Below are 57,671 nucleotides of genomic sequence, written 5' to 3'. Positions count from 1 at the left end.
ATGGCTCAAAAACTGGCAAAAGGTAAGCTTGGTCAGAACGTATTAGATAAAATCAATGTCGTTTTGGTTCCAAGGATTAATCCCGATGGTTCTCGCTACTTTCAACGCCAGACCGCCAATCGGTTAGACGCCAACCGGGATCACATAAAAATGGAACTCCCGGAAATTCGTACACTGCACAAAATTTTTAATCATTATCAACCAGAAGTCGTTATTAGTGCCCATGGTTATCTGGCACTTCCCAGCAAATTTCCAAATGCAGCCGATAAATTTCCTGGAATAGGGGATAAAGGAGCCTTGCCTTACCACGACATTCTTTTGGCACCGGACTTAAACCTCAATATCCCGGAATCGGTACGCAACAAAGCAGTCAACTGGTTTATTAAACCGACCCATAAAAAGCTTAAGAAAAATGGTTTTTACTCTTATCCATACTACTTGATGAAAAAGTCTGCGGAGAAACCAACAGTTACAGGCGGCAGTCTCGCAGCCGGCATAGATACCAATGCTTATGGCCTTCAGCCAGCATTTACGATTCTTGTGGAGAGCCGTGGATATGGTTTAGGTCGGGAAACCTTTAAACGGCGTGTAGCTGCATCAGTAAACGCGCATACGAATTTAATCAAAATGACCGCCAAACGTGCAACAGCAATAGAATCAATCATAGAAAATGCCAAAGCCAAGATTACGCGCGAAGGTAAAAAGATAGGAGAAAAAGATAAAATTGTCTTGGATTTTAAACGCCAGGAACTTCCCGGTCAGCAACACTTAAAAGTCGTTGATATCGCAGAAGGAGCAGTCGAAGAGATTCCCGTTGACTTTTACAGTTCCATAAATGCGGTCCCAACTGAAGAGATTGTTCGTCCAACAGCGTATATCATGCCTCCAGCCTATCATAAGGTAGCAAAAAAACTGAAATTGCAAGGAGTAGACGTCAAAAGGCTTGATGAATCCAAAACCTTAACTGTTGGACGCTACAAAGTGACAGATAAAAAGGTAGATGAAAAGTATTACCAAGGCCATTTATTAACCCATGTTGAAACAAATATTAAGCAGAAAAAATATCAATTTCCTGAAGGCAGCTATGTATTCAGTTCCGCACAACCAACAGCTAACCTGATTGCCCTGGCTCTTGAGCCGGAATCCCCGGTGGGTTATGTAACCTATAATTATCTGCCTGTAAATATTGGGGACGTAGTTCCTGTATTCCGTTATATGAAGGAAGGTAAAATTGTGGAGAAGTAGAGGAGTTTAAATAATAGGATGATCCTACTTTCGAATAATAGATTGATCAATTGTTACTTCCAACTGCCCTGTTAAAGGGCAGTTTTTTTGCCTGTCATTTACCATGGAAGCGACAGTTTCACCTCCACTTCCCCAAACCCATCAGCTATTTAAATAAGAAAGTCAATCTACGAAACAGTAAAGATTTTGGAATCAGCGGAAATACGGTGTTCCGAAATCCAATTAATAATGGGTTTTGCCACTGTGCTGCCCAGCCAATTTGTCTGGAAAGCTTAATAACTTTGTTTGCTTTTTTAACACGCTTTGTATCATAACGTGACAAAGCTGCGGTCATAGAAGATTCATTGTCAATGGCAAGCATTAATTCATACGCATCCTCAATTGCTTGCCCCGCTCCCTGCCCCATATTCGGTGTTGTCGTATGAGCAGCATCACCCAGTAAAATAACGCGATCATAAACAAAGGATTCCAACGGTTTAATATCATACAAATCGTGATGCAAAAAATAAGCATCCTCCGATTCACTGATTAAGCGTGCTACTACAGGAGAAAAATGGGAAAACAAACTCGCCGTCTCGTTTTTATTCAAACTTGCATAGTGTTCATCATTTTCAACGGCATTAACACAAGCAAACCAGTACACATCACCATTATGAAGCGGTGCCCAGCCAAATCGCCCTTGTTTGGACCATGCTTCGGATGAAATATGTAACGGAACATCTCCCTTATTCTTCGCAATCCCGCGCCAGCACGTATAACCTGCATAACGCGGAACACTACTCGGCATGAGGTTTTGACGAAAGATGGAGTGAATTCCATCAGCCGCTACAACGTAATCAAAATTATGCTTCGTATTATCCTGAAAAGTCAGGGCGACAGAATCATCATATTGCTCAAAGTCAATCACCTGTTTATCAAAATGAAAATTGGAACCGTCAACTGCACGGAATAACGCTTCATGCAAATGCGCCCGATGAATTGTAATCGTTTCCTCATCGAATTTCTTCTTTAACAGAGAAAAATCAATCTTATTCATTACCTTCAAATCGCCATTCAAAAACTGCTGCTCTTTAAGTGGCATACCAGCCTTTACAACATCTTCTGCAATCCCCATCCGATCTAACGCAAGCATCGCATTACTGCCAAGTCCCAGACCGGCACCAAGGGGTTTAAACGAACGCGCCTGCTCAAATACATGCACATCCATTCCTATCTTACGCAGTCCTGCAGCTAAAGCAAGACCACCAATACCACCGCCAACAATCGCAATCATCACTGAAACCACCCCCAGCGCGTTTCCTCTATTATACAATGGACCGTTTGTTTATAAAATGAAACACGGTTGCTGAGGTACATTTCAAAAAAACCTGAACCACTGTGGATTCAGGTTTTTTATCAGGATGACAAGAATTGAACCTTTCCCGTGTCTCTAAGTTAGGTATTGTTCATTTTTAAAATTGAAGATTCTAGTTATCTTCCAACCCCTCAATATTTTTACATAAACTCAGCAGCTCAATTCTTCGTATACCACCTGTTCATACAACTCCGCCATTTCTTTACTTATCGATTTCGCTTTTAATTCCTGGGTAACCTGGTCGTCCTCAGCAAAAACATCAAGACGATCTTTTAACATTTGCCATTGCTCCACTAATTCCGGCGCTGCCATTCCGTCCAGTCGTTCTTTCAAATCATGAAAAAAAATCTCATGTGCGGAAAACTTATTGACCAAACGAATCAACTCCAGTCCGAGAATATTTGCGGTGCCCTCCCAGACAGTTAACACCTGTGCATCCCGGAGCAGTCTTGGGGTGACAAAGTCTTCAATATAACCGTTTCCGCCGTGCATTTCAATTGCCTCATGCGCAAAAGCAATTGCCTGTTCTGCTGACTCCTTTTTCATGATGGCAATCAGCAGGCGATTTAGGGCCTCTTCCCCTTTTGTCGCATTTCCGTTCGTAACCTTTTCATACAATTGAACCATCTCGAATGTAGCTGCCGTTTCTGCCTCCAGTTTCCGCTTAAGCCGATTGAGTGTTTGCTGAACCATTGGAAATTCAACCAGCCTTTTGCCAAAAGCTTCACGGCGCTCAGCATATGCTTTTGCTTCAGCATAGCTTCTACGCATGATACTAATAGATGCAATTGTATTGCAAATTCGTGATAGATTAAGAGCCTCCATCATATAGTAGAATCCGTGGTTTGGATCACCGACCACATATGCTTTTGCCCCGTCAAACTCCACTTCAGCAGATGGAACTGCACGTACACCAAGCTTATCCTTTAACCGCCGAATGCGCAGATGGTTCACACTTCCGTCTTCTTTTTTCCATGGAACGGCGAACAGTGTTAGACCGCGTGTTCCGGCTGGCGCTCCTTCCCGTCTTGCGAGAACCATGGCAACGCCGCACATCCCGGCATTTGAGGCAAAATATTTTTCACCATGCAACCGATAGTGACCATCTTCCTCTTTTGCCTGTACCACATTGGCACCAACGTCAGATCCGCCTTGTCTTTCCGTGAGAAATGTGGCACCCTCATACAATTCGACATCACCGGTTGAACAGACATGCGGCAAAAACCGTTGTTTAACCGATTCATCAGCATAGTGGTCAAGCAAATAAGCAGTTGCCTGGGTCAGTGTAACTGGGCAGTGGAATCCCGGTTCAGCCTGTGACAACAGATAACCCTGCGCAAAACTGTAGGTATAGTTTCCTTTCCGCCCAAGTTCAGGTATCTCTTTGTGCACATAGCCGACAATTCCAGTTCCATACGTTTCCGCAACTGTTTTTTGATAGCCTTCGTTCACCCATACTTCCGACACTTCTTCCCCATACTTGTTGTATCGGATTAACTGTGGTCTTCCATCCCGATCGGTATGGACCGCACGTTCGTCAATTTCATTCGCACAGGAATCCCCGAATTTTTCCAATTCCCCTTTTGCATAAGCATACAATTCATCGTCCAGATGTTTCTTCAACAGCTTTTGAAAAAATTCATCTTCGGTAAAAAAATTCCGCCGCCCCTCCATTGTTGTTTCCTGCAATACCTTCATCAATTGGCAACCCCTTCCCGCAAAACCTGTTTTAAAATTTTTCCGGAGGCATTTCTTGGTAACGCCTCAACCTGTTCATAGATTCGCGGCACTTTGTACGATGCAAGCCGTTCTTGCAAAAAGCTTTTCACATCATTTTGAGTCACCTTTTCGTTCGCCGCAAAGATGGCTTTAACGGTTTCTCCCCATTCCGGATGCGGTACACCAATTACAGCAACCTCCGTCACCCCTTCATACATCAGGAAAACATCTTCAATTTCTTTCGGATACACATTAACACCGCCGGAAATAATCATGTCCTTTTTCCGATCGACAATCCAAAAATATCCATCATCATCCTTCATTGCCAGGTCACCTGTCCGCAGCCAGCCGTTCTGCAACACCTCATCTGTTGCGTCCGGGTTGTTGTAATATCCGACCATATTTCCTTCACCATGGAGTGCAATCTCCCCCACTTCGCCAGGCGACAGTCCGTTCCCATCATTATCGATAATTTTGATTTCCGTACCAAGTGCTGCACGTTTGCCGATACTTCCCGCTTTCGTTTCATGCTCATGATCCAGCAGCAACGTCCCGCTTGGCCCCGCTTCGGTCAGACCATAGACACAAACCAGATTCCCATTCGGAAAAACCTGTTTAATATGTTTTACCTCTTTTGTCGACAATGCTGCACCCCCATACACCCACCACTTCATGGATGACAAGTCAGCTTCGTTTATCCGTGGATGCTGTGCAGTTGTGAGATATGCGACAGGTGCACCAAAGAAATGAGTTGTTTTTTCCTGTTCAACCGTATCCAGGAAAAGATCCGGCGTAAAAGTCGGGGTCAACACCAATGTAGAACCGACTATCATTCCCGCCATGAAAAATAAATGAAGCGGCGCTGAATGACTGAGCGGCATCATCAACAAAATACGGCTTTCCGGCTTCACTTCCATTTCGACACAAACCAAATTGGCAACGGATAAAATATTGCGGTAACTGAACAACACTCCCTTTGGCTTCCCGGTAGTACCCGACGTATACAAAATGGTGGAAAGATCATCCTCAGTTAAATCACAGGAAATTGGATCAGCACTCCCGCTTTCCATCAACGCCTCAAAACTTTGCCAGTCCCCATCAAAATCCCCTGTTTTAATTAATATGGATGGAGCCGTGAAATGCTTTACACCTTGAAATAACAACTCATGCACGATGAACGCCTTCGCATCAGAATTTTCCACAATATACTCCACTTCCGAACCCGTGAGTTTCGCATTTACCGGAACAACGATTGCACCAAGGCGCTGCACCGCAAAATAGGCAATCGCAAATTCTATAACGTTCGGCATCAGCAAGGCAACTTTATCCCCTTTGTCAATCCCCTTTCCTTTGATAGCGCTTCCAAAACAATTTACATGAAAATCCAGTTCCCGATAAGTCAACCGACGGCCCTGACAAACCACCGCCTCCTGTAATGGATACTTCCTTGCATTACGCGCCAGCAACTTCGAACTGTTCATGAACCTTCCTCCTCTTCCCGTAATTTTTGTTTAAACTGCCCCAAAAGTATTTCCATTTCTGCTTTTAACGCCTGAAACTCCGCAATCGTACCCTCAATTTCCGCAATTCTTGACTCCCCGTATTCGATCGTTCGCTTGAGTTGTTTTTTACCCGTTCGATCCTCATCAAAAAGCAAAATCATTTCTTTAATTTCTTCAAGCGAGAAACCATATCGCTTCCCGCGAAAAATAAGCTTCAACCTTGTCATATCAGTCTTGGAATACATTCGCCTGTTACCCGAAGTTCGCCCCGGCACCAAAAGACCAATTTCCTCATAATAACGAATCGTCCTTGTCGACACACCAAACTCCGCAGCAACTTCCGCAATCGTCTTCACAGCCCTCCTCCTCGCTTTTATTATAATCTTATCATTAACGTTAACGTAAAGCGCAACTTAAAATCAGATTCTTCCCGATATCTCAAAATGAATTGATAAATTACTCAGAATGGTATCGGGTAGCAGACTCCATAAAAAGAGGCTATCGTTTTAGATAACCTCTTCCTTGCACTATTCTCTATTCATCTCAACCAAAACCTCTTCCCCTGCAGTAACACTATACGGATAAGCTTGATGGTTCACTTTATATTGATCGCCATTCATTACAATAATCGGAGTAATCGTGTTATAGCCTTTTTCAGCAAGAAAATCGATATTCATTTGTGCTATAGGATCACCTGTACGAATTTTATCTTCTGCTGAAACTTTGATCTCAAAGCCTTCTCCATTTAGATTCACTGTATCCAAGCCCATATGAATTAATAACTCTGCGCCTTCATTTGTGCGAAGTGTTATAGCATGTTTGGCTGGAAATACGCTGACAATTTCACCATCAATTGGAGAGACAATGTCTCCTGAAGAAGGTTGTATTGCAATGCCATCGCCCATCATTTTTTGCGAGAATACTTCATCAGGTACTTCTTCCAATGAAACAACTTTACCGGATGCCGGAGCGGTCAACGAAACAGTAGTATTTACTGAACTGTTTGGTGTTTCTTTTGTTACGTGTGAAGCAGCAGTTTCAGTTGTTGCATTGTCCGTCTTTCCACCAAGAATATTCTGGATTTGATTTTTTAACGTATCAGATGTCGGGCCAAAAATGGCTTGTACACCATTTCCTACTTCGAGCACGCCGGAAGCACCGAGCGATTGCAGTTCTGTTTTATTTACATTACCTTTATCGTTAACACCAACTCTTAAACGTGTAATACATGCATCAAGGTTGTTTATATTGCTTGCGCCGCCAAGTGCCGACAGTACCTCATATGCTTTTTGATCGGCAGCACCTGCAGCTCCTTTTGTTTTTGCTTTATAATCTTCTTTTGTATACATACGGTTGGTTTCTTCACCGCCGCGTCCAGGTGTTTGCAGATCCCATTTCTTGATTGCCCATCTAAATACTGCGTAGTATATGACGGACATTAATAGACCTACAATAACGACATACCACCACGGTTCACCGACTCCCGGCAAAATACCAAATAGAGTGAAATCAATGATTCCCGATCCTCCTGCATATCCAACATTTACATCAAGGATATACATGAGCATAAACGAAAGTCCTGCCATCAATGTATGAAAAACATACAATAACGGCGCAACGAATAAGAATGTGAATTCAATCGGTTCTGTGATTCCTGTTAGGAATGCGGTCCCTGCAGCTGTGAATAATATTCCCGAAACTGCCTTTTTATTTTCAGGTTTTGCCATATGATACATTGCTAAAGCCGCTGCAGGTAAACCAAACATGACAAATGGGAATTTCCCTGCCATAAAACGTCCAGCCGTAATTTCAACTGCATCATTTATTTGTTTATCAGCAAGCTGAGCCATATACATTGCTGTGTCACCAGATACAATATTTCCTGCAAGTGTTGTATATGTCCCACCTACCTCTGAAAAACGGATTGGAATGTAGAATATATGGTGTAATCCAAATGGAATTAATCCACGTTCTACCACTCCGTAAATAAACATAAAATATGCCGGGGTGTTTTCTCCTGATAATGCGGAGCCAAGCGCATAAATCCCGTCCTGAATGGGCGGCCAGATAACAGTCAAAATAAGGGCAAGAGCGATTGAATATGTCGCTGTAATAATAGGAACAAATCGTGCACCACCAAAGAAGGATAACATCTCAGGCATTTTGAAATCATGGTATTTATTATAAAGGGCAGCTGTCATAAATCCCATTATAATCCCACCAAACACCCCAACCTGAAGGGTAGGGATACCTAATTCAAGAACATGACCCGCTTCAGAAATATTATCCATATTTATACCTAGTACAATACCAATTACAGTATGCATTACCATATATCCAACCAACGCAGATAGTCCAGCTGCTGCTTTACCTCCAGTCCAGCTTCCGGCAATACCTACTGCAAATAATACACCTAAATTCCCGAATATTGCATTTCCTGCACCGATCATTAATTCTGCAATCGTTTGCCAAAAATCGGATTCCAGAAATGGCAGATACTCAATTAAATATGGCGATTGTAAGGTCGTTCCGATCCCCAGCAATAAACCCGCTGCAGGAAGTAACGAAATGATGACCATAAATGTCTTACCTATGCGTTGAAAAAAATCGAAGTTAAAAATCTTCTTCATGCTTCCCCTCCTCGTCTATTTTAAAGTAAACGGATACAAGTTTGGTTAATCAGACAGGAAGCATGCAACAGCCTCCCTGTCTTTTAAAAACCATTACCTTAATTCCGGCCAGTATTCTTTGTTCGCTTCAATTAACGCATCTAACACTTCTTTTGCTTTTGTTGCAGAAACAATCGTACGATTTAATGTTAAAGCCTGAAGTGCTTTACTGTAAGAACCTTCTATAAATGCTTCAGCAGTAAGTTTTTCATATGCATACTGTCCCTCAATCATTCCTTTATAGAAAGTTGGAATTTCACCAACTGCATATGGCCGTGGACCATTTGCTGTCAAACTCGTTGCCACTTCAACCATCGCGTCATCCGGCAGATTGCTGATAATACCATCGTTTTTCAAAATTACAACAAAATTATTACCTTTATTATGAGCAATCGACTCTGCAACAATTAGGATAAACTCGCCATGTGCGTCATTTTCAACAACATTGGAATCCTTCGTTGTTCCTGCTTCAGCAACACGGGCGCAATCCTCAAACACACGTTTTTCTCTTCCTGCCTGTACTTCATTTGTACGTGTGAATTCAGGGTCCAGTTTATTTAGTACCTTATCCGGATATAAATAATACTGTAAATACGTGTTTGGCAGATAATCCGGAAAATCTTGTACCATCTGTTCGACCATGGCATACGTATCAAGCCATGATTGATCACGCTGTTCATAGTCAGCTGGGCGGAATCCACCTTCAAGAATCGTTTTCCTTAATTTAGGAAGTAAATCGTTACCTTCTTGATCATATAAATGTGTAAACCAGCCGAAGTGATTTAATCCGAAATAAACAGGGTCAAAATCCCTTTCGTTCATATCAAGCAAACGCCCGTACGAGCGAAGCAGATTTTCGGGCTGATCACAAATATTCAGGATTCGTTTATCTTCAGGGAATATTTGCTGTAATGCTACCGCAACAATAGCTGCCGGATTTGTATAATTTAAAATCCATGCATCTTTTGTTTTGTTTCGTACATCTTTTACAAGCTCAACCATGTCTCTGATGGAACGCATACCGTATGCAAAACCGCCCGGTCCACACGTTTCCTGGCCAATAACACCTAGGTTTAATGGAATCTTTTCGTCTTTTTCACGCATGGCATAGCCGCCTGTACGCATTTGTACGAAAACAAAATCGATATCTTCCTGAAATGCTTCTTCTTTATCTGTTGTATAACTAAAATCAATTTCCGGGTACTCTTCATTAAATAGTACTTTCGCAAATTCACCGATCGTTTGTTGGCGATCATAATCAATATCATACATAACTAACCGATTAATCGGAAAAGTCTCTTTTCTCGAACACATTCCTTTTAGTAACCCCGGCGTCCATGTACTTCCACCACCAACTACAAGCACATTATATTTTTTCACTTTATCAGCTCCTAGAAGTAATAGTACTGTAATCGCTTCAATCCACATGTTAACGCAGAAACAATCATTCACCTGAAAAGTTTCATTTTATGAAATTTTTTAGGAGTTGGTTTATACTGAGACTTACAATAATCATGAAATCCGGAGTGGTACGATGTATAATTTTTTAGCCAAGCTATTAAACTTTATTGAGTCTTCAACTGACAGTACGAAATCAGAAATTATTATTGCCGAATATATTTTGCGTAACGTCAATAAAATTCCAAAAATGTCAATTTATGAATTAGCTAAAGAATGCCATACATCCCCCGCTACCATTACGCGTTTTTGTCATCGCTTTGAAAATATAACATTTAAAGAACTAAAAGAGTACGCTCGTACTTTCATCGAATTCAATTACACGGAAGTAGATTATGAAAACCTTGAATTGAAAATCAATTTAAGTCAACTAAACAGCTATTATAATGAGCTGCAGGCATCACTAAGAAACCCGGAATCTTATGCAATCAAAGGAAATTCTGGAGGTTGTGAAACGAATTCATCATTCCCAAAAAATTTCATTTTTCGGTGTAACATTCTCACACTTGCTTGCAAGAAATGCGCAATTTAAATTTATCCGACTGGGAAAATATGCATCCTCATACAGTAACCATGAAAATCAGCTTTCTGAAGCAGAAATTCTGACAACTGAAGATTTGGCTATTGTCATTTCTTTCTCCGGGGAAACGAGGTTCATTACGCGATTGGTCAAGCAATTAAAAAAACGAAACATACCGATTGTTGCAATTACAGGTAACGAAAATAGTTTTTTAGCACAGCATGCAAATCAAATTATTCCGGTCAGCAGCAAAGCACTTAAAAATTATAAATCACCGATCCTGGAAGAAATCAACATGCTCAGTGTTATCAATTCCATTTATCTTGTTTATTCTATATTCTTAAATAATCTTGAATAGGAGCATTCACTATGAACATTTTATTAGCCCCAGATTCGTATAAAGGAAGTTTAACTTCCATCCAGGTAGCAAACACGATGGAACGTGCGATTCTGTCTCTCAACAATAAGGCTATTGTTGAATCGAAACCGATGGCTGATGGTGGGGAAGGAACTGTTGATGCATTGCTTTCATCTGTAGGCGGTCAACAAGTAGAAGTAACATGCACAGGTCCATTAGGTGAAAAAATTAATACGTACTATGCCATACTTAAAGACAACACAGCTGTCATCGAAATTGCAAACATTGCCGGACTTATCCAAGTACCGCAAGCTAAACGTAATCCGGATATGACTACAACTTACGGACTTGGTGAAGTTATCAGCGATGCATTGGATAGAGGCTGTACCTCATTTATTATCGGACTGGGCGGCAGCGCAACAAACGACGGTGGACTTGGATTACTGCAGGCTTTAGGAATGAAAGCATGGAAAAGGAAAGGGCAAGCTTCAGGAATATTCGGGAAAGATTTATTGGATGTTACACGTGTCAGTTTCGCTGACATCGACCCCAGATTGTCTCGTGCTTCCATAAAAGTTGCTTGTGATGTAGATAATCCGTTATATGGGGCGAATGGCGCCAGTGTGGTTTATGGACCGCAAAAAGGCACAACCGATAAGCAAGTACCTATATATGACAATGCACTCGCTAATTTTTCATCTGTAATTGAAAATCAGTTAAAAAAAACATTTCACGATACAGAAGGTGCAGGCGCTGCCGGTGGATTGGGTTTTGCCTTACTCATACTCGGCGCAGAACTAGTATCAGGTGCAGAACTCGTGGCTGATGCTTCGTTTATGAAGGATGCCATAAAGCAGGCCGATTTGATAATAACGGGTGAAGGCCAAAGTGATGAACAGACTTTATACGGAAAAGCACCTGGATATATTGCTGATCTGGCCCAGTTTTATGAAATACCAGCTTTATTAATTTCCGGATCATTAGCCGGAGATCATAATAAGCTCCGCAGCAAATTTCACGGATGCTTTTCCGCTGTTACACAACCTATGACGATTGACGAGTGCATGAAACATGCCGAAAAATTATTATATAATCAGACAAAACAGATTGTGGATTTTGTTTATGGGATGCGGAAATGACGCCGAAATGGTAGCTCGAAATGAAATCCTTTAAAATCATAGTATTTCCTATATATATGTGTTTTTTGATATTTTATCTGCGCACTTTAACAGTAATTATCGGGGATTTAGCCAATAAAAATGTAAAAAAGCTGAAGACTCTCTTTCAGATGGTCTTGAGCTTTTTTAATTTCACAATATGTTTAGTAACGTTGGCAAGTGGTGAAGTATTAATTGTGAATCGCTAATATGTCCGTATTATAGTCGCCTACTGCTGGCTTAGTCATTCGAATCATTTGGTATTGTTTCTTTTACCAAAATTGTTTCCTCACCTGCCCGATAGTCTACTTGCCGCATTAAGACAGTTAACAAATCATACAAACGTTCGACTTCTGTATAAGCATCTTTCACAGTACCACTGCTACGTTTTTGGTAACCTTTAAAAAAGTCCGTGGTAATCGACGGCTGGTCTGTGTCATTAACAACAATGTGCAGGGAGATTCGCTTGATTATATTATCAACCCTGTGTTTTCTGTTGAGCCCTCCAACCACTGCTCCAAGCCCCACCACCGATCATACCGCCAAGCATCGGACCTGAAGCACTTATGTCATTTGACGTTCTTGTCACAATATCATCGTCTTCTCTAATTTCAATTTTAAGGATGTCCTTTATGCTGTAAACACTGCGATTGTCTTCACCATTAAGATATGCAAATCTTTTGGTTGACTCATCGACAATAATCATTTGCATATTATCCCCATTAAATTGATGTGTCACCTCAAAATTTTCATATTCTATTAAATTATTTAACGATAATTCCTTCTCTTCTTCCTCTTTTTTCATTGCCAAATCCATGCAAATAATTACTAGGCCAATGAAACTGAATATAATACCAATAATCCAATGCAGATTAAAGCCCCAGGCTATTATGACAGCGAACAATAATGCACCTAACCCATTTATAATAGTCCATTTCCATGTGAAAAGCGCAATACCTGCAATGATCGAGACAACCCCAAGAAAAGAATTGACAATAAAAGCCCATACAATTAAAGCAATAAATGCAATGAATCCCAAACACCCCAACATCATTTCTAAGTTGTCCCCTTTCTCTAAGATGTCAAATGATGATTTTGTCTGATCCCCGACTAAAGGACCAAAGTCATCTTTAAATATTATAAAAGAACTTATGAGAATTCAAAAGGTAACTGGTGCAGGGAATAATTGTAAAAGGTGTATGAACATTTAAGTTAGTCTTTTAAATGGACACGTCAAAATGAGAATGGTGTATAATTTAACCAACAGAAAAGGACGTGTTTATGATGGGGAAATGGAAAGATCCAGAATTTAAAGAGCATGTATGTAAGCTAATTATTGAGGAGGGGAGAGTGGCCCGGGAAGTAGCGTATGAACTTGAACTTTCTTATTCTACCCTTTGTAAATGGGTTGCTGACTATAAAAAGAAAAAAGAACAGGAAAACGCTCCAGAACAATACATCACGCCTGGCGAGCTGGAGAAACTTAAGAGGCAGCACGAAAAGGAACTTCAGGACCTGAGGGAGCAGAATGAAATATTAAAAAAAGCGATGCACATTTTCACGAAAAACCAAGAGTAATCGATAAATATCGTTTCATTCAGGCTCATCGGAATGAACACAGTATTGTGAAAATGTGCAGCGTATTGGAAGTATCGAAAAGCGGTTATTATGCATGGTTAAATAGGAAAGAAGAGATGTCGGCCAGAGAGGCCCATCGAAAAGAAATTAAGCAAAAAATTAAAAAGTCCTTTCATGAAAGTGAGGCAACCTATGGAAGTCCGAGAATACATGATGATTTGGAAGTAGGGTTATGATATATCCGTCAAAACAGTAGCTCGAATGATGAAAGAGATGGGCTTAAACGCCATGCCAAAGAAACGGTTTATCAAAACGACGGACTCGAATCATGATATGCATGTTTATCCGAACTTATTAAATCAGGAATTTGATGTGAAGGAGCCAGACCGCGTTTGGGTTACAGATATCACGTACATTTGGACATTAGAAGGGTGGCTTTATTTAGCTACGGTGATGGATTTGTTTTCCAGAAAGATTATTGGTTGGAATATAACCTCCCATATGAAAACGGCACTAACCTTAAAGGCTTTGAAGATGGCGATTCTGACCAGACAGCCCAATGAGAAGCTAATCCATCATTCCGATCGAGGTTCCCAATACTGTTCAAATGATTATATCAGTGTGCTGAAAGAAAATGACATGCAAATAAGTATGAGCAGGAAAGGCAACCCGTATGACAATGCCTGTATCGAGTCGTTTCATGCGACGATTAAGAAAGACCTGATATACCGAAGACGCTTTAAAACACGCTTTGAAGCAATTAAAGCCATTAATAATTATATAAGCAGTCGTTACAACGAGAAGCGAAAACATTCGAGCCTAGGGAATACATCACCAAATAAATATGAAAGAATGTACCAATCCAAGGCACTGCAAGTTAGCTCTTAATTAACCATTTGGCCGTAGGAAGTGACAAGTCACGGTTTTAGACTTGTCACTTCCTACGGTCTTACCAAGCGTAGCGCGGTAGTTGTTTTGGAAGAAGTGGTTTACCAAAGTTAGGTGTCCATTTTCTTGACAGAACTCCAACATATGCATTAAAAACAGAAGGTACTTTGATAACTCTAATTCCTATACTTCCCCTTACCAAAATTACTCACATAATCTCGCGTATCAAAATCCCTTACAAATGGAGATATCCGTTGCTGCTTTTCGTTTGCATAATACAACCGCAGTTCTTCTTTTGCCCGTGAGCAGGCTACATATAACACCTTCTTTTCATCATTCAAAATCTCGTCATAATCTTTATCATAATTCTGGTAGTTTATTTTCTTTGTGTCATACCGTTCCTTCAGATCGTTTATTCTATTTTCTGACGGATAATGGTAACGGTCAAAATGGACAATAAATACATAATCAAACTCCAATCCCTTTATTTCGAAGGGGTTTGTGAAGAAAATAGGTTTCTTTTGTTTATTATAATCAAAACTTTTTCCATATTGTTCAATTCCAATAACATGGAATTCTCGTTCTAATGCATGCCTTAAATTCCCATACCTATTTAATTCATTGTCACTATAACGATGAATAACAGCAATAGATTTACCTGGATGATAATTCAATATTTGATGTATCTCTTTTTTCATTTGATTTGCCATGCGGTTCATTGTTGTAAAATGTTTTATTTCTGGCTTTGGACCTTCTCGGAAGAAATCCTGATCGTCTTCACGGACATTTTCTACATCAGTAAATTGCAAAGCACTTGCTAGGTTCATAATCTGCCTTGTCGAGCGAAAATTCTTTGTGAGCCTTTGATTGGTTCTTGAATTGACTTTAAGGTTTAAATCCTTGTATGATACAGGAGTTCGTTTATAAATTCTTTGCTTAGCATCCCCGACGAGTGTAATTGTCTTTCTAGTTAGTGCCACCAAACTTTTAATCTGCATTGGCTGCAAATCCTGAAATTCATCAACCAATATGTGATCAAATTTGAACGATGCACTTTTATTCAATTGCAGCTCATTTAGCAAATGCAATGCATAATCTTCCATATCAAGTTGGGGAGTTTTAAAATGGTTCTTCATAAAATCCTGATACAGCTTAAACAAATGAAAAATGGTCGATCGTTGTTTTCTTGCAACGTTGGGACTATGCCCTCGTCCTTTTCTTTCCCTGGTAGAATACATATCCCAAGTATAAATTCCATTTGCCTTCATCCAAAAAAACTCTTCACGCAAAAACTTAGGGGTATGTGTTTTGTATAACCGTTCATATCTGATAAATTCAGGTGATTGTTTAAATTCTTCAAGAATAATACGAATACGCGCTTCTATCAAAGATTCATGATTAGATATAGATGATTGCTTCATATAAAGCCGGTTTATACTTGGATATCCACATTCATACATCAGGATTTTTCTAACCAAGTCATGATATGTGACAACACTAACCTTATGAGTTTTTGACAATTCAATATATTTATCCGACTGTTTCAAACGTTTTAAAGTGTCCTGAATTAATGTTTGGTTAAATGTAACATAGAGAATTTTTTGAGGAGATTCTGCCTGCTCCATCATTTTAATTAGCCGGTAAACGAGCATCAAACTCTTCCCACTGCCTGCAGATCCTCTGATCATTAATTGCTTCTCGCTAGACTGAACGACTTGTTTCTGTTCATTGGTTGGATGAATTCCAGGTAGAAGTCCGTCTATTGAAAAATAATTTTTCCATCTCTTTGACAAACGCCTGCTAAACTGCTCTATTTCTTCATTTCTAATTATTGTTGTTGTCAATAGCAAACCACCCCTCACTACAACTATTTAGATATTGACACATCTTGCAATGATTTCCAGGTTCAGCTTTCACATTAAATGAATTAATGTTTTCTCCAAATTGCTGAAGAACCTCTTTATCGTTAAAATCTCTATCCCTACGGTACTGATTTCTTGCCTTTGTACGCCGATTCTCCCGATATACACTCCGTAATATCTGTAGACTTTTCAGTTCTTTTGGGTATGAAACGTTTTCATAGTTTTTGTATTTCCTTAACGTTGTCTGATACTCCATATCAATAAGATTCTCTTTTTTGGTGAACGTCCAGTGGGGAAACATCGGGAAAATATAATTACGGAAAGAATCGCGCTCAGACTTAGAAATAGAAAATAATTTTCCGATTTTACTAAATAGAAATTGATGATGGAACTCTTGTTCATAAATTGGTTCCTGGTCAATAAAAGTCGTCAAAAAGAATTTTTTCGAACAAAAATCATGATTTAACCAGTAAACACCGGGGATTTTTCCGCTCAACTCTTTTCTATGAGGCACCTGAGAAGACTTTTGTTGGTCAGGCATTTGAAACATAGTAAATTCCTCATGAGTCCTGTATTTACTGACTTCCCCATTAGTATATAAGTCAGCCAATATTTCCAGGTAAATATTTCTCAAACCGTTGTCATGAAGGTTTTTAATCCAACTAAATTTAACAGACCCCTCATAATTGGACAATATATTATACAGCTGATATATACCTAATTCTGAGAAGCTCTCTTCAACCGTATAATCCACCCAAAGTGAGTGCAATAAAATGTTCCTCATTTGTGAGTTTACTGCTTGAATTATTTCTTTTAGTTCACTGTGAGTAAAAAACGCGGAAAGACTGTTAGAATGCTCTTCCGGGAAATTCATTTGCGTAACATTCGTCATATGCAATGCATTTTTCGGATTTGATTGAAGTATTTTTTCCTGCATGAGTGACAATGAAAGAATTCTAGATTCTGCCTTATCATATCGAGATGCGGTTAAGTATATTAACTGCAAAAACTCTGGCACCTCAAATTTCCAATCATCCGGAAAACGCTTGTTGAATATTTTTTCCCAGACTTTTTTGTCATCCCCTTCATCAATTGTCTGAAGTACTTCCTGCCATCTCTCCATATATGTATTCACAGACATTAATTCAGTTTCATTTGGCAACAAATATTGACAGAGTCTCTCAAGCTCCCCTACCAGGTCAATTAATTGCTTAATGGTGACACTGTATCTTTCAGTATGAAGAAAAGCGAAAGTCCGAAACGGATTGAGCATATAACGTTTCATCCTGTTTCTGCCGGTATCCTCACTATTCTCACTATCAAAAGACTGTCTGACCAGGTCTAGTTCTTGTAAGCGGAAAAGTCTTTCCTTAATATCTTTGATTGTGCTGACACCTGCCATATAATCTTTCAAGTCTAGCAATAATGATAATGCATCCGGCCCATTTGCATTCCCTATCTTAACCCAATCATTTGTTATCAATTCAATAAATTGATCATAGGAGAGTTGAACCTGTTGATCTTTATACATGCAGTACTGCAAATGGTAAACAAATTTACCGACACTGTTCTCATAAAGCCCACTGACTGTGTTTGTAACAATCGTCTCCACTTCCCCAGGTTTTATGGCGACAATATAATCTCTGGTTCTTTGGTAATAATCCTGAAAATCATGTTGGGAATCAAATTCCATTACTGAAACATTTTTCCGCTCACAAAATTCTGATGATTTACTCTCATTAAACAAGGCGAAGCATTCTCCGTTACCAATAGTCTTTTTTTCACTCGGAAAAGTTTGCTGAATTTCCTGTTTCGTAACTACTCTATAAACACTGTTCCAGAATGCAAAACTCCGTTTATATTGATCTTTGTATGGGATCCTGAATTCAATTTGAAAACCTTTCCGATGTAAAAAATGAATAAGATTCATACGTCCAAAATTCAGGTACTCTATCTCATAAAATATAAGCTTATTTAAATTTGAAGCACTCCCTAATTTCAAGGAAATTTCATTTTTGGTTAACTGGTCTTTATTTATCCGGTACCGCTTAAAAACATCATCCTCCAGTAATATATTAACCAAATGGATTATTTCCGTTTGCCTTGAATGTTTACCATCTATGGTAACTTCCCTGGCATCAATGTCTGCCATCGTAAAAAACGTGTCAACAATTAAAGACAATCGGTTCAACAAATATGCGCTATGTTGAAAGTTACCTCGCTGGATATGCCTTCTTAATTGTGACTGCAAATAAATTTTTGTCTCCACATTATAATAATCTTCAAACAGCAAATCATAAATCTCACTAATGCTTAAAGCATTGATGTTCAATTTACTTTGAATACTATGGGCAAGTGATCCTAGACCAAATACATGCAGTTCATCCTCTCGATTAATTGTTTGTTCCAGACAATTCCCAAGCGATTCATAAGTGGAATAATAAAATAATCCCTTAGTATGGTGCTGTTGTGCTTTCAAGTCCTTTTGCAATAAGGTCACCCCATTTCTTCGCAGTTACACTGTGAGAGTTCTCCGGAGCTTTAAAATATACACCTTTTTTAGCTCTTGTGAGTGCCACATACAATAAGCGCGTTTCTTCTCCAACCTCTTCAACAATCTCCTCATGACGCAATAAATTATATATATCATTCTTAAATATCTTGCCTTTTAAAATAAACGCTCTGTAACCTATCGATTTTTGATTAATAACGACATCCGTTTTTAAGTAACTTTTAAAGCCTCTGTCTGTATACGGCAGAAACACATAATCAAACTCCAGTCCCTTTGCCTTATGAACTGTCATAATTGAAAGACGTGCACTATCTGGACCGCTAGTTGTTAATTTTGTTACTGTTTTATCCGTATTCATTTTTAATTCCAGTACTCTTAAGATTTTCCCCAAAGATGGAATAGTTCCTTTGAATTCTTCTTTCAATAAGTAAATTAAATGATCCAGATTAAGCTGATACTCATCTCTTAATGTTTTTGCCTGACTAATGTAAACTTCGTTCCTGAAAGAATTAATTGGTTTTTCTGCAATGAATCGTTCCGCATAAACTTTAGCAGGATTTATTGCCCGTATTATTTTTTGTAAAACTTCAAAGACCGGTTCTTCTTGAAATTGATTTGCAAACTGATTTAACGTCCAATCTTTATTCTCTAAAAGTTGCTTAATATACATCCTATCCGAGTCAAATTCAGATACAATATTTGCAATCTCCAAGTCACGCTCTCCATAAGAAGATAAATGAAGAAGATATCGATTACTCCATACATTTGGATGAGTAAACCTTTTTATTAATTGATAAAATTCGCGAACAACGTTAATACGGTAAAAATCTCCATCCTGATCAGATGTAAAATAAATCTTGTTCTCTTCACAGAACGAGGAAAGTTCGTTAACTTCTCTATTCGATCTCACTAGCACTGCGGTATTGGTACTTTCAATCTCTCTAAGAAAATTAATCAAACTAACCTTTGTAGGAAAAGAATGTTTGACAAGAGGAATGTCCAATTGGTTTTTCGATTCAAATCCACTTAACAAATAATCTTTCTCATCAAATTTAAACGCATTAACATGATTCGGCCATGTTTTGAACATGCTGTTTAACTTACCCAACAGTTCTTTATCTGATCGATAATTTAACTGAAGGAAATATTCCTGATGTATGTAAATTTGACCCTTCAACTGTTCAAATGCAGTATAGTCCGCCCCTCTGAATCTATAAATACTTTGCTTTACATCGCCTACAACAAACAGAGAAACAGGATAAGTATTGGCAAGGAATGAGAAAAACATGGCCTGCTGTCTATCAGTATCCTGGAATTCATCGATGAAAATATATTTAAACGGTATTTGATAGCTTGAACTTTGTAGCTTAAGCGATTCTAGCCCTGTGATTAAATCATTCACCCCTATGTAGCCCACTTCTGTTTTATATTCCTCCAGTCTTCTCAATGTTTCTTTTACAACATACTCAAACAACAAATGAGAGTCATCATCTGAACGGCCAAAATCCATTTCCTGAATTATTTCCTGTGCAATTGAGTAGTTACCCAACAAGTCTATCACTGATTCAACAGCACCAATAATACGATACTGCTCAATATACTTAAACTTACTGAATAACTGAGGGTTTTCCTCATGAAAGTTATCAATGACCGATTCAATAATTTTTCTGCGCTTGTATGTGAATCTACTCAACCGAATATCCTTATTTACAAACATGTTATCTTTATTCAAATTCAGGACTTGATGTGCAAATGAATGAATGGTTCCAATCGACATATTCTTCAATTCCTGTAGCCAATTAAGATAGGTTAAGTTATTGGTGATTTTAAAGTAATCTTTTATCTTCTGAATAAGTTTTTCACGCATATTATTAGCCGCTTTGTTAGTAAAAGTTATTAATCCCAATTCAGAGAAGTCAAGGTCTGGATGCTTATATTTCAAAAACATGATCCGGTCAAGCATTACTGTTGTTTTCCCTGTCCCTGCACCCGCAGATACACTAATATGTTCATTTACAGGGGCATGCTCAATAAGAAATTGTTCTTTATTAAAGTAGTCAACTTTGCTATCAAGAAATTGCAAAATTTCACTGGGGACCTCTCCATCGAAATACCTAAAAGGTTCCTGAAAATCATCATGGAACATTACCTCATACCCAAAAAACATTTTGAAATCTACAGCTTGCTCAATAACTTCATTTTCCAACAACATATCAATGGGGTCGTACGTAAAAAAGAAAACTTTTGTACCACACTTAAGTAAGGAAACCAGTTCTTCCGTTACTTGTTCATCTAGATCCATTTGAAAAATCAAGGTTGAATAGTTCTCCATAAAAAACACCTGACTTGAAAAGAATTATTTAACGATACTACTATTTTATCAAACACGGTAAAAAAGACTAGAGGATCAGAAGAAATTTGTACAATGGTAAATCAACATTATTGAAATGTACCATACAAATTAAACTACAATACCTAGCAATCGTTCTTGTATTTTCCTCCAATCCTGATTAAGATCCACTGTACAAACCTTTACGTTAAACCCTAAAATGTTGTAAAACAGATCTAAATCCTTGTCAACTGTTGGGTATAACAACACTCCTGTCAAATTTTTCTGGTTCCTATTTTTAAAATTACTCAAATAGGCATGAAGCTGATATAAATTGCCACTAATTAATTTTTCATTACCATTCTTTAATTTGGATGCAGTCGCATTTTGATAATACTTCGTGTCCATAATAATCTTCTTATTATGCAATTCAATGGATATATCAGTTTCCATTCTCGGTAAGTAAGACAGGTCTTCTCCTTCTGCATTCCAATAAATATTTTCTCTGTATACTTTACTCCCAGACAATTCTTTTTTGTAAAAGTTACGAACAAAATCCTCATATACGTATGCCATTGCTTTTGCATTTTGATCAAAATTAATAAATCTTTTCTCACCTATATTGTCTTCATTCATAAGAAGGGATTCAAATAAAAACCTGCATATATCAATAATAAAACCATAATGTAAGTTGTTCCGATGTATTTTAGCATTATTAAATACTTTCCTGTTAAGTTTTACGAGGCTGATACCACCAAAGTAATGATAAAGGTGTTGTATTTCTTCTTTCGTGCTATTATCTAATTTAGAGGTCTTCATTAAATTATAAAGCGTTGATTTAATAATCTGATTGTGTAATATATCATAAGTCATCTCATCAAACTGACAATACATTCTAGCTTGCTTAAAGGATAATTCATTTAACGATTTCTGAAAATTTATTCGCCCCCGAATAGTGGATGTCTCTTCTTCTTTATTCGTATATTCTTTGTAAAATCCGCGCTTGATTAATACGCCTAAACGATTTACTAAAATACCGGATAACAATTGATAAATATCTTTTTCATCTGATCTTGAAACATAAATGTCATCCTTTTCTTCTAGCCGGTTCCATGCGTAACAAAGCATGTAATATATATTTTTTATGGGTATTTTAGTTGAACTTTTCAAGGAGTTCATCTACTTTTTCCTCCTGATCAAACCAATATTCACGTAGTAATGGTTCCAATTCTAATCTAATAACTCTTTCAAGCCAATTTTGCTCATCTTGAATTGTTTCTGCTGTAGGGCAAAAATAACTATGACCAATTTCATATCCTTTTCCTAAATTAATAACATCCTTCGTAATCTCATTGTTAATTTCCTTCACAGACGTTAAAATTTTATTAATCAAACCTTGGCTAATGTTTTTATTACGCAAAAACTCTTCAAACTTATCATTATCAAATGCAGGTTCTACATAAATAAATGAAAATCTTCGTCGCAAAGCATAATCAACTAATGCTAATGAACGATCTGCAGTATTCATCGTACCTATTAAGTATAAATTCTTTGGTATAAAAAATGCTTCATTATCATCAGAATAAGCTAATTTGACTGCAAACTCTTTTCCGCGTTTATCTGATTCTAGGAGCATCATTAACTCACCAAAAATTTTCGATAAATTCCCCCTATTAATCTCATCGATAATCATGTAGTAGTTATTTTCAGGATCATTAATTGCTTTCTGACAAAATTTATAAAAAATGCCATTTTTCAAGGTGAAACTGCCTTCTTTATTAGGCTTATATCCGCGAATAAAATCTTCGTAGGTATAAGATTGGTGAAATTGTATCATTTCTACTTTTTCAGGATCTATTTCACGCATATGTAAATATGCTAATCTTTTTGCAACAAATGTTTTTCCAACCCCTGGTGGGCCTTGTAGGATAATATTTTTCTTATATTCCAGAGCTTCTTTTATGTCTTCACCTTTTTCTTCTGTCATAAATACTTCATTTAAGAATTGGTCTGACTCATACGTTAACTTTTCACGGACTATAATTTGATCAGAATTAGGAGTAGGATACTCAGTTTTTTCATCTAATAAATCTAATAACTTTTGAACAGCATCTTCATATCTGGTCCATTCTGTTAAAGTTTTCGTCGGTAGACCAGGCGAATACCATTCCCCAACTTTAATCCATTCTACCTTTCTAATAGAATGATAATCGGATTGAACCGTTTCATCATATTTATACTCACCGGTAATATGACCAAATCCGATAACCTGACTATTTCCCCGCTTAACAAAAACATAATCACCAATCTGCATTTCATAGCAGAATTGATAATTAGCATGTGCATCATTATGTGGTTTATTTTCTAATTCATAAACGTCGATTAGTGCCTGCATAATATCTACTTTACTATTATAATTACGAAGGTCCCCTAGTTTACTCCAGCCAATCGCAATTTGGCTATTTGTATAAAAGTCATTCCACAACATACTGCTTTCACCAGCAGCAATCATCCAATAATTTGGCTCCGCTGCCTCCGGTAACTCCTCTTCAACCTTACTAAAATTCTCATACAGAAAACTAAAAAATTGATCTACTTCGAAATAGATTGGCAAGTCAGTTCTCTTTCCAACAATATCTTTATACTTCTCAGCTATACCTTCATGTTTAATAGCCTCTTGAAATTTTATAAACCTGTCACCATATGTGTCCCCACGAGAATATTTTGGAACAATTCCCAAAATGTTTTCAACAGCAACTTTATCCCGCTGGTTAAAAAAACAATATTTTTCAGGAAAAATATTTCCGATCATCTCACTTACAACACTTTGTCCAAATCCGAACAATTTATATTTATCATCTGTTAGGAATCGGTGAATCCTTTCTTTTAGTGGGTCCTCTCCATGAACAAGGTAGATGAAACTGTTACGATACTTGTCTATTGAAGCATTCATTTCACCCAAAGCACGTTTTCTTGCTAAGGGCATACGGAATGCATTTATATGATCACCTATACTCTGAACATCTTCCCATTCCATTTCCGCTAAATAAGAACGATTATTAAAATGTCTAAAGAAATCGTAGCTATCCCGGATATAGTCATCATGGTTTAGCATTTCAATGCCTTCTATGTTAAAAAGATACATATATTTATCAAGTGTTGGTAACTCCAACTTCTCTTTAATTATCTCTGGATTATTCCACAGTTTTAAAATTCGTTGGTACTCATCTTCAGTTAAAGGAAAATTTGTACCCGTGGCTATCTTAATAATTTGTAAATTCATTGTCTCTGGTATTTCTTTTAACTGATGTCTTAATAACATACCTTCTTTTTTTGTTAGCCGGGGCTCTTTTAATTTCAATTCAACTCTATATTCATCTTCTTCAAATACATTTGAAATCACTTCAGCATGTGCGATGATTCCTCCAGAGTGCTTTTTGCCTCCGTCAGATCGCCAAAGAAAAACCTTATCTGCTAAATTTATTTCATTTACAAATTGTTTTTGTCTTACACTCCATGTAATATTCTCATTATTTAGTATGTACTCATCTATATTAAATTGTTTAGGGTTTCCTTGAAAAATCCAGTACTTCATTTTCAGTCTCCTTTATTTTGGATATCAATGATTTCATCTACAACGGATCTAACATCCTTATATTCCACGGGGTTACACACATTCTTTAATGGTTTTAAAGTAACTGATTTCTGGTTCCCAAATATTTCATTAATTTTTCTTGTTGATAGAATATAAAATTCCCACTGTTCCATATTTAAAGGATCCATTAAGTTTCGGTCCTCTTCAGATAAAAGCGCAAATACATATATTTTTGCATGTCTATCACGTAAAGATGTGTATTCACCAAACTCAAACTTTTTAGCAATATTAAATTTTGAAACCGATAGCTTTTTCTGTTCCTATTCTTGCACAAAAGCTGATGATTTTACTTCAATAAGATTACCCCTATATTTAACATCTGCAATATCCCACTCTACCCTACCGGTTCCAAGGGCATCCAAAGCACTACCTACAAGAAATTCGGCAAAAATTCCTCTCTCGCTGTTCATGTTGATATTAGAGTATGCCCATTTCCAATAATCAACGATTCGCTTAGATGTTCCCTTTATAATAGTGAACTCGTTTAACTCAGACATATTAACACCCAATCTAGCTTAGTTTATAGAAAAATATTTAGTATGATCCTCCCATTAGTTAACAACTTAGCAGTTTATATTATAATAGTTTGCATATTATAAAGCACCTTAATTATCCACCTAGGGACCTAATGCTTTTACTAAAATATCGTCCTTTATTAAAATACTGGTATTTTCTACCTATACTCCTTATATTAGCAAATATTCTGTAAAAAGGTAAGGGATGAATTTTTGTTCATTAACCATTTTAATGGAAAACATGTGCAAAAAATTGTATGTCTATAAGCTCAGATACAACAATTTGATTTTCAACTCTTATTACCCCACTTTTTATCTATAAATAAAAAGGGGTAAAAGGGTATTTTATCTGCCCTTTCACCCTGTTATTGAATTATTAATTCCAATTGATGCGCCGAAATGATTTTCTACAGCTTTTTTGCTTTTCATACTTTCAAGTGCCATTTACTTGCTTATTAAGTATACATAGATGATTTTGTTTGTTCACCAATGGAATCTTCATTAATTAACTCATTATTTAGCGGATGAATGTCCATTTGTTCTAGTTTATCCCACAAACTTTCCATGGCACTTTTACGATTCAGGTAAAATTCTCTTCCACGAATTCGCCAAAACTGCCAGCCCGCTCTTTCCAGTGACTCTTGTCTCAGCATGTCTTCTTCAAATTTTTCCGGGCCATGCCATGCTTCTCCATCGCATTCGATGGCTAAGCGATTTCGTAATCCCTCAACTACAAGATCAATCCTATATCTTCCCACTTTTACTTGAGGAGTTACTTTATAGCCTTTTGCAAGTATCATACGAAGAACATCGACTTCAAACGGTGAATCACATTTTCCCTCCAACTCCTCAACTTGCTCATTGATTCTTGAAGGATTTTTACAGTAACTTAGTAAACGATATCTTAAATCATCAGGATTTAAGTCTCCTACATCAACGGAATGATAAAGACGCATTTGATTCTTTGCTCGACTTGCAGCTACGTTTATCCTTTGTTTTTCACTATTTTTTGTTAATGCGCGGAAATTCCTTTCAGGTGCTACAACCATCGATAAAAATATGACATCTCTTTCATCCCCCTGTAGTGTGTAGGGGTCTCCACATATGATTTTTCTCTCCACAAATTCTTCATCCCCAATTGCTTCTCTTATTTTCCCTTCAATATATGCGGCTTGCTTTTGACCTTGGAGAGCAATAATACCAATTGTTTGACTATCATAAGTAGGGTTTTTGGTCATTGTTACAATATCTTCAACAATACGTTCAGCTTCTGGTATGTTTATATCCTTTTCCTTGGCATCATTATAACCATCATCAATTTTAACAGCTTTTACAGGTGGATCCAGCTTTTCTTCTTCCAAAGGTAGACGTAGTGGTATCATTTCTCCCCCATAACTCAAATCGTTAGAGAATTGAATAATCTCCGGCACACAACGGAAATGCTCACGAAGCATGAGTTTGCCTTCTTTAGGAAATGTCTGCTCAGCGATTTCATATAGAGAGATATTCCCGTCAAATAAGTTTGCATTCGGTACGTCGGCCAAATAGCGACGAACAAGCTCATTAACCGCTTCAAATTTCGTTCCAATTGCTTGCGGACTAATTTGTTCTTCATCTCCAACTACAATCATTTTCTTCCCACGAAGAAGCACATTTGCTGAGAACAAATCACACTGACTGCTTTCATCAAAAATGATTACATCAAACTTATCATTCGTTACAGGAAAATTCTCCAACACCTGATTAATCGGCATAATCCAAACAGGAATGGCCCTCTGAGCTATTTTCATAGAGTCGCGGGCACCTTTCAAATTTGTTTGTGCTGACTTTCCGCTACCTTTTCCGAAACGCTTAATATACGTTTTCCAGGATGATAAAGCACGCTTTTCTCGTTGCGTGACACGTTCCAACTGACTTTTCCATGTTGAAGCGGAGACAACATCATAAATTAATTTTCTCTGCTCCTGATGCTCATCTTCAAGTTTATCCTTCAGCCTGGCTACATTAGCATCCTTGGTTTCATCCAACCAAGTTTGCAGCTTTCTCAGTTCCAAAGCTTCTTGATATTCGTCAATATACCCCCACTCATTGCCAACGGAGGATTCAATTGACACGGCAGTAGCTGGTAGTTTTTTCTGCAGCAAATCCAGCAAGTTATAAAACTCTGTTACGAGTTTTTTCACTTCTTCATACTGGAATAGATGTTCTGTCAATGTTTCCCACTGTTCTTGGTTCTTTTGTTCCATTGCCTCAATAAATTGATACATTATAGAATGCATATTCTGTTCTTCACAAAGATGACGTAATTCGTTAATTTCCTTTTCCTGTTTGTTTTTCCAGGAATCCAATTTAATGTAATTTTCAACGACTTCCAATTCTATGTTTACTCTTTTCAAATCATCAAAATCGTAAGGATTTACATTAATTGAAACAAATGCAGGGAACTGTTTTTCTAAAATACGGATCGCATCGACGTATTCAATAATTTTTCTAATATCACCTAATATTTTTTCCGCTTCGTGTGGAAAACGAGCGGCTTTCACATCAAGTTGCTCCCCGTTTGCTTCACGTATGTTTCCATTTAAAATACGGGATGTCTCTTCCTTTTGTTTTTGATATTCAATGTGCTTTTCAAGTGGTTCTAAATCTTTAAGATTTTCCACCGGTTTCCCGTTTAAAATGTTATTTTTAAATAAATATCTTGTTGACTTTCCTTTCATAAGGAAAAACATGAAGTTTGGCTTTTTGCCTTTTTCAAAATGTTCCTTAACTGTTTGGATATCAATTTGAACATCTTTTAAATCCTTATCAGGAAAACAAATATCATGCGTAATTAAATCATTATAAAGGCTAAATAGATGCTGGATATTTTTCTGTTGTTCTTCAATTAATTTTCTCCATCTCTCTTCCCGTATACCACCTGCCCTTAGTTCTTCTACTATCGCTGTAGAAAATTCCTCATCTATAAAAGGTTTATAAGACAAAATATCATTAATTTTATCCCGCATAGACTGAACCACATCATGGTCTTTCGTAAGTTGGTAAGATTCAATAATTTGCCTACCTTCGTCTTCATATTCATTTAAACCCTTTTCTTCTTGCATCAATTCCTTAAAAGAGTTCACATTCCGAATTTCTTTATCTAATACTGGCAAGCGCTTATCTCTTAATAAAAGGTCTTTTTTATTCAACTGATTACGAAGATCCCATAAACGAGTCCATTGAACATCAGTTAACGGAAATTCAGTTTCCATTGCAACATCATCTTTAATCCATTTGTAGTCAATTTCAGCTTGCGCCAGTTCCTTTGCTATATCATACTTATACCGTTTTTCTCCTTTATAAATTAATGGAGTACCCTCCTTTTCGGTATATGTTTTTAACTCACCTTTTAATCTAGCTTCTTCACGCTTGCTTACATCAAGCGATTCAAGGTTGCGTTTAATTCTTTTGACAAGGGATTCGGTATCCAATTCCCCTAATTTTTCACCAAGGGTACGTATAGAACTTTCAATTTCTTTCAGGGATTCTCTACCGCCGCCTAAAACTGGTACACACAAATCACGAATTGCATCAGGAATTTTATCCTTTAATACTTTCAGGGCATTTTCTTTTTGAGAAGTAATTAAAATCCTCTTCCCCTGCGAAAGAAAATGAGAGACTAAATTAGCAATTGTATGTGTTTTACCTGTGCCGGGCGGACCCTGGACAGTGACTCCATAGCTACGGTCTATTCGACGTACAATTTCTTTTTGCTGCTCGTTGGCTGGCAATGGAAAATAAAGATGATTCTTAGGTAACGTTGAAAAGGAATCTTTTTCAGCAGTAAATTCCGCTTCATCCCTCTCTTCTTCAAAAATTGAAGTGACAGCTTCTGTTAACTCAATGGTACCTGTTTCAATCCCTTCAATTATCTGTTTTAAATCCTCACGAAGCACGCGAACCTTTTTACTACGTAGAGAAAATATGGGATAATCAAAAATGGAAGGCTTCCTACTAACAGAAAGTTTGCTTCCTTTATCTTCCACAAAGGAACCATCTGGGTGAATTAAAGAGGCATATTGATGAAATAAGTTTGACATATCATCCAGAATATTCATGGATTTTAGTTCTTCCATTATTTCATCCAGTTTCTGTTTATTTGGAAGATCAACGTTCGTGAGCATTTCCCTTTCGACTTTCACATTCTCCTCTGATTGTTTGGCAATGATAAGGCCTTTCTGGGGAATTAGCTCAAGTTCCAGTTTACTTGTAACGAGCGGATGACGGATAGTTCCAATTTTTTTATCAGAATGTTGCCATGTCAAAATGCCACGACCAAATATGAGTTCCAACGTATCCCCTTCTCGTTCAAAACGTGAAACTAACTGAAAGAACTCATTGTATAATTTCGATACATATCTTTTCAGCTTTAGATTATCCGCCCAATCCTGCCACTCTGACTTCCACTTATTATAAAGGTTACGCCTAACTTGATCATCCTCAAATAATATATTTTTTTCTTCACCGTATTCGTTTTTCTCCGCTTTTTCAACATAGAAAGTAGGTTCCAAATCTTCTCGCTTGTATGTACTTTTTATCCAGTTTACTATTTCATCCGGAGGTTGTGGAGCCCTTTCCTCCTCTTCAGTAATAATGGGCTTTTTTATTTCCAAAAAATTCTCTTCTTCATTACATTGAGAGAGAACATTACATCCTTCTAATTCTTCCAAGTCAGTTATTGCCCAGGTCATTTCATTTTTTTTATAATCCCGGTCAACTTTCCCTACCAGGTTATTAAGCTCCAATAAATAATTAAAAAACCGGGCAGCTTTTTCTTCTTGTATTTTACTCATAGTTGACACCTCATTTACACTTATCTTTGCACCTTCTATTGAATTTTTGTTACAATAATTACAATTGTATTACAAAGTGGATATATAAGCAAAATCAACCCTTCTAATAAATCAATAAATAATGATCTTATAGTTCAGTTTGTATAATAATTCAATGTTTTATATTATCAGATACTGTACACTAACCATTTTATAAAAAAACATGTGCAAAAAATTGTTGAGGTGTATTTTTATTAAAAACTAGTAATAACCCGGTTGGATAATCACGTAAATTTAAGTCAAATAACGTTTCAATTTGCCCTTTATCCATACAAATTCCTCTACATTTTATGTAGCCATCCCCCTCCAACTACCTCCGTATTTACTTATATTTTAATTTCTTCTTCAACCAAACCATTCTTAACAACATAAACGAACAACATATCCAACACATCGTGTAAGTCTTCCAATTCCCGTTCACTCAACATAAAATCAGAATCAGAGGTAAGTAATATATACCTTTCTTCCCCATTAAACCTTTCACTAGAAAAGTCTATCAATCCTAAATTGTCATATTGTTTTACATTTAACCGGCCATTTGCTTTTTCATATCGAACGATCGTTTCATAATAATCTGAAGCAAGCACCCGTTGACTATATCCTATGGGATCCACTTCTAATGAGATCACTTTCTTTGGGGGCTTCATTGATACGTTTTTTTGACGGTTAATTAAATTTAAACGTTCTTCTTTCTTTTGATCTAAATCAATCAATTTAGCGTTCATCTGATTTATTAGAGCACTGTTTTTATTGTCAGTATTTTCTTGTTGGTAAGTCTCAAGCTTATCTAGTGTATCCCTATATTGCTGATTAAATGATTTTTCTAGAAATGTGTGCATTTTATTTAACTGCTTTTCCCTGTTCGATAATACCGCATGCCTGACTGATATCGACTGTTTCATGATTTCACTGCCACATTGATTAGCTGTGTTATTTTCAACTTTTAAATCTTCTTGTGCAAATTCATATAGGAAAACCCAATTCGGATTTAATATTAAAATGTCTCCATATTCACGTTTGGCCAAATGTACAAGACGTCTTTCTAGCTCCTTACCTGTTCCATCCGTAATTGTAATTTCATAAATTTCCACATGTAGTTTTTCCGGTACGTTAGCTGAGATAATATAATGCTGCCAGGCTCTACCTTCTACTTCTTTTTTCATTAACTGAAGTCCAACGTGGAATAACGGGTGTATATCTGTTATTAATGGTACATCTTCTGATTCAGCTTTTACCGAGTTAGTAAAACGATAGTTTTGAATTTGTTCGTCGTGTGAATCAGGCATATTGTCACGAATAAACTTAGGCAATCGTTCAATTCGCATGATTGTTTCATCTTTAGATTTTTGTATTCGCACACGTTTCTTTTCAAGCATAAAGGAAGTGAAATCAGCGTAGAAGCGTTTTGGGATACGTTCCACAAACCATTCATTTGTTTGCCGTTTTAACTGTGGCAAATCAATCTTTTCTTCTGTCAGACGCTCTTCCTCAACTAGGTTTAGTAACCTTTCGTTCTCATCTGACAACGTCTTATCCACATTAGCAATAACTTCTTCAAGTTTTTCACGATTTACAATGGCCTCTTGCATTAAATTAGCCAAACTATCATATTGATCCTCTAGCACTTCACCAATAAAATCATATACTAAATCAGATCCTAAGTCTGTTCTCATTTTCTCCATTTTCTCAAGCAAACGGACCATTACACTACCTTCACGTGTATTTTTGGCTACTAAATTAAAGATAAACACTTCATTTTTTTGACCTATTCGGTGGATTCTTCCCATTCGCTGTTCAAGCCTATTTGGGTTCCATGGTATATCATAATTAATCATTTGATTACAGAATTGTAAATTTATTGATTCACCACCAGCATCTGTAGCCAACATAATCTGACACCCGTTTCGAAACATTTCAACTTGCTGATGACGCTTATTCATTGGGAATCCACCGATGATTTTGGCCACTTTTGGTACTCGTTTTAATAATTGTTCTTCCAAATAATTAAGAGTATCTACTGATTCTGTAAAAATAATGATCTTTTCATTTTGTTGTAGTAGTAAACCTTCTTCACCAAATAGCGTTTCTTCCAATTCTTCAAACTTTTTCTCAACTGTATAAAATTTAATATGCTCTATTTGTTTAATAAGTCCCTTAATCGCTAGAATTTCTTTCTTCAATTCCTTCATATCAACAACATCCGTAGACTGCACTAACTGAGCAACCAATTTTTCTTGTTGTTCATTACCCTCTTCTAAATAATTTTCCGTATCTAATTTCTTTACTTTATTCACATATCTTTTTCGTTCTTTCTCTGTTTGTTTATATAATTTAACCAGACGTTTATATCTTCTGCGCAGAGAAAGATAAATTGCTTCAATCGATGAACTTAATCTTCGTTGTAATAACATCATCGCAAATGCTGTACTTTGACTACCATTGTTAATAGCTCGATTAAAGTAATGACGTACGTACTCTGTAACAGCATCGTATAATTCCAGTTCCTCATCTGTTAGCTGGAATTGGATGGTCTTGGATGTACGTTTAGGGAAAATTGGCGTACCATCAAAATTGCTAAGGTTTTCTTTTAGGCGCCGAATAATAAAAGGGTTTGCTTTTTCTTGAATACTTTCATTTATTGTCGTACTTGAGAATACGTCTTCATCAATTAACTTCATCAAATGGCGGAAATTTTCCGTATCCCCTTTATGTGGAGTTGCCGTTAATAATAAGCAATGTTCAGCTTTCCTTAAGATTGATTCACCTAGCTGATAAAGCTTGGTACGAAATACTTTCTTTTTAGCCGTTCCTTGTGTGTATGCAGCCATCTTATGTGCTTCATCAATGATAACTAAGTCAAAATCAGATTCTTGTATTAATGCTTTGACATCATCACGTATGGCCCAATACATTGAAGCAAGACAAAAGGAATTTGCTGTAAATGGATTTTTGCCACCATATTCCTTAACCACATTCCGATTTATTATATGAAAATGCAAACCGAATTTTTGATCTAATTCTTCTTGCCATTGTTTAAGTACCAACGGTGGAACGAGTATCAGAATTCGATTGGCCATTAGACGTGCCTGCAGCTCTTTCATAAGCATCCCTGCCATGATCGTTTTACCTGCACCGGGATCATCTGCCAATAAAAATCGTGGTTGTGGCACTTGAAGCATTCTTCCATATACTGCTTCGATTTGGTGTGGTAATGGTATTACATTTTGATTTCCTAATGCTTTTGTATGGGAAAATTTTGCTTCATTTTTTAGTAATAAGTATTGAATATATTTCTGTACATCCTCAGCCTGGATACCGGATTCCTTTTTATTATTTATCTGTTGGAATTCATTTATTTTTTTACTTTCCACCATCACTTCATAAAATTTACTTGATTCTTGACCAATCGCTTCAACCACGTAAAAGTCTTCCGCTATTGATTCACACTTTTTTATTTCAACAGCTTCTGGAAAATATGTACTCGAAACAATATCCCCTTTAGCCAACATATCTGTTACCTCCATCGTAAAAAGCCTTATTCAGGGTTGAATAAGGCTTTTAGATTGTATTTTTTCAATTACTAAATCCTTAACACCTTGACGATGGAAAGAAAATGCTTCATATTCTTGTAACCCTACAACATCTAATTTATAATCGAACGGAAAAAATAATGGATGATGATGAATAAATTGAACTTGGAGTGAGTTGCTATCCAATATTTTCAATAAAATCTGAGCAATGAATGCATGTATGAACGGATTAGTAATAGTAATTTTTTCATTTACTTTATAGGAACGTTTTTCAGTTGGTTGAATCATTTCCCATGACTTCATACTCGTTAATACTGCACTTGTTGCAACTTCTACACGACGGCGATCCCCATACGCTTCTTTCATTCGTTTCCCAATCGCTGCACTAGAAATTTCATCTTGTAATTGAAATAGGCGACCAAATTCATTGGCAACATCCTTAAAAAACGGATAAGCAACCATGGTTAGTCCCCAATGAACACATGTTCGTTCCTCTTTTGTTAACTGGTTATACTGGTCAAGAATTTGATCACGAACCGGTAACAATTCACTATCAACTAAATACCAAATTTTCATTAACATCGTGATGGCGTTCTTTCGAGATTTAGCACCAGCTATATCGTCCCGTAAATAGCCGTCCAAGATTGTATACATTTGTTTACGTGTGTTCTTTTTGGTTTGATTTGCTGTAAAATCTAAATGCTTTAACAACACTTTTTGATCAAATCCGACTGGTTTACTCACCCAATCCACTTCCTTTGTTTTTTTGTACTCTAACAAAAGGTACAATCACTTCTTCAATACTAATACCACCATGTGTAACGATCGAATGATTTTTTGGAACAAAGGCTTGACCATATTCTGCAAATAATACATTATAATCGTCTGGTAATCCAACACTTGGCCATTTTAATCCAGAAAACTTAGATGCTGCATCTTCATACAGTATAGTATCATGATAAACTCGTACACGTTCCCCTTTTTGATCAACGAGGACACCCTCTGAAATACGACCAATCCCTGTTGCATTCGTATTCCCATGGTCTGAGGTAAGATAGACAGTATAACCATAATAGATTAAGTCATCAAGCAGATTCACCAGATAATTTGTTTCTAACCATAACTTAAGATCAGAGGTAATACTTTTCTCTCCCAACACAGCATGGTGGGTAAATTGATCAATCACATCAATTACTGCTCCATACACCTTTGTCGACTTTCTAGATAAAGCCTGTATGTTTTGCCAATCATATTTCTCTTTTCCTAGACTTTTCTGATAAGCCACATACTGTTTTAATACACCTTGATTTTCCCAGAAGGATTTCCACAGTTTTTCTTCTGAAGCAGTTGTATGAATAGTTTGACTAAATGTTAATGGTATATTTCCAGAAAATATGGCTTGTCTTGATACAGAAGTTAATGTCGGAACCCATGCAAATACTTGCTGTTCTTCAAACAAAAATTGGTATTCTCTTAAGTATTTTTGTACCATTTTCCATTGCGAAAAATTCATACCGTCAAGAACTAATAATGCCACTTTTTCATTATTCTTTCTCTCATTATCAATCACATACGGAATATGGTGCACAAGCTTTGGTTTCGGGTATGGTGGTAAACTTGTTAACGTATGAAACTGAGTAATCATCCATTTCATAAATTTTTTATTAACAGTTTCCATCAGGTTGTCAATATCCACTTTATGGTGGTCATTCAAAATAGCAGTTAGCTTCAATTCTCCAATCAGACCACTAATTTCTTGCCAATCTTTATAAAGAGTAGCATTCTGCACATATTCATCAACCTTCTCCCTTAAATGATTCGATTTCATCTCTACATCTTCTTCATATTCATCCTTTTCAATTCCGAATTGCATCCAATTTGGGATAAATTCCGATGACACTTTCACCTTGGAAAGAAAACCTTCCATAAATAAATCATTCAGCAATCGTCTTACATCTCCATCCAATAACGGATGACTCTGATAAACTTCAATAGGATCCTTTATTTGTGTCTGTTGAACTTGTATGAATTCTTTAACGAACTCAGCCCACTTTCGTTCCATAAAGTGATAAAAAAACGTTTGGGACTCAACGATTTTTTCCAAGGGAACTTTGTGATAAGCAGGTATGTGCTGCCATTCATGAACAAGAAAATCCTGTACTACCTCGGGTAAATCAATATTATTATAATGTATGGATAACAAAGATTTATATAAATCCACCTCTGAATCCATCACATCATATGGGATTTTGTATAGACGTTTAATGATATATTCCAATGTTTCTTGGTCTGAAGATGAGCCTGTATACTGATTATGAACAGCATACAGGGCATCAAAATCATCCCGATTGATTTGTCGAACAACTTGTGCAGAAAACTTTGGAAAAATATACTGTAAATCTAATTCTACCTCTAATGCTCGTTTTTGAAATTCATAAGGAAATACAATATCCTCATTCGTATAGACAACAAGCTGAGGTGAAGAAAAATTCAAACGGTATTGTTGCTCATACAAGTAGCGGAACGTCATACTATCATCAAACCGAATTATACCAAAACCACGATTTCCAAGTTCACGTAATATATGTTCATCACTTAGTAAATAATCGTAATCATGGACCAAAATCAATTTGGTTTGTTGATACTGTATTTTTCCAATTATTGCTTCACGCCATCCAAGCATTTTATCACCTTCTATAACCCTAAGCGTATACATGCATTATCAAAATACATGAGTAACTTATCATCCTCTTGAATAATTTTCTCCGGTAGACGTTCCCCTACTTTTACAATCTTTTCAAAATCCTTGTCACTATATGCCTTTTTGAACCCAGCACGAACAGCTTCTGTACGAAACTGTTTCAATTTCTTTTTGTTTCCTTCCAGTTGTTCAAGGTAACCTTCAAATTCACGTAAGAGTGATTTTTCACGTAATTTTTCTAAATCAGCTTGTTTGGTTGAATCAGGTACATACCAACGATTTTTGGCTTTTTCAATCACTTTTGGATCATTCGACTCTAAACCTCTTAAATCCTTATAATTCCTCCGTAGATAAGCCATGATTTGGTCTGGCACAGGGCCTTTTCCTTCATAAAATAAGAAGTTTTGATACAATAGTTCATCTAATTCAGGTAATAATTCATGTTTCGCAATATGCAGGAGTTCCTTCATGAAGTTCGGATGAATATCCTGACGAGTTTGAGGCTTCTTCATTAATTGTTGACGAATCCATTCAATAGCACTACTTTCATCAGAAACAAAAAGACTCATTTGTGCAAATTCTTTTATAAGAGTCCTTTTTTTGTCATATTCTGCTACTTGATTTTCCAAAAAAGCCATGCCATCACGCATAGGAAAACGTTGAGAAACCCCTTCTTGAAATTCTCCTGAAGAGATAGGCACTGGTAATCCATTTTGAACATGATAAGCTACCATTCTATCGAATAGAATTCTTGGTGTACGTTCTGCAATAACTTGAGCTTCACCTTCGGGGTTTCCCACTGGAAATGGTTTCGGTCAACAATCTTATCATTATAATTAATGCTTTCCTTTATGTCTGCTTCTTTATGAAGATCAATATAGAGAAAATAATCATCACCGTTTGCAAGTAACCCTGAACCCCCGGAATGCACTATGACTCTTTCGGTAATTTGACATCAATGCTGCATCCATCATCTGATATTGTTCATATAATTTAAAGTGTGGTACACCAAAATATTCTTCACCAAACTCCAGGTCATAGCGAAACAAACCATACTCAATAACATCGTGTAAATATTTCTTATAAGTTGGGTTTTTCAAAAGCTGGTCAAACGAATCGGATCTGACAAGACGCTCATCGTTTAAATTTGCGAGCTTAGGTGTTCTCTTTTTCTGTGTGTCATCAAAAAAGTTCTGATTCAGGAATTCCATGGCGTGATAAACACTATCTTTATCCACGTTTTTTACCCATTTCAGTATCTCTTGTTCAGCCTCGTCAATTGTGACAACTGGCTGTTCAAACAAGTGGTTCAATATAACAAAATCATAGATTCGCTTTAGTGGAAGCATGCTGGACAACCATTTCAATGCTTTTTCAAATGTTTCGTTTGCCAGTAATTGTTGTAGCTGCTGATCTTTCTCCACTTTTGCGACAAAGTTTAAGTAGGATTTTTCTTTATCAATGAATCGCACTGGGTCAGGTGCTCCATCATACTTATAGAAATCCATCAATAAGTCAGGAACCCTACCGTTATTCATTTTTTTAAACTCAAAATACTCCTCTTTTAAATACTTCATGGAGGTGAACTTCTCCTGATCAATTTGTGCCAAAATACGTTCTTGAGATATTTTATCCATTTGGATATGCGTTGCACCTGGTAAATGAGCAAAACCTGTAGATATAGCCATTTTTAGACTTTCCTTATCATAATAACGACTACCATTAAGAGCAATTGCTATTAAGAATGTCTTAGTATGATTCCCGATAAAATCGAGTACTGTTAAAAAGGATTTATCTTGATATTTTCTTAACCCACGTCCCAACTGTTGAATAAAAACAATTGGCGAATTAGTAGGTCGAAGCATTAAGACTGTATTGACTGATGGTATATCGACACCCTCGTTAAAAATATCAACCGTAAAAATAACTTGTAATTCATTACAATCATCTTCAAGTTCAGCTATTCGAGCTTGTCTAACTGGCACATCATCCTCACCTGATAGATAAGAACTTGGAATGCCACGCTTATTAAACTCCTCTGTCATATAGCGCGCATGTTCTCTACTTGCACAAAATCCTAAACACTTACGTTTCTTCCCATCATGCCCATAAAACCGCATGTTCTCAATAATAAAGTCCACTCGTTCATTAACCTTAAGCCGTTTAGTTATCTCATCTAAGTCATGAACAGGTACATCGCTGAGATCGATTTCATCAATATCCGTAATCCCAAAATAGTGGAATGGAACAACAATGTCATCTTCTAGCGCATCATGAAGTCGCACTTCAAGTGCAACATTGAAATCGAATATCTCAAAGATCGAGTATCCCCTCTCTCTGGTGTTGCTGTCATCCCTAACATAAAATCAGGCTCAAAATAGTCAATAATATGCTGATATGTATCGGCGGTGGCATGATGTGCTTCATCATAAATAATATAATCAAACGCACCTGGATCGAGCTGATGATAGTATCGTGAAAGCGTCTGGATCGTTGCAAAAATATAATCTGCTTCAAATTCTTTCTTTGTCCCAGTCAGCATCCCAAATGTAATATTTCTGTTAGGAAGAAGCTTTTCGTAAGTTTTCTTAGCTTTTGTCAAGATTTCTTCACGATGAACGATAAAAAGTAGTTTTTTTGGTTTCAAATGCTGTACATCGAATGCGGACATATACGTTTTCCCGGTTCCTGTTGCTGCAATGACCAGTGCTTTTTTCTCTCCTAAAGTCCGAAGTCGCTCTAAATTTTCCATTGCCTTTTTTTGCATGGAATTCGGTACAATATATTCGGCTTTCTCATAGATCATAGGTTTAGATGAAGTCACATGATTGATATTCTGAATAAATTGTTTGTAGTCTTGTAAAAAGTAGTCATCAACTACTGAACTTCTTTCCCATAAATCCTGGAACTCTAATATCACTTGCTGGATAAAAGTTTCATCATGCTTAGAAATAATTTCAACATTCCATTCCACATTACTTTTTAATGCAGATTGGGTAATATTGGATGAGCCAATCATCACTTTAAAATAATCATCGTATTCGAATATGTATGCTTTCGTATAAACCCAACATTACGTTCAGTTACAAAGACCTTTAAATCCAAATTTTTAAACTCTCGTAGCCTATCCAAAGCCTTTGGTTCTGTAAAATTCAAATATGTTGAGGTAATTATTCTCCCTTTTACTCCCCTTTGTTTTGCTTCCTTCATTGCATCCAAAAGAAGCTGGAGACCACTGAAATTTACAAACGCTACACTAAAATAGAATCGATTGCACGTTTCTAAGGAAGACGTCAATTCTTTAAGAAGGTTAGTCTGTTCCGAATTTACGATTAAAATTTTTTCTTTATGCATTTATGGAACCCCAGTGAATCTATTTTACAAAATATTGGTGAGTAGATGAATAGTCTCATGAATTTATTAAGATGACCATATAATTACCTTCTTTTAACTATAATCGAATCTACTTTTAATAAAGTAGCAAAATTTCTTTTAATATTTTTCATCTAAAATAACACTTTTTTCAGTTTTTATACGATTTTTTAAGGATACGATTTGACGAAGGATTTATAGAGGTTTCCAAACTGGAAGAGTATTTCACTGACGAAGTAAAAAATTGCAACGACAAGCGCCGCAAACGCAATCATTATTAAAGCGAAAATAGAAAAATGCTGGAATGCACCATTGGGCACATTCCAGCATTTTTTGTATATCCTTAAACGATTCATTAAGCATTTTGTTCTTTTGAATTGCTTGCTTCAGTTTGTTTCTTTGCTAAACGCAATTCAAATTGGGAATTCATTTCTTCGTCTTCCAGAAGTTCTTCCCTATTTTGATTAACAAGCTGTTCAAAATTTAACATCTTCGGTCGCATGTTATGCACTCCTTTTACTCTTGCTACTTTTAGTATAACCCAAAAATAATCAGAATAAACTTTTATTTTTCGAACATTTTGTGAAGTTTTGAGCTTTCTCTTGGTTATATTTTCCACATTGATTTTTAAATACTATAAATTTTGTTGCATATAGAGGGATTGGAACATTTTGTTATTTGCAATATCTTTATATAATAATTTTGCAAATATTATTATAAGGAGGATAAAACCATGCAGATAACAAATGCAGAACAGGTCATTGAAAAAGCAAAATTTAGTAAGTTTCATGGTGTGCTGCTCTTCTGGGGTATCATGCTAATGGTGTTTGATGGATATGACTTAACAGTGTATGGAGCTGTCGTACCTACCATAATGGACGAATGGAATATATCAGCGGTTGAAGCTGGTGTGATCGGCAGTTATTCATTATTTGGGATGATGTTTGGCGCTTTAATCTTCGGTACGATTGCAGATAAATTAGGCAGAAAAAAGTCATCATGATTTGCACGTTTATTTTCAGTCTTTTTATGCTGCTTACCGGCCTTTCAAATAGCCCTGAATTATTTGGACTTTGCAGATTTATAACAGGATTAGGCTTAGGTGGCGTTATGCCGAACGTTATCGGTCTCATAAGTGATTACTCGCCCAAAGGAACACGCAGTCGTATGATTGCGACCATCATGGCTGGTTATTCAATCGGAGGAATTCTCGCTGCTACGCTAAGCATCGTGATCATTCCGAATTTTGGATGGCAATCCGTGTTTTTCTTTGGTGCTCTCCCATTATTGTTTCTACCGTTTTTAGCACGGTCATTGCCGGATTCGGCTGGATCACTTATTGCGAGAAAAGAATACAAAAAGCTGAGAGAAATACTTGAAAAAGTTAATGCATCGTATAACCCGGCAAATGATGAACAATTTGTCGTGAGTCATGCGGAAAAATCTTCATCAACCGTTAAATCATTATTTTCCGAAAACAGGGCTTTTTCCACCATTATGTTATGGGTAACCTATTTTATGTCCCTTATCATGATATATGGATTAACCACCTGGCTGCCTAAATTTATGAATGAAGCAGGTTATTCCCTTGGATCCAGTTTAGGATTCCTGGTCTCCTTAAATATAGGGGCAACAGTTGGTGCCATTCTAATGGGCTGGGTAGCTGATTCCTGGGGAGTGAAAAAATCACTTATTATGTTCTATCTTGTTGCAGCAATTACGATTACCGGTTTTGGATTTACAACGAATATGGTCTTTTTATACCTATTAGTGGCAATTGCAGGCGCAACAACCATTGGATCGCAAAACCTTGCCAATTCCTATGTTTCGCAATATTATCCGGCTTCCATGCGTTCTACAGGATTAGGATGGGCGTTAGGAATTGGACGTATCGGAGGAATCCTCGGTCCAACAATTGGCGGGATTTTACTGGCTTCTTCCCTCTCCCTTCAATTCAGTTTTATGATATTTGCATTGGCGAGTGTTATTGCAGCATTGGCTGTTTATCTGACTAACAGGGAACCCAACAAAAGTGCCATTACCGACTTGCAGGAGGAATCTACTTCTTGAAGTATAAGAACTGATAAAAAAGTAAAGACCGAAGATACAAAAATATCTTCGGTCAGCAATGAGTTTCGCTATCGAAATTCAATGTAAATATTTGAATCCAATTTAGCTGTTTTGAATAAAAGACTTCATCTGTGCAGCGGCATGTTGCGGATTATCCGCCTTTGTTATTGCACTCCCCACAATAACAATATCCGGTTTCTCCCGGGCGACAGCAGGGATTGTATCCAAATTGATTCCGCCTGCCACTGCAGCTTCCATGTCATCGAAACCATTTAATAGTGAAAATAAATCAGAATTAAAAGGGTTCCCTTCTGCTTGCATGTCTTTTCCAACATGAAGACTTACTAAATCAACACCAAGATTATGCAGCTCTTTTACCCTGCCTCTGGAATGGACTCCCAAAAGATCAACCATTACCCGGTTACCCGTTTGACTGGCAGCATGCAGCATATCTTTAATTGTCGAATCAGCAGAAAAAGCCATTACCGATGTAATATCTGCACCAGCGTCAAACGCCTGCTGCGCTTCATGTTTTCCTGCGTCACAGGTTTTCATATCTGCGAAAATTGTTTTATCCGGGTACCGTTCGCTTATTTCCCTGACAATGGCCATCCCGTATTCTTTGATGACCCCGGTGCCAATTTCGATAATATCCATTTCATTTTCTGCATCGTCAATAACACGTATACATTCATCCCTGGTTAACCGATCTAACGCAAGCTGCAATTTCATCTGATCATCCCTTTCTTACCTTTCAATCCGCTCTTTTTCACCGAGCTGTTCCTGCACATCTTCATAATAAGGCAGCCCCTCATTGTCACCAGCTACACGAACAACCATGGATCCGATTGTATTCGCAAATTGTAATGTTTTATCCAATGTCCAGTTGTGCAAAAAGCCATATAGTATACCCGCATTAAAGCCGTCTCCCGCACCAACTGTATCGACTACCTTTGATGCTTTGACCGGGGCAGCTTCCACTATCTTCCCATCGTGATAGCCGACTGCACCTTCTTCCCCTTGTTTAACTGCCACGTAGGAAATACCTGATTCTTTAGCTTTTTCAATAATACGTACAGGATCTTTTTCACCCATAATGATATCCATTTCCTCTTGTCCGGCAAGCAAAATATCAACGTGTGGCAGAATCGTTGACAGTGCTTCTTTCGCTTCCTCTTTACTCCACAAGCGCAATCGAATATTTGGGTCGAACGAAATTTTCAAGCCGTGTTTTTTGGCTAATTGAATTGCCTGATTAAGAATCTCCACATTCTTCGGATCGACTCCGGCAAAAACTCCGGTTATATGCAAAATCTTGGCTTGCTGAAAATATTCCTCATCTAAATCTTTTGGTGTCATCGTCAAGGTTGGTGACTTATCCCTGTAGTAAAACGTCCGTACAGCGCCATCCTCCATGACTTCCTTAAAATTTAATGAGGTTGGGTAACCGTCAACAAACTGAACTTCGGACACATCAATTCCTTCACCGCGCGCAAATGTTTTGATATATTTTCCGAATTCGTCATTTCCCAGTCTGCTGATCCAACCAGCTTTAAGACCTAACCTGGAACAGCCGATTGCGAGATTTAATTCCGCTCCACCAACCTTTTTTTCAAATGTATTTACAAATTTCATCGGTCCTGTTGATCCGGGATCAAACGTAATCATTGCTTCCCCGATCGTAATTACATCATTCACGCCAATACCACCAATCATCCTATTTATTACCATCCATAATTTCAATTTTTCCATTTCGTCCTATAATTGCTTTATCGGTCATCCCAATAAATAACCCCGTCTCCACAACGCCTGCTATTGATTTTAATGCATTATGCAGAAGTTTAGGATTTGCCATTTCACCAAAGCTGCAGTCCAATATATAATTTCCATTATCGGAAATGAAAGCGCGATTTCCGTCTTTTCGCAATTTCGGTTCAGCACCATATGCAGCAATCTGGTTTTTCGTCATTTCCCAGCCAAATGGCACAACTTCAATGGGTAGGGGGAAACTGCCTAGCTGTTGTACGATTTTCGATTGATCGGCTATAATGATTAATTTTCCAGCTGCAGCATCGACGATTTTTTCTCGTACAAGGGATCCCCCTCCGCCTTTTAACAGATTCATTTGCCCATCTATTTCGTCTGCACCATCAATTGCAAGATCAACGGTTGCAGTTTCGGGAAAGTCGGTTAACGGAATGCCATACTTCCGTGCTAATGATTCTGTTTTTACGGAAGTTGGTATCCCCTTCATATCAAGTCCATCTTTTACAAGAATACCAAGCTTCTGCAGCATAAAGTCTACTGTCGAACCGGAACCCAAACCGACTGTCATACCATTTTTAATAAATTGCGTTGACGCCTCGGCGGCTAGTTTTTTATCATTATCACCGACTGCCAATATCATCACCCTTTCATAAAACTACCAACTCAAAACAAACCTGGATTTATTAGTTTTGGAATATAAAATGCAATATCCGGCAGGAATGCAATAAACAGCAGAACCACCACAATAATTGCTATATAAGGTATGACAGCTCTGAACGATCTTTCGATTGACATATTCCCTATTTTCGCCGCAAGTAATAAACATAATCCATAAGGCGGTGTAATCAGCCCTACTGCCAGGGTTATCACAACAATTAAACCAAGATGTACAGGATCAATTCCAAATTCCAAAGCGGCCGGCAAAATAACAGGGACAAACAAAATCATGGCTGGAATGGCATCCATGAAAGTACCAACAAACAAGAAAAATCCGATAATGATTATTAGAAATAACCATTTTTGACCTACACTATTTGTAAAGAAGTCCTGTGCGATAGCTCCTAATTGATAATAACTCATCAATTCGCCGAGTGCACTTGCAGCTGCCAGCGCAAATAATGAAAGGGAGCTTAACGACAATGTGTCCATTAATATCTTAGGCAAATCTTTCATTTTTAATGTTTTATAATAAAACATACAGACTATTAACGTATATAATGATGCTACCGCAGCAGCTTCTGTTGCGGTGAAAAACCCGGTAATAATACCACCAATGATAATGATTGGTGTAAATAAAGCGGGAATAGCCTGTCCGAATAACGTTGCTAATTTTTTAAACTCTACCCGTGCAGATCTTGGATAATTTCGCTTCACTGCAACAACATAAACAAAAATCATCATACCTAACCCAATTAAAATACCCGGTATAATTCCACCAAGAAACAATGCACCTATGGAGGCGTTCGTAAGTCCGGCAAAAATAATCATTGGGATACTTGGCGGGATAACAACACCTACTGTTGACGATGCAGCTGTAATCCCCACCGCAGTTTCTTTGTCATATCCTTTCTTCTGCATACTTGGAATCAAAATTTTCCCTACTCCGGCTGTGTCCGCCTGTGAAGCACCTGAAACACCCGCAAACATCATCGATACTAATACGTTTGCATGTGCCAGTCCACCACGAATCGGTCCCACAATTGCCAATGATAGATCAATTAACTTCTCGGAGATTTTCCCTGAATTCATTAAATTGGCTGCTAAAATAAATAATGGTACAGCCAGCAGAACGAAGGAATCCAGTCCATTTAACATTTTCATTGGTACAGTCGCCTCAGGGGTATATGGCATATCTACTATACCAATCAATGCAACAATTGCAATTACAAATGCAATCGGTATACCTATAAGCATTAAAACGATAAATAGTCCAATCAATAAGAACCCCATTATTCATGTACCCCCTTTGCCTTTAATGAATTGAAATGATCAATTAAGTGTGCCAATGAATAAATAACCATTGTTCCGGCCATTATCGGAATTGCTATCCAAATATAGCCCATTTTCATTTCCGGGATGGAAACCCATGTATAGTTCCAAAACTCGTTCACAACTTGTAACCCAAGTATAAAAATGGCAATATTAAACAAAATCAATATGACATCATTAAAAATAGATAATGCGATTTTTTTCTTTCCTTTTAAATTTTTTAATAGAAAATCAAAGTTAAAATGCTCACGGCGATTCACCATAACAGCAGCTCCCATAAAAATTGACCATATGAAAGCGTATTTCGAAACCTCCGTCGTCCAGATAAGCGAAATCCCCATGTGCCTTGTTATAATTTGCAGCATGATTACCAGAAAGAAGATGCACAAGAACACTATTCCGACTGTGATTTGTACTTTTTCAAGGGCTTGAACAAAACGTTTCACTTTCTACCCCTCCCCGATTATTTTAGTTCTCTTATTGTTTGCAGCATGTCAGTAACACCAATTTCTTTTGCAAATTTCTCTTGAATCGGCTTCGCTATTTCAATAAACGGCTGCCGATCAATTTGATTAACAACCGCGCCATCTTTAATTGCCTGCTTTTTATATTTCTCTTCCTGTTTCCGTGTTACCTTCCGTTCCGTCTTAACTGACGCTTTTGCAGCTTGCAGGATAACTTTTTGATGTTCTTCAGAATACTTATCAAATTTCTCACCGTTAATTAACAGAAATCTTGTTGTATAATCATGTCCTGTCTCCGTTATATATTTTCCATTCGGTGTCGTATGATGGGCCTGCTGGACAAAGAACGGATAAGCATTTTCTGCTGAATCAACCACATCCTGTTGCAGTGCCTGATAAAGCTCTCCCCAGGCAACAGATGTCGGAACCGCTCCTGCTTGCTCCCAGAATTCTGCTACAACACCGGATGTCTGTGTTCGGATTGTCATACCTTCCAAATCTTCAATTGATTTCAATGGTTTCTTTCCATAGAAATGCCTGACACCCGCTGTCCAGTATCCTAATAATTTAAATGAATTATTTGATTTCTCATTCAAAATGTTGGCCATCTTTTCTCCAACTTTTCCATCAACAACTTTTAACCAGTGCTCATAGTCTTCAAATAAATAGGGTGTGGAGAAAAAGCCAATTTCTTTAATTCCGGTTTGCGTCATAAATCCCGGTGATGCAACAACTACATCAACCGCTCCCAATTGAAGCTTTTCCACCAACTCTGACTCTTCCGTGCCAAGTGTTCCGGCATGTACTTCGACTTCTATCGATCCATTTGATTCTCTTTCTGCCACCTCTTTGAATTTTAATAATCCTGCTTGGTATGGACTATTGGGTGATGTTTGGTTATGGGCTGCGATTATCTTAATCTTTCCGTCTTTATCAGCATCAACTTGATCCGAGCAAGAAGTCAAAATTGCCACAGATGCCATCAAAACCAAAATGAAAGCGCATTTAATTTTACGCATAATTACAAACTCCCTTCTCTATTGGAAAATAATTCACCGTTCACCCAGTTTTGCAACAACGTTTTTTGCTTTAGCTGTCAATTGTTTATAGTCTTCATTTGTTTTCAATGTTTTTGCATTTACCAGACTGCTGCCAAGTCCAGCTGCTGCAGCCCCTTTTGCAAAATAGTTATTCATATTTTCTATCGTTATACCTCCCGTTACCATTGCCTGTACATGTGGAAGGGGGCCTAAAATATTTTTAATATAATCCGGTCCGAAAGTATTCGCAGGAAAAATCTTCACCATTTTTGCTCCATACTCATATGCGGTCAAAATTTCCGTTGGCGTCATAACGCCAGGAATATTCAATACATTGTACCGTTTTGTGAATGCCAGTGTTTCTGTGTTTAACGCAGGTGAGACGACAAATTTCGCACCAGCCGCCAGCGTTTTTTGTGCCGTCTCAGGATCTAAAACTGTGCCAGCTCCAATACACATTTCTTTTCCCATATGGTTTACCGATGTTTCAATTATGCCTCCCACCTTCGGAGTCTCCGCAGTAATCTCTGCTATTTTCACACCGCCTGCCGATAACGCCTCAAGGATTGGTACAATCGATTGCTTATCTGCGTGACGAATAACCGCCACTATCTTTTGTTCGAGTATCATTTCCATTGGTGTCATCTAATCACTCCTTTACTATTCAAGGTTTGCATGCTTTTGAACTAATTCCGAACTGTCGTTATGCTCCGGCAGCTGTTGCAACAGATAAACAGCAATTGCGTCCAATAGCAGGTGGGCAGATTGGTCAAATTGGCTCCCCAGCGGCTGAATGGTTTCCGGTTCTGAATCGAGTCGTTTTTTTGTGGCAGCCGGTATTCTTAGAAAGCGGTCACTAAGCTTTCCGATCGATGAATCTTCATTCGTTGTGAGAAGAACAACCCTTGCATCAATTTCTTTTGCTTTTGTTGCGTATTGTTTTAACGTAGTCGTGCTTCCGGATCCGGAAATAACCAGCAATACATCATCCGGTGCAATACTTGGGGTTATGGACTCCCCGACGACATATACAGGAAAACCCATATGCATCAGCCTTATGGCAAACATTTTTCCGACTGCTCCTGATCGCCCAGTCCCGGCTATAAAAATTCGTTTTGCTTCTTGCAGTTCTTTTGCTGCTTCAACGGTTTGATCAGAATCCACATGTTCCAACACTTCCGTTATTTCTTTAACCACTGTGTCTGTAATATTTTTCAATTCTGCTTCCTCCCTGTTAACAAGATTCCCGTGTGATTAGCTTCGGTTCAAACCTGTATATCCCAAAAACTTCTTCATTGCTTTTATCTCTAATTAACTTTAATAATAGTTCTGCAGCCTTCTTCCCCATTTGAAATGCAGGCTGCGCAATTGTCGTAAGTGCAGGGTTGTAAATACTTGCAAACGCCACATCATCGATACCAATCAATGCTATATCTTCTGGAATACCAAGATGATGTTTCTTTGTATATGCTAAAACCTTCAATAACACCCGGTCATTCGAGGCCACAATTGCTTCAGGAGAGCTAGCCTGAGTTAACAAGTCATGTATTTTATTTTCTAATTCCGATAAATCATCACTTACCAGGGAATTAGGGTTAAACGGAATTCCGTTTTTTTCTAACGCCTGCTTATATCCTTCAATTCTTTCCAATCTTGGGGTTACAGAAGTTTTAGTTGAAGGAGAAATCATCCCGATTTTCTTATACCCGCTCTCCACTAATTGACCGACAGCAAGTGATGAAGCCTTTACGTTATCGGTCATAATAGTTGGGATCTGTACATCCTTTAAAATTCTGTCCATAAACACAACAGGAAACTTTGCATCTATCAATTGCTTATACAGATCAACATTTCCTCCTGTAGGAAAAGCAATGATCCCATCTACCTGCTTGGCTCGTAACATGTCAATATAACGCTTTTCCTTCATAGGGTCATCATCTGCATTGCAGACAATAATTTGAAAATCGGATTCATTGCAATAATCCTCAATAGCCCGAATGACTTGCGTGGAAAACACATGAAGAATGTTTGCAACAATTACACCAATTGTCTTCGTGGACTTTTGCTTTAAACTTCTTGCTACTATATTCGGACTGTAACCCAATTTCTCGATTGCTTTTTCAATTTTCTCCTTTGTATTTTCTCCCATATAATCATAGCGTTTATTTAAGAATTGAGACACGGTACTCTTTGAAACTCCCGCATGCTTTGCAACATCAGCCATTGTTATCGTTTTCATTCTGATTACTCCTATATTTATTTTTAACTAAACCGGTTTACTAAATCGATTTAGTTAAAAGTATAAAATAAATGAAAACGTTTTACAAGGATTATTTTTAATAAATTTATAACAAATCATTCCAGCTTATCGTACGACAATACAACCATGGGAATGCGCCGCTAACTATGGTTTTTCACAAACGGCTTTCTTCAACAAAAAAAGCTGCATCCTGTTAAAGATGCAACTTTTTTAATACTCTGCCATTCGCCCAGTATCAATCCCATTACTGAAGAATTCTGCTATCGATAAACACTCTCCATGTTTAGGTAATTTATACTCTCCAAGCCTTCTTTCGTCTCCTGAAGTACCTCTTTTGAGTGCTTTTTCTGCTCAGCATGTAACTGTTCACGGAAATATTGACGAATCTCGGTTTCCCCTATTAATCTCGGGACATTTTGATCGTCAGACAGGTCAATTACACCGTCTGTATTTTTATCAGATGAATATCCAAAATAAACAATTGGCGTAATAAAGTTTGTTCTGCCAAAGTGCTGATAAATATAATCCCTTAATGTATAAGCCGTCGACATAACCTGTTGCGCCGGGTCACCATACGATTTAACCTGTATTTTCTTTTCATCAAATTCCTGATCCGGCACAAAGACCAGCGTATGTTTTTTCCCAGATGATTGATTTCTGGATGTCATCATATCTGCAATGAACGAAAATTCCCCCGCGTTTTCCTGTGTCAGACCATGAACGACTTTCCCCTGCCAGTACTTGGTTTCCACAACATAAACACCTGTCGGGAGCAATACTAGGTGATCAATTTGCCGTGTTTTCAGATTCCCGTTTTCCTCATAGGGTATATACAGGTTTGGCACTATATACATTTCATCGCCGGAAATAATACCTTCCTGAACCAGATCACTTTTCAATTGCTCCAAGATCTGATGTGTAATGATTTCACCGGCATTCCGGGAATATCGCTGTATATCGGTAATATTTTTATTCAATTTACCAATATGATGATTCAAAGTTTGTATATCCTTTAAATAGTACTGCTCAAGTTCCGCCATCTTGTCCTGCCATTCACTTTCCTGGTCATAGTATGAAGATCTGAAATCTTCTTCCGCAGCGGCTATCTCCAATTGATGCCTTTTAAATGCTTTGGCTTCTCTTTTATCTGTTTTCTTCCTTAAACGGAAAATATACCAGACACATCCGATTAAACTGATAAATAAAACGATTGTAATAATATTCCAAATCATATGCAACCACCTATATTAATGGTACGTATTTCAATAGTAACAAATAGATCGCCGTGAAACTAGTAGCTTTTTCCAATAAAAGCTTCCTATTGTTTCTTCTGCTATGAAAATAACATTCACTGTAGTATTTATTTCCCCTTGTAAATAAAAATGAAACAGTAATACGATTGAAGGGATAGCCTATATTACACTGGCTGGTAGTCCAAGGGGGATCTATTTTTTTGGTTACTCGTCCTCTATACTCCGTTTAAGATTCGTTATGAAGGATAGACTAAGGAAAAAATCGGAAGGGTCTGTTGTATGGAACTGGAAATTACCTGGATGGCTTTTATCATGCTGATATTGGCCAGCTATCGCCTTACACACCTGATTGTTTTTGACAAAATAACGGAATTTATCCGCAAACCTTTTTTAACAACAAAAAAAATCTCCCCGACTGAAACAAAGGCAGTTCCCAAATCCAAAGTCGGTTACCTTCTGACGTGTTACTGGTGTACGGGAATCTGGAGTGCAATCTTATTGGGACTGACCTACCTGTGGATTCCGGATATTGCCAAGTATCTTATTTTTATTCTGGCCATCGCCGGCGGACAAGCAATACTTGAATCATTTGTCGGAGTAAATATTAAACGTACTGCTTTGTATGCAGAAGAAACAGAGGAATTGAAATAAGAATATGCGGATAAACCAGGGGCTATCGTTAAAAGAACGACACACACTAACGCCCGGATCTGATTCAGCTGTCTAACCACCGGGCGATTAAAAGTTGTTATTCATTTATTTCCCGAACATTAAAAGACACGATTCGGTCAGTGGCTGCATTATAGACGACAGTACCACGGACTTTCACCCGTTCCTGTGGTGATTCCAGGACATACTCATATGTTTCTCTGACTTGATTGCCGGCTAATTGTGTCTCACCGGTTTTATCGTATTCCAGAATATTGTAATTCGGATACCCGATCTGGACAACTTCAAGCAGATATTTTCCCCATTCCTGTTCTTCGAGTTCAGGGGCAGGATTTATCAGCACATTGATCATTCCCTGACTCGGATTTGCGCCAAGTGCGGTAAATGCCAATCTGTGCAAATTAATCCGATTTGGCGGATAACCTGGCACCTCATCAACAACCGTTACAATTATTTCACGTTGTGGGATTGCCGGGTTCGATATTTTCAATGTTTGACCACATTTGAACGGAGCATCCGGACTTACCGCAACGGTCATGTACTGGTTCGCCGACCAAGGTATGCCGCATTTTGTAACCGGACCACCTTCCGTCCATGTAGCCTGACCTTGAATGGTTTGCTGTCGATATGAATATACCGGATAAGTCTGCGGGTATCCATAGTAAGGCATTCTATAATGGGGACCATACCAATTCATCATTTATTTACCTCCTGTCTGGTTGTATAACCTGCTGTTACCATATGCATATGGGAGGTTGACCTGTGATAATGGTTTAGGTCAAAGCGTCTTTATTGCAGTATCGTTGATGATTCGGTCCCCGAAACTTGTTAACATGTTCTCTTCGTACGGTCGATGATTCGCTTGTGCGATTGATGTTCTCCGCGTATGGTTGATGTTTTCCTCGTACGGTTGATGTTTCGCTTTTGCGGTTGATGTTTTCCTCGTACGGTTGATGTTCTCCCCGTACGGTTGATGTTTCGCTCGTACGGTTGATGTTCTCACTATAACGGCTAATCTTTCCATGTACAATCACTATTCGCTAATGTATCTTATTTTGGACGTCGTTTTTTGGCATCCAGTAATCTGACGAGTCTTTCTTCCCTGCTTTTGTCATCGCCAGTCTGACTATTCTTAGACCGCTTAGCCGGCTCCGTTCTATCCGTTTTTTCTTTCGATGATCTACTGTCTGTTGGGTACGGCGGGTTTCCAACGGTTCGTTTCTTTTGCTTCGGTTGAGAATCAGTTTTTTTCGCAGCAGATGCTTGTTTTAGCTGACTCAGCTGTGCGGACCTTTTTTCTGTTTCGCCACTCACCTTACTCCGATTGTTTTTAACATTGGAGCTGATTTTATTTACAAAAGCAAAATTAATACGGAATCGTCGCACTGCCACATCTACCATAAATAAGAGCAATGCCATGATCAACAGCGGATAAAACAAATCCTGTCGATCGTAACGGGGAGGCATATCTTCTGCGGAAAAAACATTTTCGAGATTTTCAATGACCTGTCCACCGCCCGCTTCGGCAATTTTTTTGATGACACGCTCATTCGTCGGTGTGAATGTGTATTCCTGTGAATATGGAACGACAATTCCCGTCTTGAACGAGCCGACAACTTTTTCGTTTTGCTGTTCCGTAATTTGCAGGAAGTATACACCGGATTCCTTTGCCTTAAAGGTTCCTTGATACTCCCCCGGGGCTTTTGGTTGTACGTTGAAGTCAATTTTTTTCCCTGTTTCGCTTACTAAATTGACATTTACGTTAGCCGGATTATTGTCGGCAGCCGTTATATCCAGCATGACTTCATTCCCCTCAATCGTTTTTGATACCTGATAAGACTGCTTTTCATATTGTGGAAACGTCCAGGTAACGATGTCATTCCATAACGGTGCCCAATTTTTCCATTTTGGCCAACCACCTGCCCATTTTCCGGATAAATCCGACGTCCAGGCAACGGTTTTACCCAGACCATATTGCCACCTGGCCAGAACAGGATCACCTTTGTCACTTGTTAAAATCTGCTGTGCCCGATTTTTTGGAGCAGTAGCAATATAAGCATTCATCTTCGGGACACCATTTTCAAAATAAGATCTCCATCCAAAACCACCTGCAAATTTCGGATAAAACGGATCATCTTCAATATAGGTCCTGGTAACCAAAGCTGTTTCTCTTGATAAAATGGTTGGAATATTGGAGTTATTTTGCACTTGATAAAAACGACCGCCGCCCAACTTCGCCATTTCTTCCAGCAACGGTCCATCCGCTCCCATTCCAATCGCTACCGTTGATAACGTGATACCATTTTTACGTGCTTCTTCAATCATTTGCTGATAATTAAGGCTTGTCGCCGACTGGCCATCCGTCAGCAGAATGATATGCTTCCGCTTTAATTCCAGTGGCTCTATTTGTTTGTAAGCCTGGGATAATGGTGTGAAAATATCAGTGCCGCCGCTTGCGGTTATCGACCGGATTTTCTTTAACACTTCTTCCTTATCTTTGATTGGCCCAAGTTCAACCACCTGCCATGGCGCTGAATCAAAGGCAATAACGCCAAGTGTATCTTTTTCCCGCAGAAGCTCAACTGACCGGGCAGCTGCTTCACGCGCCAAGGAGATTTTACTTCCCATCATACTTCCTGACTTATCAAGTACAATATACAGCCCTAATGATGGCAGTTCCTTTTTACCCTTGAGGTCCATATTAACCGGCAGCAATCGCTCAATCGGTGTTTTAAAATAACCGCCAACACCAAACGATTGGTTGCCGCCTGTCATAACAAAACCAACGCCAAAATCTTTTACCGCCCGTTCAATTAGTTCCATTTGCTTTTTTGTTGTCATATGTGCAGACACATTGCTGAAAATAATTGAGTCATAGGTCAAATAACTGCTTAATTGTCCAGGCAATAATTCAGGTGGAACAGTTTCCACTTGGACTGCTGAAGCATCAAGCGCTTTTTCCAGGTTGGCTGCTGCCCCATTTTTTCCTTCGACAATGAGAACGTGCGGCAGACCTTTTGTTTCAGCAAAGGCTGATAACTGATTGTTTTCAATGACCTGATCTTCGGCACTGACAATTTCTGCATTAAACGTATGAAATCCGTCAGTTGAAATTAAAGGCTTAAAGGACAATTGATTCGTCCCTTTATTCAGGTCAACAGATTGATCAATAATTGTTTCGCCATCCATCGTAATACGAACTTGGCTTGTTGTATCAATGGTGCTGTCTATCTTCAGGGAAATGGCTGCTTGTTCACCTAAATATATATTTTCCGGTACATCAAAAGAAGAAATAGCAACATCGTCCTTATAAACCGATGAAAAAGGTAAAACATCCACAATATAGCCCCGTCTGTTCAAATAGCTTGCCTGTCTGACTGCATCATCCATATTTTCATTGCCATCGGTCATTAAGACAACCCGCCCCTTATCATCCGATGAAAACAGACTCCCAGCCAGCTGTAATCCGGACGCCAGGTTCGTGTAGGAACGGTTTATTTCGGTTTGGAAATCCTGAATACCATCTGTCTGTTCAGATAAAGGAATTTCAACTGCAGCTTCTCGACCGGTAGACACAATACCTGCCTCGTCTTCTGCAGCTTTATCATCAATTGCGTTATTGACTTTTTCCAACATAAGCCCTTCATTATCTGCCATACTGTGTGACCAGTCCACAACGAAAACGGTCGCCATCTGCTGAATTGGCCAACGTAATTGCACCCCTGCCAAAGCAAGGATGATAAGCGTAAAAATAATTGTCCTTAGTGCCGTCAACACTATTTTTCTCCCACCGCCCAGCGGAGTATCAGACCGCCAGTATAAATAAATAACAGCAGCCATTGGAATAAACACGAGAAACCATAAGGGATTATCGACTTGAAATGCCACGTCGATACACCTCCCACTCGATAAACAATATAAATAAAGCGATCACTGCAAAAACACGCCATATTTCCTGCTTGGATAGTGTTGCAGTATCTTCACTTTGTCCAGTATCAATGGAAAATGATTGGGCTGATTCAGCGGTTCGTTCTTCATTATCCAACTGAACAACAAAATGACGAAACAATGATCCTGTTGCTGTTTTTTCATGAAGTTGATAGATTCCCGGCTTAGTTGGCATTGTTACCTCTGACTTTCCAAGGTCAAGCTGCTTGATATCCTCACCGTCCAATTGTTCTATCATCGCTTCATCTGTTGCGGTGGATAGTTTAATTGCTGCTGTTTTTTGTGGTTGATAGTAACCAAGTGATTTCCCGCTGCCTGCCAGCTCATCAATACTCGTTGCCAACAAAATGGGAAATCCCGGCTGGAGCGGCCAATCGGAATCATTCAAATCGAATGCAAATAACATCATCGGGGACTTCTTGTACATCCCTTTACCGATAATGACCTGATCCCCACTTTGAACAAGCGGATTCAACCCGTTCCAATCACCAATCGAAAATGCCTGTCCTAAATAAACATTACTGACATCGGTATAGGTTAGTATCGGGACGTCCCCCACTTGCTTTAAGCTGTAATCCAATTCAACTTTTTCTTTCACATCAAAAGGTCCTCCCACGGAAGGTGAAAAAATCAGTTTCGGACCAGCAGGCCATTGATCCGCTTTGACCCCGGATAAAAGGTAAACAGCATTAGGCTTCTGTTCCGGAAAAGAATAGTTTCCATCTTCATCCTTTGGCACCGTTGTTACCTGCATTCCAGCTGACAAAAGTGCTTGCTCAATAAACGGATTAACCTCTCCCGCTAAATAAACGGCAGGAGATTGCTGTTTTGGCAATAAAGCATACATCACGTTGTCCAAGGGGTAAGCATCATCACCTATTTTTACCTGGTAATAATCATGGATTGGTAAATCAGTCAGGCTAAACGTTTGTTGTTCATTTGCAGGTACTTTTTTCGTTAACTGTTCCAGTGTATTCGCATCATTGCTGACGGATAGTGTAACATCAGCAGCCTCTGATGATTCATTTTTCACCGTCACAATTGCAGAAACCTGATTGCCGGATTGTTTAACACCAAACGCCTGGATAGATATATTTTTTGGTAATACTTCGCTGTTATGAACCACAATTGGATTCGTAAAGTTCTGATCAGATACGCTTTCTTTATCGAGATTGTCTGTGAAGATGTGTATCTCCCCTGTCCCCTGTTGAATCAGTGATTGCGCCAATTGCAGACTATCACTTAGGTTCTCATGCTGATAGGTCACCTGCAATGATTCAATTTTATCACGGACAGCAGCATGATCCGTCTGATCGGATGCAAGCAGGACAGGAGCTTTTTTGGCATGGACGACACTAACCTTTTGCTCATTGCCCAACTGATCAATTAACTCCAGTGCCTGTTGTTTGGCATCGGCAAATCGGCTTTTCCCATCCTGCTCGGCCATCATGGTTGCGGATGAATCCAGGACAATAACCAGGTGATCGCCACGTACTTCCTCACCAACGATAAATGGTCGGGTCAATGCAAAAATCAGAAAAAGCAGAATTAAAAGCTGCAGCAACAGTAATAAATTTTTCTGCAGTTTGTTCCACCAACGATCTGACTCCCATTCCTGGAGTGTCCGTTCCCATAGATAAATAGATGATATCGTTTGCTGATCATATTGTTTCTTAAAGAAGTAGAATACAAGTAAGATTGGAATAGCACTTAAAAACCAGAAGGAAATCGGTGCCAGAAAACCCATGCCTTCACCTCCCCATCCAGCCTTTGCGAAATAGTGATGAAAAAATAGTTTCTTCCAGACTATCAGCAGTAGAACAGGAAACCAGGTCCATCCCCCGCTTTTGACAAAATGATTGGATGGTTTCCATATGATTGTCAAACAATTGCTTGTAATGCCTCATAGCTTTGGGGGACATCGATACTTCACGACGGCCAGCCGTTTCGATATCAATAAGCTGCAGATCACCGATGTAGTCGGGATCAGCCTCTTCAGGCAACAAAACTTGAACAAGCAATACCTGCTGACGCCTGGCCTGCATCTTTTTTATTGCCGAAAACAAATCAGCCGGATCATCCAAAAAATCGCTTATTAATACACTAAGACTTCCTTTCCTGCCTTGGCTTGCCTGCTTAATCAGATGCCGGCCGAATCGTTCGTCACCAGTCGCTAAAGAAGTTTCCTCAATAAAATCAATGACTTTATTCGTCATCGCCCTCCCTTTTGTATACGGATAAGCGTTAGAAGGAGAACCAACTGGTATAAAGCTTAACCGGTCAGCGTTCGTCAATGTTAAAAAAGTGAAAACAGCGGCAAGCTGCCTTGCTCGCTCCCACTTTTCATCCATGACGCCCATTGATTGGCTACAGTCCAAATAGACAGAAACCGAAAGCTCCTGTTCATCCAAAA

The 57,671-nt window shown here is 38.1% G+C and carries 45 protein-coding genes and 2 pseudogenes (2 of these 47 running past the window's edge); 8 read left to right on the top strand and 39 right to left on the bottom strand.

The features are described 5' to 3' along the window. Positions 1-1,245, top strand: the 3' portion of a protein-coding gene (locus HUX68_RS01160) for a M14 family metallopeptidase (RefSeq protein ID WP_174612926.1). 495 nt of this gene lie to the left of the window's left edge; 1,245 of the gene's 1,740 nt are visible here — the last part of the coding sequence; its start codon lies beyond the left edge, outside the window; it ends in the stop codon at positions 1,243-1,245. 145 nt (positions 1,246-1,390) lie between these two features. Here the strand turns inward: HUX68_RS01160 and HUX68_RS01155 are convergent, their stop codons facing one another. The 6 genes from HUX68_RS01155 to HUX68_RS01130 form a co-directional block, all read right to left on the bottom strand. Beyond that, a complete protein-coding gene (locus HUX68_RS01155; RefSeq protein WP_246206735.1) occupies positions 1,391-2,518 on the bottom strand; it encodes an FAD-dependent monooxygenase in 1,128 nt (375 codons plus the stop codon). Between the two features lie 231 nt (positions 2,519-2,749). Then, positions 2,750-4,297 carry an acyl-CoA dehydrogenase family protein gene (locus HUX68_RS01150; RefSeq protein WP_174612924.1) on the bottom strand — a complete coding sequence of 516 codons (1,548 nt, stop codon included), beginning with the start codon at positions 4,295-4,297 and terminating at the stop codon, positions 2,750-2,752. After that, positions 4,297-5,799, bottom strand: a complete 1,503-nt coding sequence (locus tag HUX68_RS01145; protein ID WP_174612923.1) for a class I adenylate-forming enzyme family protein — start codon at positions 5,797-5,799, stop codon at positions 4,297-4,299. Before HUX68_RS01145 ends, HUX68_RS01150 begins: the two co-directional genes overlap by 1 nt. Next, positions 5,796-6,176 (bottom strand): MerR family transcriptional regulator, encoded by a 381-nt coding sequence (locus HUX68_RS01140; RefSeq protein ID WP_174612922.1) that lies wholly within the window; start codon positions 6,174-6,176, stop codon positions 5,796-5,798. The genes HUX68_RS01145 and HUX68_RS01140 overlap by 4 nt, the downstream gene beginning before the upstream one ends. Before the next feature lie 171 nt (positions 6,177-6,347). After that, positions 6,348-8,450 carry a glucose-specific PTS transporter subunit IIBC gene (ptsG, locus tag HUX68_RS01135; protein WP_174612921.1) on the bottom strand — a complete coding sequence of 701 codons (2,103 nt, stop codon included), beginning with the start codon at positions 8,448-8,450 and terminating at the stop codon, positions 6,348-6,350. Positions 8,451-8,543: 93 nt separating this feature from the next. Beyond that, a complete protein-coding gene (locus HUX68_RS01130; RefSeq protein WP_174612920.1) occupies positions 8,544-9,869 on the bottom strand; it encodes a 6-phospho-alpha-glucosidase in 1,326 nt (441 codons plus the stop codon). Positions 9,870-10,023: 154 nt separating this feature from the next. Here HUX68_RS01130 and HUX68_RS19260 point away from each other — a divergent pair, with 154 nt between their 5' ends. The 3 genes from HUX68_RS19260 to HUX68_RS01120 are packed head-to-tail and all read left to right on the top strand — an operon-like array spanning position 10,024 to position 11,964. Then, positions 10,024-10,479, top strand: a complete 456-nt coding sequence (locus tag HUX68_RS19260; RefSeq protein ID WP_246206587.1) for a MurR/RpiR family transcriptional regulator — start codon at positions 10,024-10,026, stop codon at positions 10,477-10,479. Next, positions 10,397-10,825 carry an SIS domain-containing protein gene (locus HUX68_RS19255; RefSeq protein ID WP_246206586.1) on the top strand — a complete coding sequence of 143 codons (429 nt, stop codon included), beginning with the start codon at positions 10,397-10,399 and terminating at the stop codon, positions 10,823-10,825. Before HUX68_RS19260 ends, HUX68_RS19255 begins: the two co-directional genes overlap by 83 nt. A gap of 11 nt (positions 10,826-10,836) precedes the next feature. After that, positions 10,837-11,964 carry a glycerate kinase gene (locus tag HUX68_RS01120; RefSeq protein ID WP_174612919.1) on the top strand — a complete coding sequence of 376 codons (1,128 nt, stop codon included), beginning with the start codon at positions 10,837-10,839 and terminating at the stop codon, positions 11,962-11,964. 258 nt (positions 11,965-12,222) lie between these two features. On the opposite strand, the gene HUX68_RS01115 is transcribed toward HUX68_RS01120, so the two are convergent. Beyond that, complete coding sequence (locus tag HUX68_RS01115) at positions 12,223-12,495, bottom strand: hypothetical protein (RefSeq protein ID WP_174612918.1); 273 nt, start codon at positions 12,493-12,495, stop codon at positions 12,223-12,225. Beyond that, positions 12,461-13,036, bottom strand: coding sequence for a hypothetical protein (locus HUX68_RS01110; RefSeq protein WP_174612917.1), 576 nt, complete (start codon positions 13,034-13,036; stop codon positions 12,461-12,463). The genes HUX68_RS01115 and HUX68_RS01110 overlap by 35 nt, the downstream gene beginning before the upstream one ends. Positions 13,037-13,266: 230 nt before the next feature. Between HUX68_RS01110 and HUX68_RS19580 the strand changes: the two are divergent. Then, a pseudogene (locus tag HUX68_RS19580) lies at positions 13,267-14,448 on the top strand (IS3 family transposase). Between the two features lie 176 nt (positions 14,449-14,624). On the opposite strand, the gene HUX68_RS01090 reads toward HUX68_RS19580, so the two are convergent. The 16 genes from HUX68_RS01090 to HUX68_RS01030 all read right to left on the bottom strand — a co-directional run bounded on the left by HUX68_RS01090 (position 14,625) and on the right by HUX68_RS01030 (position 40,300). Next, positions 14,625-16,292, bottom strand: coding sequence for a UvrD-helicase domain-containing protein (locus tag HUX68_RS01090; protein WP_174612913.1), 1,668 nt, complete (start codon positions 16,290-16,292; stop codon positions 14,625-14,627). Continuing rightward, positions 16,273-18,312: a hypothetical protein gene (locus tag HUX68_RS01085; RefSeq protein WP_174612912.1), complete on the bottom strand. Its 2,040-nt coding sequence runs from the start codon at positions 18,310-18,312 to the stop codon at positions 16,273-16,275. The genes HUX68_RS01090 and HUX68_RS01085 overlap by 20 nt, the downstream gene beginning before the upstream one ends. A gap of 451 nt (positions 18,313-18,763) precedes the next feature. After that, positions 18,764-21,154, bottom strand: a complete 2,391-nt coding sequence (locus HUX68_RS01080; protein ID WP_174612911.1) for a UvrD-helicase domain-containing protein — start codon at positions 21,152-21,154, stop codon at positions 18,764-18,766. A 129-nt stretch (positions 21,155-21,283) separates the two neighbouring features. Further along, positions 21,284-22,330, bottom strand: coding sequence for a 5-methylcytosine restriction system specificity protein McrC (locus tag HUX68_RS01075; protein ID WP_174612910.1), 1,047 nt, complete (start codon positions 22,328-22,330; stop codon positions 21,284-21,286). Further along, a complete protein-coding gene (locus tag HUX68_RS01070) occupies positions 22,305-24,746 on the bottom strand; it encodes an AAA family ATPase (protein ID WP_174612909.1) in 2,442 nt (813 codons plus the stop codon). The genes HUX68_RS01075 and HUX68_RS01070 overlap by 26 nt, the downstream gene beginning before the upstream one ends. A 320-nt stretch (positions 24,747-25,066) precedes the next feature. Continuing rightward, positions 25,067-25,303: a hypothetical protein gene (locus tag HUX68_RS01065; protein ID WP_174612908.1), complete on the bottom strand. Its 237-nt coding sequence runs from the start codon at positions 25,301-25,303 to the stop codon at positions 25,067-25,069. A 473-nt stretch (positions 25,304-25,776) separates the two neighbouring features. Then, positions 25,777-30,156 (bottom strand): AAA domain-containing protein, encoded by a 4,380-nt coding sequence (locus tag HUX68_RS01060; RefSeq protein ID WP_174612907.1) that lies wholly within the window; start codon positions 30,154-30,156, stop codon positions 25,777-25,779. A 365-nt stretch (positions 30,157-30,521) separates the two neighbouring features. Beyond that, positions 30,522-33,704, bottom strand: coding sequence for a DEAD/DEAH box helicase (locus HUX68_RS01055; protein WP_174612906.1), 3,183 nt, complete (start codon positions 33,702-33,704; stop codon positions 30,522-30,524). Positions 33,705-33,734: 30 nt separating this feature from the next. Then, on the bottom strand, positions 33,735-34,469 hold the full coding sequence (locus HUX68_RS01050) for a hypothetical protein (RefSeq protein WP_174612905.1): 735 nt from the start codon (positions 34,467-34,469) through the stop codon (positions 33,735-33,737). Continuing rightward, the gene (gene pglZ / locus HUX68_RS01045) at positions 34,462-36,408 is read right to left on the bottom strand and encodes a BREX-3 system phosphatase PglZ (protein WP_174612904.1); all 1,947 of its coding nucleotides are present in this window, start codon (positions 36,406-36,408) and stop codon (positions 34,462-34,464) included. The genes HUX68_RS01050 and pglZ overlap by 8 nt, the downstream gene beginning before the upstream one ends. Positions 36,409-36,419: 11 nt before the next feature. Further along, positions 36,420-37,226 (bottom strand): hypothetical protein, encoded by an 807-nt coding sequence (locus HUX68_RS01040; RefSeq protein WP_343033706.1) that lies wholly within the window; start codon positions 37,224-37,226, stop codon positions 36,420-36,422. Then, positions 37,154-37,357, bottom strand: a complete 204-nt coding sequence (locus HUX68_RS19380) for a DUF3427 domain-containing protein (RefSeq protein ID WP_281355657.1) — start codon at positions 37,355-37,357, stop codon at positions 37,154-37,156. The genes HUX68_RS01040 and HUX68_RS19380 overlap by 73 nt, the downstream gene beginning before the upstream one ends. Continuing rightward, positions 37,320-38,711 carry a DUF8090 domain-containing protein gene (locus HUX68_RS19250; protein WP_281355656.1) on the bottom strand — a complete coding sequence of 464 codons (1,392 nt, stop codon included), beginning with the start codon at positions 38,709-38,711 and terminating at the stop codon, positions 37,320-37,322. Before HUX68_RS19250 ends, HUX68_RS19380 begins: the two co-directional genes overlap by 38 nt. Then, positions 38,690-39,445, bottom strand: a complete 756-nt coding sequence (locus HUX68_RS19245; protein ID WP_246206734.1) for a DEAD/DEAH box helicase family protein — start codon at positions 39,443-39,445, stop codon at positions 38,690-38,692. The genes HUX68_RS19250 and HUX68_RS19245 overlap by 22 nt, the downstream gene beginning before the upstream one ends. Then, complete coding sequence (locus HUX68_RS19240; protein ID WP_246206585.1) at positions 39,445-39,780, bottom strand: phospholipase D-like domain-containing protein; 336 nt, start codon at positions 39,778-39,780, stop codon at positions 39,445-39,447. Before HUX68_RS19240 ends, HUX68_RS19245 begins: the two co-directional genes overlap by 1 nt. A gap of 373 nt (positions 39,781-40,153) precedes the next feature. Continuing rightward, the gene (locus HUX68_RS01030; RefSeq protein ID WP_174612903.1) at positions 40,154-40,300 is read right to left on the bottom strand and encodes an FbpB family small basic protein; all 147 of its coding nucleotides are present in this window, start codon (positions 40,298-40,300) and stop codon (positions 40,154-40,156) included. Between the two features lie 231 nt (positions 40,301-40,531). Here HUX68_RS01030 and HUX68_RS19575 point away from each other — a divergent pair. Together HUX68_RS19575 and HUX68_RS19570 are read left to right on the top strand one after the other, a co-directional pair. Continuing rightward, a pseudogene (locus HUX68_RS19575) lies at positions 40,532-41,361 on the top strand (MFS transporter); the annotation flags it as partial. 3 nt (positions 41,362-41,364) lie between these two features. Next, positions 41,365-41,868 (top strand): MFS transporter, encoded by a 504-nt coding sequence (locus HUX68_RS19570; protein ID WP_425509531.1) that lies wholly within the window; start codon positions 41,365-41,367, stop codon positions 41,866-41,868. A 102-nt stretch (positions 41,869-41,970) separates the two neighbouring features. On the opposite strand, the gene hxlA is transcribed toward HUX68_RS19570, so the two are convergent. The 10 genes from hxlA to HUX68_RS00975 form a co-directional block, all read right to left on the bottom strand. Then, on the bottom strand, positions 41,971-42,600 hold the full coding sequence (gene hxlA / locus HUX68_RS01020) for a 3-hexulose-6-phosphate synthase (RefSeq protein ID WP_174612902.1): 630 nt from the start codon (positions 42,598-42,600) through the stop codon (positions 41,971-41,973). A gap of 15 nt (positions 42,601-42,615) precedes the next feature. Further along, the gene (locus HUX68_RS01015; protein WP_174612901.1) at positions 42,616-43,566 is read right to left on the bottom strand and encodes a sugar kinase; all 951 of its coding nucleotides are present in this window, start codon (positions 43,564-43,566) and stop codon (positions 42,616-42,618) included. A 19-nt stretch (positions 43,567-43,585) separates the two neighbouring features. Beyond that, positions 43,586-44,269, bottom strand: a complete 684-nt coding sequence (gene rpiA / locus HUX68_RS01010; protein ID WP_281355655.1) for a ribose-5-phosphate isomerase RpiA — start codon at positions 44,267-44,269, stop codon at positions 43,586-43,588. Between the two features lie 29 nt (positions 44,270-44,298). Beyond that, complete coding sequence (locus HUX68_RS01005) at positions 44,299-45,585, bottom strand: TRAP transporter large permease (protein WP_174612900.1); 1,287 nt, start codon at positions 45,583-45,585, stop codon at positions 44,299-44,301. Continuing rightward, complete coding sequence (locus tag HUX68_RS01000) at positions 45,585-46,070, bottom strand: TRAP transporter small permease (RefSeq protein ID WP_246206584.1); 486 nt, start codon at positions 46,068-46,070, stop codon at positions 45,585-45,587. Before HUX68_RS01000 ends, HUX68_RS01005 begins: the two co-directional genes overlap by 1 nt. Positions 46,071-46,087: 17 nt before the next feature. Beyond that, positions 46,088-47,107 carry a TRAP transporter substrate-binding protein gene (locus tag HUX68_RS00995; RefSeq protein WP_174612899.1) on the bottom strand — a complete coding sequence of 340 codons (1,020 nt, stop codon included), beginning with the start codon at positions 47,105-47,107 and terminating at the stop codon, positions 46,088-46,090. A 33-nt stretch (positions 47,108-47,140) separates the two neighbouring features. Then, a complete protein-coding gene (locus HUX68_RS00990; protein ID WP_174612898.1) occupies positions 47,141-47,773 on the bottom strand; it encodes a bifunctional 4-hydroxy-2-oxoglutarate aldolase/2-dehydro-3-deoxy-phosphogluconate aldolase in 633 nt (210 codons plus the stop codon). 15 nt (positions 47,774-47,788) lie between these two features. After that, positions 47,789-48,346, bottom strand: coding sequence for a 6-phospho-3-hexuloisomerase (gene hxlB, locus HUX68_RS00985; RefSeq protein WP_174612897.1), 558 nt, complete (start codon positions 48,344-48,346; stop codon positions 47,789-47,791). A gap of 16 nt (positions 48,347-48,362) precedes the next feature. Then, positions 48,363-49,367 carry a LacI family DNA-binding transcriptional regulator gene (locus tag HUX68_RS00980; protein ID WP_174612896.1) on the bottom strand — a complete coding sequence of 335 codons (1,005 nt, stop codon included), beginning with the start codon at positions 49,365-49,367 and terminating at the stop codon, positions 48,363-48,365. Between the two features lie 281 nt (positions 49,368-49,648). Continuing rightward, a complete protein-coding gene (locus tag HUX68_RS00975) occupies positions 49,649-50,620 on the bottom strand; it encodes a nuclease-related domain-containing protein (protein ID WP_174612895.1) in 972 nt (323 codons plus the stop codon). Between the two features lie 300 nt (positions 50,621-50,920). On the opposite strand from HUX68_RS00975, the gene HUX68_RS00970 reads away from it, so the two are divergent. Beyond that, the gene (locus tag HUX68_RS00970) at positions 50,921-51,292 is read left to right on the top strand and encodes a DUF1360 domain-containing protein (RefSeq protein WP_174612894.1); all 372 of its coding nucleotides are present in this window, start codon (positions 50,921-50,923) and stop codon (positions 51,290-51,292) included. Positions 51,293-51,389: 97 nt separating this feature from the next. Here HUX68_RS00970 and HUX68_RS00965 read toward each other — a convergent pair whose 3' ends face one another. From HUX68_RS00965 to HUX68_RS00945, 5 genes are all read right to left on the bottom strand, one after another. Then, a complete protein-coding gene (locus tag HUX68_RS00965) occupies positions 51,390-52,010 on the bottom strand; it encodes a DUF3889 domain-containing protein (RefSeq protein WP_246206583.1) in 621 nt (206 codons plus the stop codon). A 78-nt stretch (positions 52,011-52,088) separates the two neighbouring features. Next, on the bottom strand, positions 52,089-52,334 hold the full coding sequence (locus HUX68_RS00960) for a hypothetical protein (protein WP_174612893.1): 246 nt from the start codon (positions 52,332-52,334) through the stop codon (positions 52,089-52,091). Between the two features lie 26 nt (positions 52,335-52,360). Continuing rightward, positions 52,361-55,198, bottom strand: coding sequence for a VWA domain-containing protein (locus tag HUX68_RS00955; RefSeq protein ID WP_174612892.1), 2,838 nt, complete (start codon positions 55,196-55,198; stop codon positions 52,361-52,363). After that, positions 55,179-57,005 carry a vWA domain-containing protein gene (locus tag HUX68_RS00950; RefSeq protein ID WP_174612891.1) on the bottom strand — a complete coding sequence of 609 codons (1,827 nt, stop codon included), beginning with the start codon at positions 57,003-57,005 and terminating at the stop codon, positions 55,179-55,181. The genes HUX68_RS00955 and HUX68_RS00950 overlap by 20 nt, the downstream gene beginning before the upstream one ends. Before the next feature lie 4 nt (positions 57,006-57,009). After that, on the bottom strand, positions 57,010-57,671 hold the 3' portion of the coding sequence (locus HUX68_RS00945) for a DUF58 domain-containing protein (protein ID WP_174612890.1). Its footprint extends 220 nt past the window's final position; 662 of the gene's 882 nt are visible here — the last part of the coding sequence; its start codon lies off the right edge, out of view; the stop codon is at positions 57,010-57,012.

The sequence above is a fragment of the Virgibacillus ihumii genome (assembly GCF_902726655.1).
GTDB classification, from domain to species: Bacteria; Bacillota; Bacilli; order Bacillales; family Amphibacillaceae; genus Lentibacillus; species Lentibacillus ihumii.
The sequence above is the reverse complement of the archived record's forward strand: the minus strand, read 5'-3'. Positions and strand labels throughout refer to the sequence as shown.

Coding starts and splice junctions, on each gene's coding strand:
- HUX68_RS01155 (WP_246206735.1), bottom strand. CDS start 2,518: ATGATTGCGATTGTTGGCGGTGGTATTGGTGGTCTTGCTTTAGCTGCA.
- HUX68_RS01150 (WP_174612924.1), bottom strand. CDS start 4,297: ATGAAGGTATTGCAGGAAACAACAATGGAGGGGCGGCGGAATTTTTTT.
- HUX68_RS01145 (WP_174612923.1), bottom strand. CDS start 5,799: ATGAACAGTTCGAAGTTGCTGGCGCGTAATGCAAGGAAGTATCCATTA.
- ptsG (WP_174612921.1), bottom strand. CDS start 8,450: ATGAAGAAGATTTTTAACTTCGATTTTTTTCAACGCATAGGTAAGACA.
- HUX68_RS19260 (WP_246206587.1), top strand. CDS start 10,024: ATGTATAATTTTTTAGCCAAGCTATTAAACTTTATTGAGTCTTCAACT.
- HUX68_RS01120 (WP_174612919.1), top strand. CDS start 10,837: ATGAACATTTTATTAGCCCCAGATTCGTATAAAGGAAGTTTAACTTCC.
- HUX68_RS01110 (WP_174612917.1), bottom strand. CDS start 13,036: ATGATGTTGGGGTGTTTGGGATTCATTGCATTTATTGCTTTAATTGTA.
- HUX68_RS01080 (WP_174612911.1), bottom strand. CDS start 21,154: ATGGAGAACTATTCAACCTTGATTTTTCAAATGGATCTAGATGAACAA.
- HUX68_RS01075 (WP_174612910.1), bottom strand. CDS start 22,330: ATGAACTCCTTGAAAAGTTCAACTAAAATACCCATAAAAAATATATAT.
- HUX68_RS01070 (WP_174612909.1), bottom strand. CDS start 24,746: ATGAAGTACTGGATTTTTCAAGGAAACCCTAAACAATTTAATATAGAT.
- HUX68_RS01065 (WP_174612908.1), bottom strand. CDS start 25,303: ATGTCTGAGTTAAACGAGTTCACTATTATAAAGGGAACATCTAAGCGA.
- HUX68_RS01060 (WP_174612907.1), bottom strand. CDS start 30,156: ATGAGTAAAATACAAGAAGAAAAAGCTGCCCGGTTTTTTAATTATTTA.
- HUX68_RS01055 (WP_174612906.1), bottom strand. CDS start 33,704: ATGTTGGCTAAAGGGGATATTGTTTCGAGTACATATTTTCCAGAAGCT.
- pglZ (WP_174612904.1), bottom strand. CDS start 36,408: ATGCTTGGATGGCGTGAAGCAATAATTGGAAAAATACAGTATCAACAA.
- HUX68_RS19245 (WP_246206734.1), bottom strand. CDS start 39,445: ATGATTGGCTCATCCAATATTACCCAATCTGCATTAAAAAGTAATGTG.
- HUX68_RS19240 (WP_246206585.1), bottom strand. CDS start 39,780: ATGCATAAAGAAAAAATTTTAATCGTAAATTCGGAACAGACTAACCTT.
- HUX68_RS01030 (WP_174612903.1), bottom strand. CDS start 40,300: ATGCGACCGAAGATGTTAAATTTTGAACAGCTTGTTAATCAAAATAGG.
- HUX68_RS19570 (WP_425509531.1), top strand. CDS start 41,365: ATGAATGAAGCAGGTTATTCCCTTGGATCCAGTTTAGGATTCCTGGTC.
- hxlA (WP_174612902.1), bottom strand. CDS start 42,600: ATGAAATTGCAGCTTGCGTTAGATCGGTTAACCAGGGATGAATGTATA.
- HUX68_RS01005 (WP_174612900.1), bottom strand. CDS start 45,585: ATGGGGTTCTTATTGATTGGACTATTTATCGTTTTAATGCTTATAGGT.
- HUX68_RS00995 (WP_174612899.1), bottom strand. CDS start 47,107: ATGCGTAAAATTAAATGCGCTTTCATTTTGGTTTTGATGGCATCTGTG.
- HUX68_RS00990 (WP_174612898.1), bottom strand. CDS start 47,773: ATGACACCAATGGAAATGATACTCGAACAAAAGATAGTGGCGGTTATT.
- HUX68_RS00980 (WP_174612896.1), bottom strand. CDS start 49,367: ATGAAAACGATAACAATGGCTGATGTTGCAAAGCATGCGGGAGTTTCA.
- HUX68_RS00975 (WP_174612895.1), bottom strand. CDS start 50,620: ATGATTTGGAATATTATTACAATCGTTTTATTTATCAGTTTAATCGGA.
- HUX68_RS00970 (WP_174612894.1), top strand. CDS start 50,921: ATGGAACTGGAAATTACCTGGATGGCTTTTATCATGCTGATATTGGCC.
- HUX68_RS00965 (WP_246206583.1), bottom strand. CDS start 52,010: ATGATGAATTGGTATGGTCCCCATTATAGAATGCCTTACTATGGATAC.
- HUX68_RS00960 (WP_174612893.1), bottom strand. CDS start 52,334: ATGGAAAGATTAGCCGTTATAGTGAGAACATCAACCGTACGAGCGAAA.
- HUX68_RS00950 (WP_174612891.1), bottom strand. CDS start 57,005: ATGGGTTTTCTGGCACCGATTTCCTTCTGGTTTTTAAGTGCTATTCCA.